Raw genomic sequence first — 56,947 nt, 5'->3', positions numbered from 1 at the left:
CGGTGTGTGGTCCGACACCAGCGCGTCGATGGTGCCGTCGGCCAGCCCCGCGCGCAGCGCGTCGCGGTCGCGCTGCTGGCGCAGCGGCGGCGTCAGGCGCATGGCGGCATTGAAGAAGCCGATGTCCACGTCCGTCAGGTGCAGCGAGTTGATGCTCACGTCCGCCGTCACCGGCAGCCCCTGCGCCTTGGCCTGGCGCAGCAGCGCCACGCCTTCGGCGCTGGAGAGGCGGCACAGGTGCACGCGCGCGCCGGTGACCTTGACCAGCTCGAAGAGGGTGTGCAGCGCCACCGTCTCGGCCGCCACGGGCACGCCGGAGAGGCCCAGCCGCGTCGCCACCGCGCCGCTGGCGGCCACGCCCGAGCCCAGCCACGGGTCCTGCGGGCGCAGCCACACGGCATAGCCGTAGGTGCTGGCGTACTGCAGCGCGCGCACCAGCACCGCCGTGTCGCGCACGGGAGCCTCGGCCTGCGCGAAGCCGATGCAGCCGCTCTCGGTGAGCTCGGCCATCTCGGTCAGCGCCTTGCCTTCCAGGCCGCGCGTGAGCGCGCCCAGCGGGAACAGGCGGCAGCGGCTGAGCTTGCGGGCGCGGAACTTGAGCATGTCCACCAGCCCCGGCTCGTCCAGCGGCGGGTCGGTGTCCGGGGGGCAGACCAGGCTGGTGACGCCGCCGGCGGCGGCCGCGGCCAGCTCGCTCTCCAGCATGCCCTCGTGCTCGTGGCCGGGCTCGCGCAGCCGCGCGGCCAGGTCCACCAGGCCCGGCGCGACCACCAGGCCGTCGGCGTCGATGACGCGCTCGGCCTCGAAATCCGGGCTCACCGCGCCGATGGTCAGGATGCGCCCGGCGGCAATCGCCACGTCGGCCACCTCGTCGCGGCCCGAGGCCGGGTCCACGACGCGGCCGTTCTTGATCAGGATCTTCATAAACGGCTTCAGGCCTCGTTGCCGGCCAGGATGCTCATCACCGCCATGCGCACGGCGATGCCGAAGGTGACCTGCGGCAGGATCACGCTGTGGCGCCCGTCGGCCACGGCCGAGTCGATCTCCACGCCGCGGTTGATCGGGCCCGGGTGCATGACGATGGCGTCGGGGCGCGCCAGCGCCAGCTTCTCCTCGGTCAGGCCGTAGTGCTTGAAGAACTCGCCCGCGCTGGGCAGCAGCGCGCCGCCCATGCGCTCGTTCTGCAGCCGCAGCATGATGATCACGTCGGCGTCGCGGATGCCCTCGGCCATGTCGCGGCACACGCGCACGCCCATCTCGCGCAGGTTGTCCGGCACCAGCGTCTTCGGTCCCACCACGCGGATCTCGGGCACGCCCAGCGTGGTCAGCGCGTGGATGTCCGAGCGCGCCACGCGCGAGTGCACGATGTCGCCCACGATCGCCACCGTGAGGTTGGTGAAGTCCTTCTTGAAGTGCCGGATCGTGTACATGTCCAGCAGCCCCTGCGTCGGGTGCGCGTGGCGCCCGTCGCCGGCATTGACCACGTGCACGTGCGGCGCGCAGTGCTGGGCGATCAGGTAGGGCGCGCCCGATTCGCTGTGCCGCACCACGAACATGTCGGCCTGCATGGCCGAGAGGTTGGCGATGGTGTCGAGCAGGCTTTCGCCCTTGGCGGTGGAGGAGCGCGCGATGTCGAGGTTGATCACGTCGGCCGAGAGCCGCTTGGCCGCGATCTCGAACGTGGTGCGCGTGCGCGTGCTGTTCTCGAAGAACAGGTTGAACACGCTCTTGCCGCGCAGCAGCGGCACCTTCTTGATGTCGCGCTCGCCCACGGCGAGGAAGGTGGAGGCGGTGTCGAGGATCTGCGTGAGCACCGCGCGCGGCAGGCCCTCGGTGGACAGCAGGTGGATCAGCTCGCCGTGGCTGTTGAGCTGCGGATTGCGGCGCGAGAGCATCAGGCGGCGTCCTCCAGGGCGAAAGTGAAGCGGCCCGCGCCGTCGCGCGCCAGCGACAGGCGCTGCGCCGCCGGCAGCGTGAGCTTGGCTGCGGCAAAGGCCGGCTCGATGGGCAGCTCGCGGGCGCCGCGGTCCACCAGCACCGCCAGCGTCACGCTGGCCGGGCGGCCGAAGTCGAACAGCTCGTTGATCACCGCGCGCGTGGTGCGCCCGGTGTAGACCACGTCGTCGATCAGCAGGATGTGGCGCCCGTCCACGCTGAAGGGCAGCTTGGTGGCGTCGCTCGTGGCCATGCCGCGCGAGCCGAAATCGTCGCGGTGCAGCGCGCTGGAGATGACGCCGGGGGCGCCGGCCAGGCGCAGGTCGGCGTGCAGCCGCTCGGCCAGCCAGGCGCCGCCGCTCCACACGCCCACCAGCGCGGCTTGTTCGGCATCGGCCGGGCGCAGCAGCCGCGCCACGCCGCGCAGCAGCTCGCCGTACAGCGCCTCGGCGTCCAGGGAAAGGTTGCTCATGCTTGTCGGAGAAATTGCTCCAGGATCAACGCGGCCGCGGCCGCGTCCAGGTCGCGCGCACCGGCGGCCTCGGCCTCGGTGCTGGTGTAGCGCTCGTCCACCTCGTGCACCGGCAGCCGGAAGCGGCCGTGCAACTGGCGCGCGAAGCGCTGCGCGCGGCGCGTATTGTCGTGCGCAGCGCCGTCGGGGTGATAAGGCACGCCCACCACCAGCGCATCGGGACGCCATTCGCGGATGAGTTTTTCAACCGCCGCGAAGCGCTCGTCGGTCTTCTCGGTGGCGATGGTGGTCAGCGGCGTGGCGCTGCGCGTGACGGTGTTGCCGCTGGCCACGCCGGTGCGCTTGGCACCGAAGTCGAAGGCGAGGAAGCTGAGTTCGCGGCCGCCCGGAGGCGTTCCACTCATGCGTGCCCCGCCTCGCCGCTGAGCATGCGCGGGTCGATCCCGAGCAGCGCCAGCGCGCGCTCGTAGCGGCGCTCGGGCGGGGTGTCAAAAATGATGCTCGGATCGGCCGCCACGTTGAGCCAGCCGTTGCGTCCGATCTCCTGCTCCAGCTGCCCCGCGCCCCAGCCGGCGTAGCCCAGCGTCACCAGCACCTTGTGCGGGCCCGCGCCGCGCGAGAGCGCTTCGAGCACGTCCTTGCTGGTGGTCATGCCCAGGCCGCCGGGCACCGCCAGGGTGGAGCTGAAGGGGCCGCTGCCCTGCACCTCGTGCAGCACGAAGCCGCGCTCGGTCTGCACCGGGCCGCCGAAGTACACCGGCGCGTCGGCCAGGTCCGGGCGCTCCAGGCTCAGGTCGACCTTCTCGAACAGGTTCTTCAGGGAGATGTCGGTGGGCTTGTTGATCATCAAGCCCAGGGCGCCCTTGGCACTGTGCTCGCACAGGTACACCACCGCGCCCGCGAAGTTGTCGTCCGTCATGCCGGGCATGGCAATCAGGAACTGGTTGGTCAGATCGATGCCGCGCTCAGCCATGCGCCGATTCTATTCCCGGGTCACACTGACACCCGTGAACAAGGACCTTGACACCGCCCTCGTCTGGTTCCGGCGCGACCTGCGCGCCGACGACCAGGCCGCCCTCTACCACGCCCTGCGCCACGCCCGGCGCGTGTGGTGTGCCTTCGTCTTCGACACCGAGCTGCTGGCCGGGCTGCCGCGCCAGGACCGGCGCGTGGAGTTCATCCGCGACAGCCTGGTCGGCCTGGACGCGCAGCTGCGCGCGCTGGGCGCGGCGCACGGCACCGAGCACGCCGGGCTGATCGTGCGCCACGGCCGCGGCGCCGACGAGATCGTGCGATTGGCCCAACAGCTGCACGTGCAGGCCGTCTACCTCAACCACGACGACGACCCCGCGGCGCTGGAGCGCGACGCGCGCGTGCGCGGCGCGCTGGCCGAGCACGGCATCGCGCTGCACGGCAGCAAGGACCACGTCGTGTTCGAGCGCAACGAGGTGCTCAGCGGCGCGGGCACGCCCTACGCCGTGTTCACGCCCTACTTCAACGCCTGGCTCAAGAAGCTCGACGACTTCTACCTGGGCGTCTACCCCGTCGCCCGCCACGCCGCGGCGCTCGCCGCCGTGCCGGCCGAGCTGCGCCAGCCGATTCCCAGCCTGGAATCGCTGGGCTTCGAGACCACCAACCTGCATCAATTGAAGCTGCCCACCGGCCCGGCCGGCGGCCAGGCGCTGCTGGAGGAGTTCCTGGCCGAGCGCATCGACCGCTACGACGCCACGCGCGACTTCCCCGCCGTCAAGGGCCCCAGCTACCTGGGCACGCACCTGCGCTTCGGCACCGTCTCCGTGCGCCAGCTCGCGCGCGAGGCCTGGCGCCGCGCCCAGGCCGGCTCCAGCGGCGCGCGGGTGTGGCTGTCGGAGCTGGCCTGGCGCGACTTCTTCCAGCAGATCGTCTTCCACCACCCGCGCGTCGTCGAGCACGCCTACCGCGCCGAGTTCGACCGCATCAAGTGGGAAAAGGGCAAGCACGCCGACGCGCTGTTTGCCGCCTGGTGCGAGGGCCGCACCGGCTACCCGCTGGTGGACGCCGCGATGCTGCAGCTCGCCCAGAGCGGCTACCAGCACAACCGGCTGCGCATGGTCACGGCCAGCTTCCTGGTCAAGGACCTGGGCCTGGACTACCGGCGCGGCGAGCGCTGGTTCGCGCTGAAGCTCAACGACTACGAGCTGGCCTCCAACAACGGCAACTGGCAGTGGGCCGCGGGCACGGGCTGCGACCCGCAGCCCTGGTTCCGCATCTTCCACCCCGTCAACCAGAGCAGGAAGTTCGACCCGCAGGGCCGCTTCATCCGCCGCTACCTGCCGCAGCTGGCCAGGCTGCCCGACGACCTGATCCACGCCCCATGGCTCGCCAAGCCGGTGGACCTGGAAGCCGCCGGCATCGAGTTGGGCGTGGACTACCCGCTGCCCATCGTGGACCACGAGGAGGCGCGCCAGAAGACACTGGCGCGCTACGCCGTGGTCAAGGAGGCCAAGGCCGCCCAGGCCGCGGCCCGGGCGGCGAAGAAGGCGCAGGCGGCGGGCGTGGATTGACGTCACTTCGCGTTAACACTGTGACGGAATTTCTTACATTTGTGGCCTGACGGCCCGCGCCGGGCTCAGAAAACCTACCTGAATCAAGGACTTGACAGACAAGGTCCGGAACCTGCTTGGCTGCCCGGTGCGCACTGGCGCCTCGGGCCTTGTCTCACCGGATTCCGATGCGTCCGACCTCTCCGCGTTGCGCCGCGAACAAGAAACGCAAAGGGATTGGAATGAAGAATCTCAGGCTCCTGGCCGCAACGGCGCTGGCCGCCGCGCTGGCCTGCGGTGGCGCGGCGCAGGCCGCGGTGGTCACCAGCCAGTTGGGCGACATCGATGCTGCCGACGGCACACAGATGACCGGCGCCGCCCTCATAGCCGCCAATGCCAACGACCCGGCACCGTTCAACATCCAGAATGGCGGCGACACCGCATTCAACTTCAGCGCGAGCTGGACGCACACCTTCGCAGCGGTGTCCGGTATCAATGCCGGCTCGATCACGATTGGCCTGTTCGACGGCGACGCCGTGGCTTCCGGAGACCAGGTGGCGAACTTCAGCCTGGACGGCGTGGACCTCACCGCGGCGCTCAATGCGGCGTTCGAAGCCAGCGCCGGCCTGAGCGGCTACGTGTACCACTACACCGTCGCGCTCACGGCCGCCGCGCTGGCCATGCTGGCCGATGGCAGCGCCACCATTGAGCTGGCACTGACCGGCCCGGGCATGGGCACGACGGGCGTCCCCACTCTCTACAACGGCGGGATTCTCGACTTCTCGCTCCTGAGCTTCTCCTACGACACAGGCGGTGGCGGCGGTGCCGTCCCCGAGCCCGGCACCGCCTCACTGCTGCTGCTGGCCGGCCTGGGCGCCTTCGTCACCCGCCGCCGCAGCGCCCGGCGGCACGGCTGAGCGCCGCATCGCCAGGTAGAAACCGTCGCCGCCCGCCGCCTGGAAGCCCAGCCGTCCGTAGAGGCGGCACGCCGGGCTGGCGGGCTCCACGTGCAGGCTCACGGCCGCGCCTGCCGTATCCGCCTCGGCCAGCACCCGGCGCAGCAGCGCGCTGCCGATGCCGCGCCCGCGGCACTCGGGCAGCAGCGCGATGTCCACCACGCGCCACTCCCGGGCGCCGCGCCACAGGCACAGCCGCCCCACCGGGCGGCCGTCCTCCTCGATCACGTCGAAGGCCGCTGCGGCGAAGTGCGCGCGGTAGTGCCGCTCGCGCAGCCGGTGCTGCTGCTGCAGGAAGTCGGCCTTCTGCGCCGCGCTCCACGGCAGCGCGGCCAGCTCCGCGGCCCGGGTGGCGCCGTAGAGCGCCGCCAGCAGGGCGTCGTCGGCCGCGGTCTCGGGCCGCAGCGCAACCACGCCGGGCGCCACGCCCATCAGTCGCGCGAGGGGAAGAGGCCTTCGAGCGCGATGATCCAGTTCACCACCTGATAGGGCTGCATGTTGTCGTGCGGCTGCGAGCCGCCGCTGCTGCCGATGGCGTCGGCCGCCAGCGCCGTGCCGGCCGCGGCGCCGAACAGGAACTGGCCCTTGGAGTCGCGTGCCCAGACCTGGCCTGCCGGGCTCTTCTGGCTGCCCGGCGCGTCCGCGGCCACGCCCGCGTGGCCGTGGGCCGGCATCTCCTGCGCCGTCAGCGTGTGCGTGGCCTCGCCGCCGGACTGTCCCGGCGGGTGCGCGCCGCTGAAGCCCAGGGGCACGCGCCCGCGCAGGTCCGGCAGCGCGAAGCTCGTGACGCCGTCGCCGCCGTAGGTCGTGCCGATCAGCGCGAACAGCGCCTGGTACTGGTTGATCGGCAGCAGCCGGCCGTCGCACGGGGCCCAGCCCTGCGGCGCCCAGCCGAAGCCCACCATCCTGGTCTCGCCGATGAATGCCTCGCTCATGGACGTGCTCCCGGTTCAGCTGCGCGAAGGGAAGATGCCCTGCAGCGCGATGCAGAAGCTCATCGCCAGGTAGGGCTGCAGGTTGTTGTGCGGCGCGCCGCCGCCGGCCAGCGCCGCGGCGTCGGCGGCCATGGCGGTGTTGCCCGCGGGGGCGTACTCGCTGGCGCCGCCGGCATCCTGGGCCCAGTAGTGGCCGGCCGGCGCGTACTGGTTGCCGGGGCCGCCGTTGCAAAGCGCCGGGTGGGTGTGCGCGGGCATCGCCGCCGCGGTCAGCGTCACGGCTTCCGTGCCGCCCTGCTGGCCCAGCGGGCGCGGCGTTAGCCCCGGGCCGCTGCCCTGGTGCAGCGGCACGCGCCCGCGCAGGTCGGGCAGCGCGAAGTTGGTGCGGCCGTCGCCGCCATAGGTCGTGCCCAGGATGGCGAACAGCGCCTGGTTCTGGTTGATGGGCAGCAGCTGCCCCGCGCACAGCGCCCAGCCGCGCGGCGGGAAGGCGAAGCCGAAGCAGCGGATCTCGCCGATGAAGGGTTCCATGAGAGACCTCCCGGTTCAGGGCCGCATGGGATAGATGCCTTCGAGCGCGATGATGAAGTTCATCGCCAGGAAGGGCTGCATGTTGTCGTGCGGCTGGTTGCCGCCGCTGGGCGCCAGTGCCGCCGGCGCCAGCGTCTGCCCGCTGTGGGTGTTGCTGTACGGCGCCGCCTCGGCATTGGGCTCGGCCGCCCAGTAGCGGCCGGCCGGGCTGACGCTGTCGCCCAGGGCCGCCGCGCGCGCGGCGTGGGCGTGCACGGGCAGCTGCGCGCTGCTCAGCGTCACCGTCTCGCTGCCCGCCGCCTGCCCCATCGGCAGCGTGCCGGAAGCGTGCACCGGCACGCGCCCGCGCAGGTCGGGCAACCCGAAGGTGACGCGGCCATCGCCGCCGTAGGCCGTGCCCAGCAGCGAGAACAGCGCCGTGTTCTGCGCGATGGACAGCAGCTGCCCGTCGCAAGTGGCCCACCCGCGCGGTGGGAAGTTGCCGCTGAAGATGCGGATCTCTCCGATGAACGGTTCCACGTCGGTGCCTCCACGTCGAGTGAGGGGAGCAGCCCGGTGCCGTGGAACAGCTCGGAGCGGCCGCCGGGAGCCGAAGCAATGTAGCGCCCGACCCCCCATCGAGGGGATGGGTTTATCCCGGTTGCCTGCACACCCAACGGCCTCCTGGCACGACCCGGGCGGGGGCGCTGGCCGGTCGCCGCCCGCCCGCGCCGGCGGGCACGGCGCCTGCCGGACTGCCGCTCGCGCCCACGACCGCGGCGCCAGGAGTGCCGATGCCCTTGACGTCCGACACCCCCTCCCCGGCCGAGCCGCGCGCGCTGCTGCGGCTGCGCGATGCCGTGGCCCTGACCGTCGGGCTGGTCATCGGCGCGGGCATCTTCAAGGCGCCGGCGCTGGTGGCGTCGCTGGCCGGCGGCACGGGCTGGATGTTCGCCGCCTGGGTGCTGGGCGGGCTGCTGTCGCTCGTGGGCGCGCTGTGCTACGCCGAGCTTGCCACCGCCTACCCCAACGCCGGCGGCGACTACCACTTCCTGCGCCGTGCCTGGGGCCGCAACGTGGCCTTCCTGTTCGCCTGGGCGCGCATGGCCGTCATCACCACCGGCTCCATCGCGCTGCTGGGCTTCGTCTTCGGCGACTACATGCAGCAATTGCTGCCGCTGGGCCGCCACGGCGCGGCCTGGTGGGCGGCGGCGGCGGTGCTGGCGCTGACGCTCGTCAATGCGCGCGGTCTGCGCACCGGCGTGGCGGCGCAGGGCTGGCTCACCGCCATCGAGGTGGGCGCGCTGCTGCTGGTGGTCGGCGCCGGGCTGTTCCTGCTCGTCGGCGACGGCGGCGCGCCAGCCGCGGCGCCGGCCCCCGCCGACGGCGGCGCCGGCGCGCCGGCGCCCTGGAGCCTCTCCGGCTTCGGCCTGGCCATGGTGTTCGTGCTGCTGACCTACGGCGGCTGGAACGAGGCGGCCTACGTCAGCGCCGAGGTGCGCGACCGGCGCCGCGACATGGCGCGCGCGCTGGTGCTGTCCATCACGCTCATCACCGCGCTGTACCTGCTGGTGGTGTGGGCCTACTGGCACGGCCTGGGGCTGGCGGGCATGGCGGGCTCGCAGGGCATCGCCGCCGACCTGCTGCGCGTGGCCTTCGGCGACGCCGGCGGCACGCTCGTGGCCATCGCCGTCGCCGTGGCGGCGCTGACCTCCATGAACGCCACGCTGATCGTGGGCGCGCGCAGCACCTGGGCCGCCGGGCGCGACTGGCCGCTGCTGGCGCGGCTGGGCCGCTGGGACGCCGCACGCGGCACGCCGCCGGTGGCGCTGGCGCTGCAGGGCGGCGCCGCGCTGGCCCTGGTGGCCGTGGGCAGCGCCGCGGGCAGCGGCTTCAAGGCCATGGTCGAGTTCACCGCGCCGGTGTTCTGGCTGTTCTTCCTGCTCACCGGGCTGGCGCTGTTCGTGCTGCGCCGGCGCGAGCCCGGCGTCGAGCGGCCGTTCCGCGTGCCGCTGTACCCGCTGCTGCCGCTGCTGTTCTGCACCACCTGCGCCTACATGCTGTGGTCGAGCCTGTCCTACGTGTACAGCCAGCAGTTCGGCGGCTTCAACGCCGCCTGGATCGGCGTGGCCGTGCTGCTGGCCGGCGCGCTGCTGCTGCCGCTGCTGCGCGCGCCCGCGGCCGCGCCGCCCGCCTCCCCTGCCTCCCCTTCCGACCCCGCCCCTGCCAGGAGATGCCCATGACCGCTCCCGCTCCCGACCGCGCCGCCTTCGTCCTGACCCGGCGCCGCGCCGCCGCGCTGGCGCTGCTGCTGCCCTGCGGCCTCGCGCGCGCCCAGAACTCGGCCGACGACCAGCAGCCGGCCAAGCCGCTGGACGTGCCCTACGTGCCCACGCCCATGGCCGTCGTGAACAAGATGCTCGACCTGGGCCGCGTGCGCGGGGGCGACCTGCTCTACGACCTGGGCTGCGGCGACGGCCGCATCGTCGTCACCGCCGCCAAGGAACGCGGCGCGCGCGGCGTGGGCATCGACATCGACCCGCGCCGCATCGCCGAGGCGCAGGTCCGTGCCCGCGACGCCGGGGTGGAGGACCGGGTGGACTTCCGCGTCGGCGACCTGTTCGAGACCGACTTCTCCCAGGCCACCGTCGTCACGCTCTACCTGCTGCCGCGCATCAACCAGCAGCTGCGCCCGCAGCTGTGGCGCCAGCTGCGGCTGGGCACGCGCGTGGTCTCGCACGCCTTCGACATGGGCGACGACTGGCCGCCCGAGCAGGTCGAGAACCTGCGCGGCTCCACCGTCTATGCCTGGACCATCCGCCAGGCGCAGAAGAACGCGGCGCGGTCCTGAGGCCAGGCCGCCGCCGCAGGTGACGCCGGGTTCTTCGCCGGCCGGAAAACACGAAGGCCCCGGCACTGCCGGGGCCTTCGCGGTGTCAGGGGGTCTTCAGGCCGCCCCGGCCTTTTGCGGTGGATGCGCCGCCGGCGGCTGGTGCCGCAGCCGCCGCAGGCCCCGCATCGTGAACTCCACCGCGTCGTCCACGAAGGTGAACACCACCGGAATGACCAGCAGGCTCAGGAAGGTGCTGGTGATCAGCCCGCCGATCACGGCCACCGCCATCGGCGAGCGGAAGCTCGGGTCCGTGCCCCAGCCCAGCGCGATGGGCAGCATGCCCGCGCCCATGGCCAGCGTCGTCATCACGATCGGGCGCGCGCGCTTGTGGCAGGCGTCGAGCAGCGCGTCCCAGCGGTTCATGCCCTCGCGCCGCGCCAGGATGGCGTAGTCCACCAGCAGGATCGAGTTCTTGGTGGCGATGCCCATGAGCATGATCAGCCCGATCAGCGAGGGCATCGAGAACGCGCTCTTCGTCAGCAGCAGCGCCACGAAGGCCCCGCCCAGCGACAGCGGCAGCGCCGCCAGGATCGTCACCGGCTGCATGAAGTTCTTGAACAGCAGCACCAGCACCACGTAGATGCACATCACGCCGGTGAGCATGGCCAGCCCGAAGCTGCTGAAGAGCTCGTTCATGGTCTCCACGTCGCCCAGCGCGGTCTGCGTCACGCCGGGGGGCAGCCGCTGCAGCGTGGGCAGCCGCTGCACCGCCGCCGACACCTCGCCCAGCGGCTGGCCGCCGAGCTCGATCTCGAAGTTGATGTTGCGGCGCCGGTCGTAGCGGCTGATCAGCGCCGGGCCGCTTTCCAGGCTCAGCGTGGCGACGTTGGCCAGCTGCACCGGCCGCCCCGAGCGCCCGGGCACCGACAGCTGCGACAGCAGCGCCAGGTCCTGGCGCGCGGCCTCGGGCAGCCGCACCACGATCGGCACCTGGCGCTGCGACAGGTTGAGCTTGGGCAGCGCCGCGTCGTAGTCGCCGGTGGTGGCGATGCGCAGCGTGTCGGCGATCACGGCCGAGCTCACGCCGGCCTCGGCCGCGCGCGCGAAGTCCGGGCGCACCACCAGCTCCGGGCGCACCAGGCTGGCCGTGGAGCGCACGTTGCCCACGCCGGGCAGCGTGCGCAGCTCGCGCTCCAGCGACTGCGCCGCCTCCGACAGCGCCTGGCCGTCCTCGCCCGAGAGCGCGAGCATGTACTTCTCGCCCGAGTTGCCCAGGCCCACGGCCACGCGCACGCCGGGCAGCGCCTGCATCGCCTCGCGCAGCTGCGCCTCGATGGCCTGCTTGCGCAGCCCCGGGCGCTCCTCGCGCGGCGTGAGGTTGAGCGTGAGCGAGGCCTTGTTGACCTCGGCCATGCCCGCGGGCAGGAACGGGTCGGAGCCCGTGGCGCCGCCGCCAATGGCGGTGTAGATGCGCTTGACGTGCGGGTTGGGCTCCAGGATGGCGCGCGCCTGCTCGGCCGCGGCGCGCGTCTCCTCGAAGGTGCTGCCCGGGGGCAGCTCGATGCGCACCTGCGACTGCCCGAAGTCGTCGGCCGGGATGAAGCCCGTGGGCAGCAGCGGGATCAGCGCCAGCGAGCCGGCGAAGAACAGCGCCGCGCCGCCGGCGGTCAGCCAGCGGTGCTTCAGGCACCACGCGGCCATGCGCATGTAGCCGCGCATCAGCCGCCCGTCGGGCTGGGCATGCACCACCGGGCGCAGCAGGTACGCCGCCATCATCGGCGTGAGCATGCGCGCCACCACCAGCGAGGCGAACACCGCCAGCGACGCCGTCCAGCCGAACTGCTTGAAGAACTTGCCCGCGATGCCGCTCATGAACGCCGTGGGCAGGAACACGGCGATGAGCGTGAAGGTCGTCGCCACCACGGCCAGCCCGATCTCGTCGGCCGCCTCCATCGCCGCCTGGTACGGCGACTTGCCCATGCGCAGGTGGCGCACGATGTTCTCGATCTCGACGATGGCGTCGTCCACCAGGATGCCCACCACCAGCGACAGCGACAGCAGCGTCACCACGTTGATGGAGAAGCCCAGCCACCACATGCCCAGGAAGGCGGGAATGACCGACAGCGGCAGCGCCGTGGCCGCCACGAACGTGGCGCGCCAGTCGCGCAGGAAGAACCACACCACCACCACCGCCAGGAAGGCACCCTCGTAGAGCAGGTGCATCGAGCCTTCGTAGTTGTCCACCACCGGGTCCACGAAGTTGAAGGCCTGGTCGATCTTGAGGTCCGGGTGGTCGGCGCGCAGCTGCGCCAGCGCCTGGCTCACGCCACGGTCGACCTCGACCTCGCTGGCGCCGCGCGCGCGCGTGATCTCGAAGCCCACCACCGGGCGCCCGTCGAGCAGCGCCTGGGTGCGCACCTCGGCCACGGTGTCGATGACGCTGGCGACCTGGTCAAGCCGGATGCGCCGCCCGTCGGCCAGCGTGAGCTGCAGCGCGCCGAGTTCCTGGGCCGAGCGCACCGTGGCCAGCGTGCGCACGGCCTGCTCGCCGCCGCCCAGGTCCACGCGGCCGCCCGAGGACTCCTGCTGCACGCGCCGCAGCTCGCGCGACACCTCCGCGGCCGTGGCCGACAGCGACAGCAGCCGCTGCGGGTCGAGCTCCACGCGCAGCTCGCGCGTGACGCCGCCCACGCGCGTCACCGAGCCCACGCCGGGCACGCCCAGCAGCCGCTTGGCCACCGTGTTGTCCACGAACCAGGACAGCCCCTCGTCGTCCATGCGCTCGCTGGCGATGGTGTAGGTCAGGATGGGCACGCCCGCGAGGTTCATCTTGGCGATGCTCGGATCGCGCAAGTCCGCCGGCAGCTGCGAGCGCACGCGGTTGACGGCGTCGCGCACGTCGTCCACCGCCTCCTGCGTGGGCTTTTCCAGGCGGAACTCCACCATCACCGTGGCGGTGCCGTCCTGCAGCGTGGTGTAGGTGTGCTTGACGCCCTGCACCGTGGAGACCGAGTCCTCGATCTTGCGCGCCACCTCGGTTTCCATCTGCCCCGGCGAGGCGCCCGGCAGCGAGGCGGTGACGATGACCATGGGCAGGTCGACGTCGGGGAAGTTCTGGATCTTCATGGCGCGAAAGCCCATCACCCCTGCCACCGTGAGCAGGAAGAAGAGCATCAGCGCCGGGATCGGGTTGCGGATCGACCAGGCCGAGACGTTCATCGCGCCGCCTTCGCGTCAACGCCCTGCGCCTCGCGCCCGGCCGCGGCCTGGCGCGACGCCGCCGCGGCAGCCGCCGGCGGCGCGTCCACCACCTGCACCGTGTCGCCGTCGGCCAGGAAGGCCGCGCCGCGGTCCACCACGCGCGCGTCGGGCTTGAGGCCGCGCACCTCGACGCGCTCGCCCTGGCGCTGCCCGGCCTCCACCTTGAGCTGCGTCACCTTCGAGTCCGGGCCCACCACCATGACGGTGCTGAAGCCCTCGCGCAGCAGCACCGCCGCGGCCGGCAGCGTCAGCACCGCGCGGCGCGAGAGCGCGAGCTCGCCGCTCGCGAACATGCCCGCGCGCACGTCCGAGCCCGGCGCCGGCCGCAGGTCCACGTAGACCAGCGCGTTGCGCGTCTGCGCGTCGATGGTGGGCGCGACCTGGCGCACCTGGCCCGGCACGCGCGTGCCCGCCGGCGTCACCAGCGTCACGGCCTGCCCGGGGCGCACCTTGGGCAGCTCGGTGGCCGGCACCTCGGCGCGCCACTCCAGCCGGCCCTGGCGGATGAGGCGGAACAGCTCCAGCCCCGGCTGCGCCACGCTGCCCACGGCCGCGCTGCGCGCGCTCACCACGCCGTCGTCGGGCGCGAGCACCTGCGTCTTGCGCAGGCGCAGCTGCTGCGCGTCGAGCTGCGCGCGCGCGGCCTGCACCCGCGCCGCGGCGGTCTGCTCGCCCGTGAGGTACTGCGAGATCTGCTGTGCGCTCAGCGCGCCGCTTTGCTGCAGCGCGCGCGCGCGCTCGGCGTTGGCGCGCGCCTCGGCCAGCGCCGCCTGCGCCTCGGCCAGCGCGGCCTGCGCCTGCGCCACGTCGGCGCGCACGGTGTCGTCCACCAGCCGCGCCAGCGGCTGGCCGCGCTTGACCGTGTCGCCCACGTTGACCAGCACCTGCGACAGCGCCACGCCGCCGAGTTCGGCGCCGACGATGGTCTCCTGCCACGCGGCGACGTTGCCGTTGGCCGCCAGCGTCTGCGTCCACTGCGCGGGTTGCGGCTGCACCGTGGTGACGGTCAGCGCCGCGCGTGCCGGCGCCGGGGCCTTGTTCGCAGGCTGGCTGCGCACGCTCAGCGCCGTGATGCCCAGGCCGGCGGCCGCCAGCGCGACGGCCAGCACGGAAAGGTTTCGGGAAGTCGGCTTCATCGCGTGGAAAGGTTGGATTCGTTGGCGGCGGCGCCGCCCGTGGCAGCGGTGGCAGCGGCGGCGTCGGCGACGGCCAGCGCGCCGTCCCAGCCGCCGCCGCTGGCCTTGTAGAGCTGGACCCAGGCCGCCACGCGCTCGCGCCGCACGGCCAGCAGCGTGGTCTCGGCCGCGATGCGCTGGCGCCGCGCGTCCTGCAGCTCGATCAGGCTGGCGCCGCCGAGCTCCCAGCGCGTCTGCGTCGCCAGCACGAAGCGTTGCCAGTTCTCGGCCGCGCTGCGGGCGTCATCTTCGCGCCGCGTGGCCGCATCCAGCCGCACCAGGGCTTCTTCGACCTCGCGCACCGCGCCGCGCGCGCGCTGCTGCCAGGCCGCCAGCGCCTCGTCGAGACGCGCGCGCGCGGCATCGACCTCGGCGGCACGCCGCCCCGCGTCGAACAGCGGCAGCGACAACGACGGCCCGATGCTCCAGTTGGCGCCGTGGTCCTGCACCCCGCCCAGGCGCACGACGCCGTAGTTGATGAAGCCCGACAGCAGCAGCCGCGGCCAGCGCTGGGCACGCGCGGCGTCCACGTTGGCGGCGGCCGCGCGCAGCTGGCGCTCGGCCGCGGCCAGGTCCGGCCGCTGCGCCAGCACCTGCGCCGGCAGCGCATCCACCGTGAAGGCCGCGGGCTGCGGCAGCTGCGCCGCGCGCGGTGCCAGCCGCGCGCGCAGCGCCGGCTCCTCCAGCCCGGTGAGCGCCACCAGCGCCTTGACCAGCACCGCGCACTCGGCCTGCTGTGCCTGGGCGCGGGCGCGGTTGTCGGAGAGCGTGGCCTGCGCCAGCGCGCCGTTGGCCGGCGACTCGAAGCCCACCTCCACCTTGCGCCGCGTCAGGTCGGCGATCTGCGCGGCCGACTCCACGTTCTGCGCATCCAGCACCACCTGCGCCTCGCAGGCACGCAGGCTCGCGTAGTTCAGCGCCACCTCGGCGGCCAGGCTCACGCGCGCGTCGTGCCACTGCGCCGCCGCGCCCTCGGCCTGCGCCTGCGCCGCGGCCACGCCGGCGCGGCGCCCGCCGAAGAGGTCGATCTCCCAGTTCGCGTCCACGCGGCCCTGCAGCACCGTGTAGGTCAGCGACGGCGGCGGGAAGTTGTTGCTGGCGCGCGTGAGGCCGGCGCTGCCGTCGAGCGCGGGCTGCAGCGCCGCGCCGGCCACCGCCAGCTGCGCGCGCGCCTGGTCGATGCGGGAGAGCGCCTGCGCCAGCGTCGGGCTGTCCGATTGCGCCTGCGCCACCAGCGCGGGCAGCAGCGGGTCGTCGAAGCGCGACCACCACTGCGCCAGCGCCTGCGGCTCGCCCGCGTGCGGCAGCGGCGCGGCCCAGGCCGGCGGCGCCGGCGGCGCCGGCGGGGGCGGCGACAGGTTGGCGCAGCCGGCCAGCAGCAGCGCCGCGCACGGCGGAAGGATCGATCGCAGCTTCATTGCAACCCGTTGCAGGCCCGGGATTCGGGCGCGGCAGTGTACGCAACGGGGCTGACAGGCCGCTGCAGGGCACACCACACACGGCGCGCCTGGACAAGAGGATGAACCACGACCGCCCCGAGACCGCGGGATGGCGCGGCGCCGCGCTCAGAACAGGTCCACGTCGCCGGGCTGCACCGGCGTCTCGGTGACGCCCGCGGCGGCCAGCGCGGCCGGGCCGGCGACGCGGTTGCGGCCCTGCGCCTTGGCGTGGTAGACGGCGCGGTCGGCCCGGTCGAAGGCGGCGGTGGGCAGGTCGGCCGCGCGCACGTCGCTGAAGCCGATGCTCACCGTGACCCGGCCCACGCGCGGGAACTCAAAGCGCTCCACCGCCGCGCGCAGCCGCTCCAGCACCCCGAGCACGTCCGCCTCCTGCGCCGCGGCCAGCAGCACCACGAACTCCTCGCCGCCGAAGCGGAAGATGCGGTCGTCGAAGCGCAGCACCGTGCGCATCAGCCGCGCCAGCAGCAGCAGCACCTCGTCGCCGATGAGGTGCCCGAAGCGGTCGTTGATGCTCTTGAAATGGTCCACGTCGAGTACCGCCAGCCAGTGCCGGCGCGCGGCGCGCCCGCGCGCGTCGGCCTCCGCCCCGGCGCCGGTGCCGGCGCTGGCCAGCGGCTGCCCTTGCGGGCCCACCAGCGCGCGCATGAAGCAGTCGTCGAAGGTCTTGCGGTTGAGCAGCCCGGTGAGCGCGTCGCGTTGCCCGTAATCCAGCAGTGACAGGAAATTGGCGTAGAGGCTGACGATGGCGCCCACGGTGTTGCGCGCGGGCGCGTCCAGCGGCTGCGCGGCATGCAGCTCCAGCACGCCCGACGCCTGCGCGCCGGCCGACAGCGGGAACAGCAGCCGCGCCGGCGCGCCCGGCCCGCCCGTCTCCAGCACCGGCTGGGCGCCGCGCGCGCAGGCCAGCCATTCAGGGCGGCTGTCCAGCGCCGGCAGCTGCTCGAAGTCCGGGCGCCGCGCGCCCTGCGTGGCCGCGCCCGGCCCCCACTCGCGCGTGAGCCAGCGCACTTCGGGCGGCTCGCCCACGCAGCGGTGCAGCGCCAGGAACTGCGGCTTGAGCAGCGCCGCCAGCGTCTGCATCAGCAGCGCGTCGGCCTGGTCGCGGTCGCGAAAGCGCGTGAGTTCCACCAGGTGATCGACCAGCGACGACATCGGCTGCGCTTTCTCGGGACGCTTCGGACGGCTCAGGGCTCGGTGGAGGCGGGGGACGGCGCCTGCAGCCGGCCACTGTAGCGCGCCACCAGGGCCAGCACCTCGTCCTGCGCGTAGGGCTTGCCGAGGTAGTGCTCGACGCCCAGCGCCGCGGCCAGCTCGCGGTGCCGCGCGGCCAGGCGCGAGGTGATCACGATCACCGGGATGGCGCTCCAGCGCGCGTCGGCGCGCAGCCGGCGCAGCAGGTCGAAGCCGTCCAGGCGCGGCATCTCCAGGTCGGTCAGCACCAGCGCCGGCTGCTCCTGCGCCAGCAGCTCCAGCGCCTGCTGCCCGTCCTTGGCCACCGCCACGCGGTAGCCCTCGCGCTCGAGCAGCCGCTGCGTGACGCGGCGCACGGTCAGCGAGTCGTCCACCACCAGCACCAGCGGCGCCGGCGGCGCGGCCGCGGCGCCCGCCACGCCCGCCGCACCGATCCCTTCAGCCTGGGCCGGGTCCAGGTCCGTTCCCAGGCCCGCCACCTGCGCCGCCTGCAGCGCCGCGGTGTGGCGCAGCGCCAGCGCCGCGGGGTTGTAGATCGGCAGCGGCGTGCCCGACGGCAGCAGGCTCATGCCGGCCAGGCCCGGCAGCGCCGACAACTGCGGCCCCAGCGGCTTGAGCACCGCCTCCTGCCGGCCCAGCACCTGCTGCACCTGCAGCGCCAAGCGCTGCTGCGCGCCGCGCAGCAGCAGCACCTCGGCCTCGGCCGCCGCTTCGCCGGGCTGCGGCGGCAGCGGCTGGCGCAGCAGCGCCTCCAGCCGGAAGAAGGCCGGCGCCTCGATGCCGGCGCCGAAGCGCCCGCGCGCCGCCGCCCGCGCGGCCTCGGCGGCCGGCACGCGCAGCTCCTCCTCCACCAGCGCCACGGGCACGGCCACGGTGGCCGCGCCGCAGCGCAGCAGCAGCACCTGCATCACGGCGGTGGTCAGCGGCAGCTGCAGCGTGAAGCGGCTGCCCTGTCCCGGCGTGGTCTCCAGGGCGATGTGCCCGCCCAGCGCCTCGACCTCGGCGCGCACCACGTCCAGCCCCACGCCGCGCCCGGCCAGCGGGCTCAGCTGCTCGGCGGTGGAGAAGCCCGGCGCGAACACCAGGCGCTGCAGCACCGCGGCATCGGGCTGCGCCTCCAGCGGCAGCAGCCCGCGCTCGATGGCGCGGCGGTGGATGCGCGGCAGGTCCAGCCCGCGGCCGTCGTCGCTGCAGCTCACCGACACCTGCGACCCCTCCTGCGACAGGCTCAGCAGCACGCGCCCCTCGGCCGGCTTGCCGGCCATGAAGCGCTCGGCCGGCGGCTCGATGCCGTGCGCCACGGCGTTGCGCAGCAGGTGCTCGAAGGCCGGCGCCATGCGCTCCAGCACGCCGCGGTCGATCTCCACCGCGCCGCCCTCGATCTCCAGCCGCACCTGGCGCTGCGCCTCCTGCGCCGCCTGGCGCAGCACGCGCTGCAGCCGCTCGGCCAGGCTGTCGAAGGCCACCAGCCGCGCGCGCAGCAGCTCGTCCTGCAGCTCCGCGGCCAGGCGCCCCAGGGCCACGAGCTCGTCGTCGCCGTCGCGCAGGCCCTGGCGCAGGCCGTGCTGCACGGTGGCCACGTCGTCGAGCGACTCGGCCATCATCCGCGTGAGCTCCTGCAGCCGGGTGGTGCGGTCCATCTCCAGCGGGTCGAAGGCCTGCGCCGACTGGCGCGCCGCCTCCAGGCGCGAGTCGAGCTGCGTCTCCGCCTGCAGCTCCACCTCGCGCAGCTGCGCGCGCAGGCGCTGCAGGTTGTCGTCGAGATCGGCCAGCGAGCCGCCGAGCTGCTGCAGCTGCGCCGTCAACCGCGCCCGCGCGATGCCCACCTCGCCGGCCTGCGCCACCAGCCGGTCCAGCGCCGGGGCGCGCACGCGCACCGTGGCCGCGGGCGAGGCGGCGGCCGCCGCCGCCGGCAGCGGCGGCGCCTCGCTGGCGAAGCGCGACCAGTCGATGGCCGGCATCTCCGCCTCGGCCACCGCCAGCGGCTGCGGCAGCGCCGGCGGCGCGGTCGGCGCCGGCTCGGCGGCGGCGTCCACCGGGAGCGTGTCCGCCTCGCCCGCCGCGGCGCTCTGCACTGCCGGCGCGGCGGTGTCAGGGGGGGTGTCAGGAGCGGCCGCGGCCGGGCGCAGCTGCTCGAAGGCGGCGCTGAGCCGGTCGGCGCGCTCCAGCAGCATGTCGATGTCGGGCCGCCGCGGCAGCCCGGAGCGCATCAGCAGGTCCTCGATGTCGCTCTCCAGCCGGTGCGCCGCCTCGCCCAGCCGCATCGCGCCGGACAGCCGCGCGCCGCCCTTGAGCGTGTGCAGCGCGCGCATGGCCGCGCCCGCGTGCTCGTCGCCGCTGGGCTCCTCGGACCAGCCGCGCAGCGCCTGTGCCAGCCGCGGCAGCAGCTCCTGCGCCTCGTCCTCGAACACCGGGAACAGCGCTGCGTCCAGCGTGCGCGGATCGTCCGCCTCGTCCGCCTCGTCCGCCGGGTACTCGCCGGCCGCCGGCACGGCGGTTTCGGGTACCGGCAGCGCCGGGGTTTCGCCTGCATCGGCCAGGTCAACGGCATCAGCCGGCGCGGAGACCGGCGCGTCGCCCGCCTCGTCCAGCGGCGTCGGCGCGGGCTCGGCGCCGTCGTCCTCCGGCCAGGTCCAGGCCAGCGCGGCGGCCTCGTCCGCTTCCGGGCTCACCGCCTCCGCGGCCGGCGGAGCGGCCGGCTCGGCGGCCTCGTCTTCCGGCCAGGTCCAGGCCGTGGCCTCGGCGGCCTCCCGGTCCGGGTCCGGCTCCATGCCGGCAGGCGCCACCGACGGGGCCGGACCGGCCTCGTCCGCCAGCGGCGAGCCGAAGTCGAGGCTTTCGTCCCCGGGCGCCCCGAGGTTCCCGGAGCCATCGGCCGGCGCCGCTTCCGTTTCCAGCGCCACCGGCGGCCCGAACGGGTTGTGCGCCGGCGCGGCGTGCGGCGAGCGCAGGCGCTGCAGGAACTCCGGCTCCACCGGCGCCGGCAGCGTGCCCGCGGCAAACTGCGCCAGCATCGCGCGCAGGCGCAGCACGCCCTCGCCCAGTACCGCGGCGACGGCCGGCGTGCCGTAGCCAGCACGGCGGCACGGCGCCATCGCGTCTTCCAGCACCCGCGCCAGCTGCGCCAGCGCCGCGTCGCCCACGGTGTCGGCCATGCCCTGCAGGGCATGCGTCACCACGACCAGCTCGCGCTCCAGCGGCTGCGGCGGCTGCCACTGCGCCAGCTTGTCGTGCAGCCGCGCCGACAGCGCCTCGGCCTCTTCGAGGTAGATGTCGAACATCGACTCCGGCACCCGCAGCGGGCCCACCACCCGGTCCTCGCCGTCCAGCGGCGCCAGCAGTCCGGGCATCGCGATCGGCGGGAGCGCCGCGGCCGGCTCGGCTGCCGGGACGGGCTCCGGGACAGGCTCCGACAAGGCGGCAGCCTTCCATGGCCCTTCGGGCGTCGCCGCCTCGGCCGGCGCGGTGCCGAAGCCCGGCAGCGCCGGCGCCTCCTCCAGCGCGGGTACGCCGTGGGCGGTGTCGAAGTCCAGGCCCATGTCCAGATCGAAATCCAGGCCGTCCTCAACCGGCGCCGGCGCCTCGGCCACGGGCCCGGAGGCTGCGGCGGGCGCGGCGGCCGGCGCCTCGGCTTCGGCCTCGGCCGCGGGCAAGTCAAAGCTCAGGTCGAAAGCTTCATCGGCGAAATCCCCGTCCGGCGCCGGCGGCAGGTCGAAGGACAGCTCGATGGCCTGCGCCGCGTCGGGCTCCGGCTCCGGCGCCGCGGGCGCTTCGGCTTCCGGGAGGCCCATGGCCGTTTCCCCCCCGGACACCAGCCCGCCGTCCGGCGCGGCGTCGGCGCCATCCGCCTCGAACCGCCCGGATTCGCCCGTGAAACCGCCGTCCGGCGGCGCGAAGGCCGCCGCAGGCTCCGACTCCGGCGCCAGCTCGTCCACCTCGATCGCGCCGTCGGGTGCCGCCGGCGCCACGCCGGCGGGCCAGGGTTCCAAGGGATCTGCAGCGGCCTCGGCCTCGGCCGCCGGCTCCTCGGCCCAGCCGTCCGGCAGCACGGAGGCGTCAGCCGCCCCGGCCGCGGCGTGGCTGTCGGCGGGGATGTCCTCCCCGGAAAGCGGCTCCGGCGTGAAGCCGCCGTGCGCCGCCAGCGCCGTGTCGATCGGGCCGTCATCCACCGGACCGGCCGCCGAGGCGGTGTCGCCGTCGGGTTCCCCGGCCGGCGACACCGCCTCGGCTTCGGGCAGGACGCCATCCGGGACGGGGTCAGCGCCGGTGGCCTTGCCCTCGTCCCGGTCCAGGAATCCGGCCGGGTCGAGGGCTGGGGCCGGGGCCGCCGGCGTGTCGGGCGGCGCGCCCGCCCCGGCGTCCGCCGCGGAGACGGACTCGGACTCAGGCCCGGTCTCGGGCCCGGACTCGGGCAGGGGCGCGGCAGCAGCCGCCACGGGCAAGGCGTCAGCGCCCCGTTGCGCCTCGGCGCCCGCCGGCGGCTCCAGCCGGTGCAGCGCGCCGCCCGATCCGCCCAGCCGCGCCGCGGCCACGACGCGCGACGGCACCGCCGCGGCACCGGCCAGGCCGGGAAAGCTGAAACCGGGGCTCGGCGCCATGGGCGCGCCCTGCGCATCCAGGTGCTTGAGCAGCGAGGCCAGCTCGACGCGCCCGTCCTCCACGGCCGGCTGGTGCAGCGTCACCGGCTGCGCGACGTCCACCAGCTCCGGCAGGTCGGGCATTCCGGAAGGCGCAGCCCAGGCCGGCGCCGTGCCGGGCGGCAGGGCCGGCTCGGTCAGGTGCGGCAGCTCGGGCTGCTCCTGCAGCAACAGCGGCTCGGCCGGCGCTGCCGTTTCAGTCGCGGACGTGTCCGCGGCGGCGGCCGGTGCGGGAGCCGGTGCGGGAGCCGGCGTGGTGAAAGCTGCGTCGTCCGGTGTGCCGGGCACGGCCTCGGGTGCCGGCGGCGTCGCCTCCTCGGCCAGGCCCAGCGCCAAGCGGTCGCAGGCCACGTCCAGCGTGGCCAGGTGCTGCGCCAGCGCGGCGACCTGCGCCGCGTCCATTTCGTCGGCCCGGGCCGGCAGCCCCGCGCGCAGGCTGCCCACCGACGCCGCCAGGGCCGGCCGCGACAGCACCGACAGCACGCCCTGCAACCGCTGCAGCCGCTGGCCCAGCGCGTGCAGCGTGGCGTCGTCGGGCGCCTGCGCCAGCGCGTCGAGCTGCAGCCCGGCCTCGTTGATGGTGCTGCGCAGCGCCTGGCCCAGCGCCTGCATCGCCTGCCGCTCGGCGCCGCGCTGCGCCAGCGCCGACAGCCAGGGCTCCACCGGCGCGGCCTCGTCCGGCGCGCGCTGGCCGTCCAGCGCCTGCCCGATGCGCCGCGCCAGCCGCTGCAGCTGCGCGCCCGGCGCCTCGATCTCGTGCTCCTGCAGCAGCAGCTGCAGCGCCAGCAGCGCCTGCGCCACCTCCAGCGCCGGCTCGGCCGCGGGCGCGGACAGCGCGGCGGCGCGCTGCAGCGCCTGCGCCAGGGCCTCGACCGCCGGCGCCTCCTGCGGCAGCAGCAGGCGCAGCGTCTGCGCCAGCTGCGTGACAAGTTCCTCCAGCCCCGGGCGCGGCGTGCCGGACGCGGTCGCCTCCCAGAGCGCCTGCGCCGTGGCGAGCTGGCGCTGCGCCTGCGCCAGCAGCGCCGGGTTGGGCACCGGCGGCAGCGCGTGCTCGATGTCCACCGCCGGATGCCGCTGCAGGCCCCAGGCGCCGCGCGCGGCCGCCAGCCGCGGCGTGGCGCCGGACTGCGCCGCCTCGCCGGCCTGGGCGCAATAGAACAGCAGGTCGTGCGCCAGGCGCTGCGCCGCGGCGTCGGCCGTGCCCTGCGGGCCGCGGCGCACCTGCGCCAGCAGCCGCGGCGCGATGCGCTTCAGGTGCACGTCGGCCACCAGCAGGGCGCGCGACTGGCCCTCGACCACGGCCGCGGCCAGCGCCCACAGCGTGGCCATGCGGCCGTCGGCGGCACCGCGCGCCAGCGCGGCGAACAGGTTGCCCAGCTTGTGGGCGGCGGGGCTGCGCGCGTCGCGCATCAGCGCCAGCGTGAGCTGCTCGGCCGCGCCGCGCACGGCGGCGTCGGGCTGCAGCGGCGGCAGCCGCTCGTCGCCCGGCAGCGCCAGCCAGCGCCAGGGCACGGGCCACAGGTCGGCCGGGTGGATGCGCTCGGCGCCGCTGAGCGTGCGCAGCGTGTTCCAGGCCGGGAACAGCACCAGCGGCGACAGCGGCTGCCCGGCGCGCCAGCGCCGCAGGTAGCCCAGCAGCGCCGCGCTGGCCTGCTCCGCGCCCTCGGCCACCGCCGCCCCGGGCAGGCCCGGCTGCGCCGCGGCCAGCTGCAGCAGCTCGGCCAGGGCCTGCGGCAGCATGGCCGACTGCGTGAAGCCGGCCATGCGCAGCGCGCCCGCGCACTGCTGCAGCTGCCGCACCGACAGCTGCAGCACGCCGGCGCAGTCGCCCTCGGCCGGCGTGCCGGCGCGGCGCAGCCGGTGCAGCGCCCGCGGCACGGCTTCCAGCACGCGCGCCACTTCCTCGTGCACCCGCGCCAGCGCGTCGGCATCGCCGGGCTCGAGCTCGACCGGCAACGGCGCCGGCGGCGCGGCGCCGGCCTCGTCGGGAGCCGCCGCGTGGACATCCGAAGCGGCCGGGGCGGCGGGCACGGTGGCGGGCCCGGAGGGCGGAATCAGGGTGGAGGCTTGAGGGTCCATCGGCTCATTGGAGCTTGAAGCGCGCCACCGACTGGCGCAGCGCCTCGGCGCTGATGGCGAGTTCCTGCACGCGCTGCGCGGTGGAGCGCGTGCCGGCCTCGGCCTGTTCGGTGACGGCGAAGATGTGCTGGATGTTGCCGGCCACCACCGCGGCCGACTGCGCCTGTGACAGGGCCTGCGCGGAGATGCGCGCGATGTGCGCCGACAGCTCGCGCGAGACGCGGTCGATGTCGGCCAGCGCGGCGCCGGCCGCGTCGGTGAGCTGGGTGCCGCGCACCACGCCCTGCGTGGTGCGCTCCATCGCCGCCATCGCGTCCTGGGTGTCGGCCTGGATGGCACGCACCAGCGCGGCGATCTGGCGCGTGGCGTCGGCCGAGCGCTCGGCCAGGCGCTGCACCTCCTGCGCCACCACCGAGAAGCCGCGGCCCGCCTCGCCGGCGCTGGCGGCCTGGATCGCGGCATTGAGCGCGAGCACGTTGGTCTGCTCGGTGATGCCGGAGATCAGCTCCGTGATCTCGCCGATCTCCTGCGAGCTCTCGCCCAGGCGCTTCAGGCGCTTGGCGCTGTCCTGGATCTGGTGGCGGATGGCGTCCATGCCGCGGATGCTGTCGTGCACCGCCGCCTGGCCGCGGTCGGCCGCCTGCAGCGAGGCCTGCGCCACCTCGGCGGTGTGCTGCGCCTGCGCCGACACGCCCTCGATGGCGCCGGCCAGGCCCAGCACCGACTCGCCCGTGTCGCGGATCTCGCGCAGCTGCGCCGTGGAGGCCTGCAGCAGCGCCGCGGAGGTCTGCTCGACCTCGGCCGTGGTGGCGGTCACGCGCGCGGCCGTGTCCTGCACCTGCACCACCAGCCGGCGCAGCTCCTCGACGGTGTAGTTGATGCTGTCGGCAATCGAGCCGGTGACGTCGTCCTCGCTGACGGTGGCCTGGCGCGTGAGGTCGCCCCCGGCCACGGCCTGCAGCTCGTTCATCAGGCGCAGGATCGCGTCCTGCGTGGCTTCGTTGCGGCGCTCTTCCTGGCGCCGGCGCGCCTCGGCCTCGCGGCGGCGCGTCTCGGCGCGCTGCGCGCGCTGCGCCTGGTCGTGCACGTAGGCGCGCACCAGCCCCGCGCCGCCGCCCAGCAGCGCCAGCGTGCCCGCGAGCATCAGCGCCTGCGCCACGCCGCCGAAGCCCGCGTGGCGCTCCAGCCGCTGCTGCAGGTCCTGCAGCCCGCGGCGCAGCGGCTCGCTGTCGAGCAGGATCTCCTGGCGCGCCGCGCGGGCCGCGGCCAGCGGCTGCAGCTGCTCCAGCACCACGCCGGTCTCGCGCCGCAGCCGCGCGTACAGGTCCAGCAGCTCGGCCAGCCGGGCGCGCGTGGCGGCGTCGCGCGCGGGCGCCAGGCGCAGCTGCGCATCGCCGTCGAGCAGGCCCTGCGCCAGCATGCGGAAGTCCTCCTGGTCCCGGCCGAGCTGCTGCAGCGCCTCGTGGCGCGTGTCCTCGGCGCTGAAGAACTCGATGGCGCTGCGCGGTATGCGCTGCGTGAGCATCACCAGCCGCCCGGCCGCCGCCACCCGCGCCGGCACGGCCTCGCGCTGCAGCTCCAGCGCGGCCACGGCCTCGGCCGTGTCCATCAGCCGCGCCGACAGGCCGCCGAGCACCTGCAGCGCCTGCGCCGCCTGCGTCAGCCGCGCCTGCTGCGCCAGCACGGCGCGGGCGTTCTTCTCGGCCAGCTCGGCCAGCAGCAGCAGCTGCGCCACCCGGGACTGCAGCTCTTCGGGCGCGGGCGCCAGGCCCGTGCCCCCGCGCAGGCCGCGCAGGTTGCGCGCTAGCACGGCGGCGCTGTCCTCGACCTCATCAAAGGCCGCCGGCCGCCCGGCCAGCGCCTGCGTCACCGACTTGGCCAGCCGCTGCGACTGCATCAGCGCCTGGCCGGTGGCCGCCATCTGCGCCGCGCCGCGCTCGGCGCGCTGCAGCGCCAGCATCGCGCCGGCCACCAGCGCCGCCGCGCCCGCGCCCAGCAGCAGCGCCATCAGCCGCTGGCGCCGCGCCATGGCGGACGCCCCGGCGTGCGGGCGGCGTCGCCGCGCCCGGCCGTGCGGGGCGGTGTCCGGGGCCATGTGGGCAGGGGCCGTGGGCGGCGCCGGCGGATGCACCGGCACCGTCGGCGCGAAAGGCGCCTGGGCAGGCCCGCCCGCCGCGGCGGCCCCGGCCGGGGTCTGGGTGGCCAGGACGCCGGCATCGCCCGGCACGGCCCAGGCCGCGCGCGTCCCGGCCAGGGACCGGAGCAGCGCGCGCCAGGTCACTGCCGCCCCCTCGCGCTGCGCGCGGTCCCCCCGCGGGGGACGGAGCGCGACCCTCGGAGCGGCCGTGCAGGCGCGCTCATGCAGCCCCCGGCAAGGGCTGCACGACGTTGAGGAAATGCATGTCGCGGGCCAGCGCCGCCAGGCGCAGCGCCTGCCAGTGGCGGCCCTGGTCGTCCAGGTAGAGATCGCCGGCAAAGGGCGGGCGCGCGGTGCCGGCGTCGGATGCCGTGGCAGCGCTTTCGTCAGGGGACAGCGGCAGCAGCTGCGCCGCGTTGCGCAGCCCGGCCAGCCGGTCCACGCGCAGCGCGCAGTGCAAGCCCAGCGCCGGGTTCAGCGCCACCAGGCGCGAGGCCGGCGCGTGCGGCGCGCCGGCGCCGCGCAGGCCCAGGAACACCGCCAGATCCACCACGCCGTGCAGGTGGCCGCGCAGGTTGAGCACGCCTTCGAACCAGGGCCGCGCGTGCGGCAGCGGCAGCAGCGGCTGGGCGTGCTCGACGATCTCGCCGGCCTCCTGCAGCGGCAGCAGCAGCCGCACGCCGGCAACCTCGGCCGCCAGCCAGGCCGGCGCCTGGCCCGCGGGCGCCTCGTGCAGCCGCTGCGCCAGGCGGGCCTGCAGCTCGCGCAGCAGCGTGTCCTTGCCGGCCATGGGGCGGGGCGGCGCGGGCACGCGAGGCTCAGCCCAGCGCCTGGATCTTGCGCAACAGCTCGGCGCCGTCCACGGGCTTGACCACGTAGTCGCGCGCGCCCTGGCGCATGCCCCAGACCTTGTCGGTCATCTGCCCCTTGCTGCTGCAGATGATCACGGGCAGGTCCGCGAAACGCTCGTCACGCGTGATGGTGCGCGTGAGCTGGAAGCCGTTGGCGCCGGGCAGCACCACGTCCATCAGGATCAGGTCGGGCTTTTCCTCGGCCAGGCTGGAGAGCGCCTGCTGCCCGTTCTCGGCCGTGCGCACGCTGTAGCCGGCCTGGCGCAGCAGCTCGCTGATGTGCTGCAGCTCGGTGCGGGAATCGTCCACCAGCAGGATCTTGTGAATCGGCATCGGGAGTCCTTGGGCCGCGCGGAAAAGGTGATGAAGAAGGACGCGCGGCAACACCGTACGGTAACGCCTTCAGCCGCCGCCCGGTCCGTGGCGCGCCACGGCCTGCAACAGCTGGTCCTTCGTGAAAGGCTTGGTCAGGTGGTCCTGCGCCCCGGCCAGGCGGGCCCGGGCGCGGTCGAAGAGCCCGTCCTTGGAGGTGAGCATGACCACCGGGACCTGCGCGAAGCGGGGGTTGCGCCGCAGCAGCGCGCAGGTCTGGTAGCCGTCCAGGCGCGGCATGAGGATGTCGCAGAAGATGATCGCCGGCTCGAACTCGTCGATGAGCGCCAGCGCGTCGAAGCCGTCCTCGGCCAGCAGCACCTCGTGGCCGCCCTGGTGCAGGAAGATCTCGGCACTGCGGCGGATGGTGTGGCTGTCGTCGATGACCAGCACCTTCAGCGGCGCGGCCGCGGCGGTGTCGGTGGCCGCCGGGAGATCCAGCGTGGAGGCCGGGACGGTGTCTGCGTCGATCATGGATGCCTTGGCCACGGTGGACGGGCCGCGTCCCGGGACGCCATCGGCCCGGGCGCGGAATCAGGCGCAGATCAGAGCTGCACCATCTCGAAGTCTTCCTTGCGCGCGCCGCACTCGGGGCAGGTCCAGTTCATGGGCACGTCTTCCCAGCGCGTGCCAGGGGCGATGTCGTGCTCGGGGTCGCCGGCGGCTTCGTCGTAGATCCAGCCGCAGATGAGGCACATCCAGGTTCGGGGTTCGCTCACTTGGTATTGTCAATCACTACAATCGACGGGCATTGTAGCCACGCCCTCCCGGCCTTCCACGCAGCGCCGCGCCTGGGCGAACATGCCTCTTTTCACAGTCCTGCGCCACGCGCGGCGCGCTCGCGCCGGCGCAGTGCCGCAGGACCTTCAGGACCACCCATGACCTCCGATCCCAATCCCGCCGCCGTCGCCGACGAAGCGGCGCAGGAAGCGCCTGCGCCGGCCTGCGTGATGAGCTTCAACGCCGCCGACGCCAGCGGCGCGGGCGGCGTGGCCGGCGACGTGGCCACCATCGCCGCCATGGGCGCGCACGCGCTGCCCGTGACCACCGCCATCCTCATGCGCGACACCGCCGAGGTCTTCGACCACCACGAGCTCGACGCCGAGGTCGTCGTCGAGCAGGCGCGCTCCATCCTGGAGGACGTGACCATCTCGGCCTGGAAGGTCGGCTTCCTGGGCTCGGCCGAGGTCGTCGCGGCGGTGGCGGAGATCCTCTCCGACTACCCCGACGTGCCGCTGGTGGCCTACATGCCCAGCCTCTCCTGGATCGAGCAGGAGGACCAGCGCGAGCCCTACCTCGACGCCTTCCGCGAGCTGATCCTGCCCGCCACGGAGGTGCTCGTGGGCGGCCACCAGACGCTCACCGACTTCCTGCTGCCCGACTGGGACAGCGAGCGCCCGCCTTCGGCGCGCGAGCTGGCCGTGGCCGCGGCCGAGCACGGCACGCGCTTCGTGCTGGTCACGGGCGTGCACCTGCAGTCGCGCGGCGGCGAGCAGTTCCTCGACAACGTGCTGGCCTCGCCGCAGGCCGCGCTCACGGGCGAGAAGTTCGAGCGCTTCGACACCGCCTTCGTCGGCGCGGGCGACACCCTCTCCGCGGCGCTGGCCTCGCTGCTGGCCGCCGACACCGAGCTGCAGGCCGCCGTGGGCGAGGCCCTGGCCTTCCTCGACCAGAGCCTGGACGCGGGCTTCCGCCCCGGCATGGGCAACGTCGTCCCGGACCGCTTCTTCTGGGCGCTGCCGCCCGAAGAGGAAGGCGCCGAGGGCGAGCCCGCCGCGCCCGAGGCCGCCGCACCTGCCGCCGACAACAACAAGGGATCCCGTCGTGTCCACTGAGAGCACCGCAACCACCACCAACGCCCAGCTCTTCGAGCGCGCCCAGGCCGTCATCCCCGGCGGCGTGAACTCGCCCGTGCGCGCCTTCCGCGCCGTGGGCGGCACGCCGCGCTTCATCCGCAGCGCGCAAGGCGCCTACATGGTCGATGCGGAAGGCCAGCGCTACATCGACTACATCGGCTCCTGGGGCCCGATGATCCTGGGCCACGGCCACCCGGCCGTGCTCGAAGCCGTGCAGCGCGCCGCGAACGAGGGCTTCAGCTACGGCGCCCCGACCGAGCGCGAGGTCGAGCTGGTCGAGGCCATCATCGAGCAGGTGCCCAGCGTCGAGCAGCTGCGCCTGGTGAGCTCCGGCACCGAGGCGGCGATGAGCGCCATCCGCCTGGCGCGCGGCGCCACGGGCCGCTCGCTGCTGGTCAAGTTTGAAGGCTGCTACCACGGCCATGCCGATGCGCTGCTGGTCAAGGCCGGCTCGGGCCTGGCCACCTTTGGCCACCCCACCAGCGCCGGCGTGCCCGCCGAGGTGGTGCAGCACACCATGGTGCTCGAATACAACAACGTCGAGCAGCTCGAAGAGGCCTTCGCGCTGCAGGGCGCGGACATCGCCTGCGTGATGGTCGAGCCCATCGCCGGCAACATGAACTTCGTGCGCGCCAGCGTGCCGTTCATGACGCGGCTGCGCGAGCTGTGCACGCAGCACGGCGCGCTGCTGGTGCTCGACGAGGTGATGAGCGGCTTCCGCGTCGCGCTGGGCAGCGCGCAGTCGATCTACGCGAAATTGATTCCCGGCTTCAGGCCGGACGTGAGCGTGTTCGGCAAGGTCATCGGCGGCGGCATGCCGCTGGCGGCCTTCGGCGCCAGCCGCGCCGTGATGCAGCACCTCGCGCCGCTGGGCCCGGTCTACCAGGCCGGCACCCTCAGCGGCAACCCGGTGGCCACCGCCTGCGGCCTGGCCACGCTGCGCGAGATCTCGAAGCCCGGCTTCTTCGAGGCGCTGGGCGCCAAGACGCGGCGCCTGGTGGACGGCCTGGAGGCCGCGGGCCGCGAGGCCGGCGTGCCGCTGGTGGGCGACTGCGAGGGCGGCATGTTCGGCTTCTTCTTCGCCGGCGAACTGCCGCAGAACTACAAGACCGTGATGGCCGGCGGCAGCGAGCGCTTCAACCGCTTCTTCCACGCCATGCTGGACCGCGGCGTGTACCTGGCGCCGGCGATGTACGAGGCCGGCTTCGTCAGCGCCGCGCACAGCGACGCCGACATCGACGCCACGCTGGAAGCGGCGCACGCGGCCCTGCGCACGCTGTGAGTTCCGAAGCCGGGCCGCCTTCGGCCCGGCACCTAAAATCGGCCGGATGCACATTCACATCCTGGGCATCTGCGGCACCTTCATGGGCGGCCTGGCGGCGCTGGCGCGCGAGGCCGGGCACCGCGTCACCGGCTGCGACGCCAACGTCTACCCGCCCATGAGCGACCAGCTGCGCGCCCTGGGCATCGAGCTGATCGAGGGCTTCAGTCCGGACCAGCTCGCGCTCCAGCCCGACGTCTTCGTCATCGGCAACGTGGTCAGCCGCGGCAACGCGCTGATGGAGGCGATCCTCGACGCCGGGCTGCCCTACACCAGCGGCCCGCAGTGGCTGGCGCAGGAGGTGCTGCAGGGGCGCCACGTGCTGGCCGTGGCCGGCACGCACGGCAAGACCACCACCACCTCGATGCTGGCCTGGATCCTGGAGCACGCTGGGCTGCAGCCGGGTTTCCTGGTCGGCGGCGTGCCGATGAACTTCGGCGTCTCGGCGCGGCTCGGTGCCGGCAAGAGCTTCGTGATCGAGGCCGACGAGTACGACACCGCCTTCTTCGACAAGCGCAGCAAGTTCGTGCACTACCGCCCGCGCACGGCCGTGCTCAACAACCTCGAGTTCGACCACGCCGACATCTTCCCGGACCTGGCCGCCATCGAGACCCAGTTCCACCACCTCGTGCGCACCGTGCCGGCTTCGGGGCGGCTGGTGGTCAACGCGCGCGAGGAGGCGCTGCAGCGGGTGCTGACGCGCGGCTGCTGGAGCGAGGTGCAGCGCTTCGGCACGCGCAAGGAGGAGCCCGGCGCGCTGCGCGCCCGTGGCGAGCCGCATGCCTTCGACGTGCTGCGCGGCAGCCTGAAGATCGCGCGCGTGGAGTGGGGGCTGCTCGGCGAACACAACCAGCTCAACGCGCTGGCGGCGCTGGCCGCGGCCGAGCACGTGGGCGTGGCACCGGAGGTGGCGGCCGCGGCGCTGGGCAGCTTCGAGAACGTGCGCCGGCGCCTGGAGCTGCGCGGCGAGGCCGGCGGCGTGAAGGTCTACGACGACTTCGCGCACCACCCCACCGCGCTGCGCACCACCGTCAACGGGCTGCGCCGGCGCGTCGGGCTGCAGCGCATCCTGGCCGTGTTCGAGCCGCGCTCCAACACCATGAAGCTCGGCACCATGAAGGCGCAGCTGCCCTGGGCACTCGAAGAGGCCGACCTGAGCTTCTGCCACAGCGGCGGCCTGGGCTGGAACGCGGCCGAGGCGCTGGCGCCGATGGGCGAGCAGGCCGTGGTCAGCGACGACATCGACGCGCTGGTGCGGGCCGTGGTCAAGGCCGCGCAACCCGGCGACCACGTGCTGTGCATGAGCAACGGCAGCTTCGGCGGCATCCACGACAAGCTGCTGCAGGCGCTGGCGAAGAAGGCCTGACGGGCATGGACGCGCCCGCGCCCGCTGCCCCGGCGGCCGCTCCCGAATCCCCCCTGACCCACCTGCTCTACCTGCACGGCTTCCGCTCCTCGCCGCGCTCCTTCAAGGCGCAGCGCATGGCGGCGTGGATGCAGGCGCACCGGCCGGAGGTGCACTGGTGGTGCCCCCAGCTGCCGCCCTCGCCGCGCGAGGCCGTGCAGGGGCTGCTGCAAGGCACGGCCGACTGGCCGCGCGAGACCATGGCCGTGGTCGGCAGCTCGCTGGGCGGCTTCTACGCCACGGTGCTGGCCGAGCGCCTGGGCTGCCGCGCCGTGCTCATCAACCCGGCGGTGGAGCCGGCGCGCGACCTCGCCAGGTACATCGGCGAGCAGACGGCGTTTCACGATCCGGACGAGCATTTCTTCTTCCGGGCCGAGTTCGTGGACGAGCTGCGCGCGCTGCACCCGGCCGTGCTGACGCGGCCCGGACGCTACCTGGCCTTCATCGCCACCGGCGACGAGGTGCTGGACTGGCGTGAGATGGCCGCGCGCCATGCGCAATGCCGGCTGGAGATCATCGAGGGCAGCGACCACGCGCTGTCGGACTTCGACGCGCACCTGCCGCGCCTGCTGGCTTTCCTGGGCCTGGACAAGGCCCGCTCCTGAGGGGCGCGCCACGGCGCGGCGCGCACCCGGGCAGCCGGGGCGTTTTCAGGGGAACATTGATTGCCCGCAAGGCCGCTGCAGTTCCGGCCCGCCAGGGCTTTCCACCCGACCCGGCCCGTCCCTGGAGGACGCCAGCCGTGTGGCACCATGGATGCGCGCGCATCGGTCTTGCGCACGCGGCATGGGGGCCGCGCGGCGGCCGGCGCCGTCTCTCTTCCTGGAGCTCGACTCATGCGTTTGAAAGACAAGATCTGCATCGTCACCGGCGCCGCGCAGGGCATCGGACTGGCCACGGCGCAGAAGTTCTGCGCCGAGGGCGCCGTGGTGGTGGTGTGCGACATCAAGGCCGAGGCGGTGGAGCTGGCCGTGGCGCAATGCCGCAACGCCGGCGGGCGCGCCGAGGGGCACGTCGTCAACGTCACCGACCGGGCGCAGATCGACGCCATGGTCGCGGCCGTGAAGCACAAGCACGGGCGCATCGACGTGCTGGTCAACAACGCCGGCATCACCAAGGACGCGCGGCTGCAGAAGATGACGCTGGAGCAGTTCGACGCCGTCATCGATGTCAACCTGCGCGGCGTGTTCCATTGCTCGCAGGCGGTGGCCGACACGATGGTGGCGCAGGGCAGCGGCGTGATCCTCAACGCCTCCAGCGTGGTGGGGCTGTACGGCAATTTCGGCCAGACCAACTACGCCGCGAGCAAGTTCGGCGTCATCGGCTTCACCAAGACCTGGTCGCGCGAGCTGGGTCCCAAGGGCGTGCGCGTCAACGCGGTGGCGCCGGGCTTCATCCAGACGCCGATCCTGGAGACCATTCCCGACAAGGTCATCGACCAGCTCGTGGCGCAGGTGCCGCTGGGCCGCCTGGGCAAGCCCGAGGAGATCGCCAACACCTATGCCTTCCTGGCCAGCGACGAGGCCAGCTACATCAACGGCGTGGTGATCGAGGTCGGCGGCGGCCTCACGGTCTGAAGCGCGCCATGACCTGAAGGGCGACATCCCGGCGCGGCGGCCCCGCCGGCCGCTGCGGCGACAATAGCGCGGATGTACGCCCTGTTCGATGAAGCCGGCAAGTTCCTCGCCGGCCGTGTGATGTCCGAAGCCGAGAGCTCGCTGCAGGTGGAGCTCGACTCCGGCAAGCGCGTCAAGGTCAAGGCCGCCAACGTGCTGCTGAAGTTCGACAAGCCCGCCCCGGCCGAGCTGATGGCGCGCGCCCAGGCCATCGCCCCCGAGATCGATCTCGACCTGGCCTGGGAATTCGCCCCGGAAGGCGAGTTCGGCTTCGCGGCGCTGGCGCGCGACTATTTCAGCGTCGACGCCTCGCTGGAGCAGCAGGTGGCGGCGCTGTTGCGCCTGTACGAGGCGCCGCACTATTTCCGCCGCGCCGGCAAGGGCCTTTTCAAGAAGGCGCCCGAAGAGATCGTCAAGGCCGCGCTGCTGGGCATTGAGCGCAAGAAGCAGCTCGCCGCGCAGATCGAAGGCTGGGCCGCCGAGCTCGTGGCCGGCAGCTGCCCGGCGCCGATCCGCGAGCAGCTCTACAAGATCCTGTTCCGCCCGGACAAGAACGCGCCCGAATACAAGGCCGTGGTCGATGCCGCCAAGCAGGCGCAGCGCGCGCCGCTGGACCTGCTCAAGGCCGCGGGCGCCATCAGCAGCCCCTACCAGTTCCACTGGCGGCGCTTCCTGTTCGAGCAGTTCCCCAAGGGCACCGGCTTCCCGGCGCTGCAGGCACCGGCCATCAGGGAAGAGCTGCCGCTGTCTCCGGTGGCGGCGTTTTCCATCGACGACTCGGCCACGACCGAGATCGACGATGCGCTGTCGGTGCAGGGCCTGGGGACCGGCACGGTCGTCTTCGGCGTGCACATCGCGGCGCCGGGTCTGGCGATCCAACCCGAGTCGCCGGTGGACAAGGTGGCGCGGGACCGGCTCTCCACGGTCTACATGCCGGGCTGGAAGGTCACGATGCTGCCCGACGACGTGGTGCAGGCCTACACGCTCACCGAAGGGCGCGACTGCCCGGCGGTGAGCCTGTACGTCACGCTCGACGAGGCCACGCTGGAAGTGCGCGGGCGCGAGACGAAGCTGGAGCGCGTGCCGATCGCGCGCAACCTGCGCCACGACCAGCTCGACGACGTCATCACCGAGGCCAGCCTCAGCGGCGAGGCGCCGGCCGACTACGCCTTCGCGCCGGAGCTGGCCTTCGCCTTCCGGCTGGCGAAGCACCTGAAGGCGCAGCGCGAGGTGGCGCGCGGCAAGCCCGAGAACTTCAACCGCCCGGACTACAACTTCCGGCTGCTCGACAACGAGGGCGAGCCCGTCGGCGAGGAGACGGTGCAGATCACCACGCGCCGCCGCGGCGCGCCGCTGGACCTGATCGTGTCGGAGGCCATGATCCTGGCCAACAGCAGCTGGGGCGGCTGGCTCGCCGAGTGCGGCGTGCCGGGCATCTACCGCAGCCAGGCCAGCCTGGCGCCGGGCATCAAGGTGCGCATGGGCGTCAAGCCCGCGCCGCACGCGGGCATGGGCGTGGCGCAGTACACCTGGGCCACGTCACCGCTGCGGCGCTACGTGGACCTGGTCAACCAGTGGCAGATCATTGCCTGCGCGCGCCACGGCCGCACCGCGCCGCTGTCCGCGCCCTTCAAGCCCAAGGACGCCAGCCTCTTCTCCATCATCTCGGGCTTCGACGCCGCCTACGGCGCCTACAACGACTTCCAGCACGGCATCGAGCGCTTCTGGACGCTGCGCTGGCTGCAGCAGAACGGCGTGACGGAGCTGGATGCGGCCGTGCTCAAGGACGGGCTGGTGCGCGCTGACACGCTGCCGCTGGTGTTCCGCGCCCTGGGCTGCGAGGGCCTGCCGCGCGGCGCGCACGTGCGCGTGCGCGTCACCGGTTGCGACCTGCTGACGCTGGACCTGCATGCCAGCCTGGCCGCGCGCCTGGACGACGCTGCGCCAGCCGAGGCGCTGGCCGAGCCCGAAGGCGAGTCCGGGGAGGAGGAGGAAGAAGCCAGCGGCCCGCTGGCGCTGGCCATCGACGTGGCCGACGCCGACGACACCCCCGCGGCGGCGGCTGCCGAGCCGCCCGCGCCCGCCGCCTGACGCCAGGGGCACGGGGGGGCCATGCGTGCGCTGCGAATGCCGGCGCTGAGCCCGCTGCAGTGGGCGCTGGCGCTGTCGGTGGCGCTGCATGCGGCGCTGCTGGGGCTGCGCTGGGCCGATCCGCAGTCCTTCGACCGGCTGTTCCGCGACGCGCCGCTGGAGGTGGTGCTGGTCAATGCCCAGGCGCAGCAGCCGCCGAAGAAGGCGCAGGCGCTGGCGCAGCACACCCTGGCCGGCGGCGGCGATGCGGAAGCCGGGCGCGCCACGTCGCCGCTGCCGGCCGCGGCGCTGGAGGCGCCGGGCGAGTCCAGCGAGGACGCGCAGCGCCAGATCGAGCAGTTGCAGCAGCAACAGCAGCAGATGCTGGCTCAGCTGCGCCAGGCGCTGGCGCAGCTGCCCCCGCCCGACCCCGGCCGCGACGCCGGCCAGCCCCGCGCCCAGGAGCAGGAGGAGCGCCGGCGCCAGCTGCTGCGCCAGCTCGCCGAGATCGAGCGCCGCGTCAACGAGGAAAACGCCCGCCCGCGCAAGCGCTACGTGAGCCCGGCCACGCGCGAGGTGCCCTACGCGCGCTACTACGACGCGCTGCGCCGGCGCATCGAGGCGCGCGGCACGGCCGACTTCCCCACGCTGCAGGGCCGCAAGCTCTACGGCGAGCTGACCATGGGCATCACCGTGGACGCGCGCGGCCGCGTGCTCGACACGCAGGTGCTCAAGGCCTCCGGCCAGCCGGTGCTCGACCGCCGCGCCCAGGCCATCGTGCAGGCCGCCGCGCCCTACGGCGCCTTCGGGCCGGAACTGCGCGCGCAGGCCGACCTGCTCGTCATCACCGCGCGCTTCCGCTTCACGCGCGAGGACGGCGTGGAGGCCATCCCGCTGGCCACGCCCTGAACCCCTTCACTTCCACCGCCCCGCCATGACCGACCTCGACCGCTACGCCGTCTTCGGCCACCCCGTGCAGCACAGCCTGTCGCCGCAGATCCACCAGGCCTTTGCCGAGCAGACCGGGCAGCGCCTGGCCTACGCGCGGCTGTGGGCGCCGCTGGACGGCTTCGAGGCCGTGCTGCGCGCCTTCGTGGCCGGCGGCGGGCGCGGCGCCAACGTGACGGTGCCCTTCAAGTTCGAGGCGCTGCGCCTGGCCACGCGGCGCAGCGCGCGCGCGGAGCTGGCGCAGGCGGCCAACGTGCTGAGCTTCGACGGCGAGGAGATCCACGCCGACAACAGCGACGGTGTCGGGCTGGTGCGCGACATCGAGGCCAATGCCGGCTGCGCGCTGGCCGGGCGGCGCGTGCTGCTCATTGGCGCGGGCGGCGCGGGCGCGGGCGTGCTGGGGCCGCTGCTGGAAGCGGCACCGGCGGAGCTGACGCTGGTCAACCGCACCGACGAGCGCGCGCAGGACCTGGTGCTGCGCCACGACGAGCTGGCGCGCGGCTGCGGCGTGCGGCTGCGCACGGCCAGCCTGCACGCGCCGGGGACGGCCTTCGACGTGGTCATCAACGCCAGCGCCAGCAGCCTCGAGGGCGCCACGGCCTCGCCGGTGGCCGAGACGGTGCTGCGCCCGGGCACGCTGGCGGTGGACCTGATGTACGGCCCCAAGGCACAGCCTTTCCTGGACTGGGCACAGCGCCACGGCGCGCAGCCGCGCGACGGCCTGGGCATGCTGGTGGAGCAGGCCGCGGAAGCCTTCGCCGCCTGGCGCGGCGTGCGGCCGCAGACAGCACCGGTGCTGGCGGCGCTGCGCGCGCTCAAGGGCTGAGACACGGGAGGCGCGCATGGGCGTGGTGTCTCCCCCTTCCCTGCAGGCAACGCGCGCGGGCCCCAGGAGCGGCGCGCTGCGCCAGCTGGCGCGGCTGCTGGCGCTGACGCTGCTGTGCGTGCTGGCGCTGCAGCTCTACTTCGTGGGCCGCGTGGCGCTGATGCGCTTCGTCGATCCGGCCTCCACCGCCTTCGAGCGCAGCGAGGCCTGGCGGCTGCTGCGCGACAAGGGCCGCATCGACTGGGCCCAGCAGTGGGTGGACGACGCGCGCATCTCGCCCCACCTCAAGCGCGCCGTGATCGCCAGCGAGGACGCCGGCTTCGTCCAGCACGGCGGCGTGGAATGGGACGCGATCGAGAAGGCCTGGGACAAGAACCAGCGCGCGCTGGCGCGCGTGGAGCGGCTCAACGAGCAGGCCAGCCGCCGCGCCGTCGCGCGCGGGCGCGAGCCGCCGGCCGGTGCCGTGCCCAAGGTGATCGGGGGCTCGACCATCACGCAGCAGCTGGCCAAGAACCTGTTCCTCGACGGCGAGCGCACGCTGCTGCGCAAGGGCCAGGAACTCGTCATCACGCTGGCGCTGGAGGGGCTGCTGGACAAGCGCCGCATCCTGGAGATCTATCTGAACCACGTCGAATGGGGCGAGGGCGTGTTCGGCGCGCAGGCCGCGGCGCGGCACTACTTCCGCGTCGATGCCGCCCAGCTGAACCTGGGGCAGTCGGCGCGGCTGGCGGTGATGCTGCCGGCCCCGAAGCGCTTCGAGCAGCGGCCCGGCTCGCCCTACGTGGTGTCGCGCGCCGCCACCATCGCCGCGCGCGCCGGCGCGGTGCAATTGCCCTGAACCTGGAGCGCGGCATCCGGGTTGCACCGGCACGGGCTCACCGTTACCCCCCTGGAATGGATCGCATGGCTACTTCCCTGAGCGCCGAACTCGCTGCCGCCGCCGCCCGGCTGGTGGTGGAGGAAGGCATGGAATACGGCGCGGCCAAGAAGCGCGCCGTGCGCGACCTGGGCCGCGGCCGCGGCACCGAGCTGCCCAGCAACGAGATGGTGGAGGAGCAGGTGCGCGAGTACCTGCAGGTCTTCCACGCCGACACCCAGCCGCAGGAGCTGGCGGCGTTGCGCCGGCTGGCGCTGCGCTGGATGCGGCGGCTGGCGGAGTTCCGCCCGCACCTCTCGGGCGCGGCCTGGCGCGGCACGGCCACGCGGCTGTCGAACCTGCACCTGGACCTGTACTGCGACGACCCGAAGTCGGCCGAGATCGGGATGCTCAACCAGGGCATCGACTACGAGCTCGCCGGCCAGCAGCCGCGCGGCCCGGGCCAGGAGCCCTACGACGTGCTCAGCGTCGCCAGCCGCAGCGAGGAACTCGGCGAGGTGGTGACGCTGTTCCTGCACGTGCGCGACCTCGACGAGCTGCGCGGCGCGCTCAAGCCGGACGCCACCGGCCGCACCTGGCGCGGCGACGCCGCCGCGCTGCAGCGGCTGCTGGACGCCGAAGAAGGCGAAGACCGGGGCGGCGGCGCATGAGGCGCCGGCTGGTGTTGACGACCGCCGTGGCGGCTGCCGCGGCCGGTGCGGGCGTGGCCTGGTGGCGGCTGCGGCCGCACGGCGCGGTGGTGCCCGACGCGCTGTGGCAACTGGCGCTGGAACGTCCACAGGGCGGTGAGCTGGCCCTGGCCGCGCTGCGCGGTCAACCGTTGCTGCTGAACTTCTGGGCCACCTGGTGCCCGCCCTGTGTCAAGGAAATGCCGGTGCTGGACCGCTTCAGCCGCGACTTCGCGGCGCGCGGCGGCCGGGTGCTGGGCCTGGCCATCGACCAGCCGGCGCCGGTGCGCGACTTCCTGCGCCAGCGGCCAGTGGGCTACGACATCGCGCTGGCGGGGCTGGCGGGCAGCGACCTGATGCGCCAGCTCGGCAACCAGGCCGGCGTGCTGCCCTTCACGGTGCTGATCGACGCCGCGGGCGCCATCCGCCAGCAGCACGCCGGCGAGATCACGGCGCAGCAGCTTGTGCGCTGGGCAGCCGGCCTGAGCTGACACCGGCCGCCCGGCCGGTTGCGGCCGTAACGGCAGCCTTCCGCGCCCTGGCCTTTCCTTGAGCCGTCTCAACGGAGCTGCGTGCCGATTTTTTGGGAACCTGCCGGCAACCGCAGGCAAAACGCGTAAAGTTCGGCCCTTTGCTTTCCCGGCCCGGCGCCCAGCCGCGCCGTGAAAGGCGTCCGACAGGATCGCGGCAGTTACATCCTGTAAGCTCAGGAGCGTGACGAAGCCGCCGGATGGCGGACGTTGACGACGAACCCATGCACGAAGAAGGTGCGACGGCATGCGACATCCGCGTAGCCGCCACCGAGCGCCCTGGAGAAGCTGATGGACCTGCGCAAGCTCAAGACCTTGATCGACCTCGTGTCGGAATCGAACATCTCCGAGCTGGAGATCACGGAAGCCGACGGCAAGGTCCGCATCGTCAAGGCCGATCCGCTTGCCGCCGCAGGCGCCGTGGCGGCGCCGGCGGCGCCGGTGCTGCAACAGGCCGCGCCGGTGCAACTGGCCGCCGCGCCTGCGGCGGTGGCGCCGCAAGCGGCGCCGGCCGCGGCCGAAGCCACCGGCCACGTCGTGAAGTCGCCCATGGTGGGCACGCTCTACCGCTCGTCGAGCCCGGGCGCCAAGCCGTTCGCCGACGTGGGCCAGGCCGTCAAGGAAGGCGACACGATCTGCATCATCGAGGCCATGAAGATCATGAACGAGATCGAGGCCGACAAGACCGGCACCATCACGCAGGTGCTGTGCGAGAACGGCCAGGCCGTCGAGTACGGCCAGCCGCTGTTCATCATCGAGTGATCCGGCTCCCACGGCCCGGGCGGCACGGCCGCCGTTCGGGCTGAGCCCGTGTCCGGAACCCGCAGCGCGCGGGAAAAGGATTCACCGGACCGGCTCTTGGAGCCCAAGCGAAAACGGGGCAAGCCCCTCCCGCCGCAATACAGCCCTGCCCCGGGCGCGCGGCGGCTGCGGAGAAAGCAGCATGTTCAAAAAAATACTGATCGCCAACCGCGGCGAGATCGCCCTGCGCATCCAGCGCGCCTGCCGCGAACTGGGCGTGAAGTCGGTGGTGGTGTATTCCGAAGCCGACCGTGACGCCAAGTACGTGCGCCTGGCCGACGAGGCCGTGTGCATCGGCCCGGCGCCGTCGTCGCAGAGCTACCTCAACATGCCGGCCATCATCTCCACCGCGGAGGTGACGGATGCCGAGGCCATCCACCCCGGCTACGGCTTCCTGTCGGAGAACGCCAACTTCGCCGAGCGCGTGGAGAAGAGCGGCTTCACCTTCATCGGCCCGACGCCGGAGTCGATCCGGATCATGGGCGACAAGGTCGCGGCCAAGCAGGCCATGATCAAGTCGGGCGTGCCGTGCGTGCCGGGCTCCGAAGGCGCGCTGCCCGACGATCCGAAGGAGATCATCCGCATCGCGCGTGCCATCGGCTACCCCGTCATCATCAAGGCTGCCGGCGGCGGCGGCGGGCGCGGCATGCGCGTGGTGCACACCGAGGCGGCGCTGGTGCACGCGGTGCAGACCACGCGCCAGGAAGCGGGCGCGGCCTTCGGCAACCCGGCCGTGTACATGGAGAAGTTCCTGGAGAACCCGCGCCACGTGGAGATCCAGGTGATGGCCGACGAGCACCGCAATGCCGTGTGGCTGGGCGAGCGCGACTGCTCGATGCAGCGGCGCCACCAGAAGATCATCGAGGAGGCGCCGGCGCCGGGCATCCCGCGCCGGCTCATCGACCGCGTGGGCGACCGCTGCGCCGCCGCGTGCAAGAAGATCGGCTACCGCGGCGCGGGCACCTTCGAGTTCCTGTACGAGAACGGCGAGTTCTACTTCATCGAGATGAACACGCGCGTGCAGGTGGAGCATCCGGTGACGGAGCTGGTCAGCGGCATCGACATCGTGCAGATGCAGATCCGCGTGGCCGCCGGCGAGAAGCTGCCCTTCACGCAGCGCCAGGTGCAGATGCGAGGCCATGCCATCGAGTGCCGCATCAATGCCGAGGACGCCTACAAGTTCACGCCCTCTCCCGGGCGCATCACGATGTGGCACCCGCCGGGCGGCCCGGGCGTGCGCGTGGACTCGCATGCCTACACGAACTACTTCGTGCCCTCGCACTACGACTCGATGATCGGCAAGATCATCGTCTACGGCGACACGCGCGAGCAGGCGCTGGCGCGCATGCGCACGGCGCTCGACGAGACCGTGGTCGAAGGCATCCAGACCAACATCCCGCTGCACCGCGAGCTGATGCTCGACGCCAACTTCATCGAAGGCGGCACCAGCATCCACTACCTGGAAGGCTGGCTGGCGCAGCGCAAGCGCTGACCAAGGAAAGGGTTGTCAATCATGTTCGAGCTGGTGCTGCGCGCGCCGGAGGCACTGGTGGAGCCGGTGTCCGAGGCGCTGATGGAAGAGCTCGACGCCCTGTCGGTGTCGGTGGAGGACGCCGACGTCGATACCGAGGCCGAGCAGGCGCTCTTCGGCGAGCCGGGCATGCCCGCGCCCAAGCCGGGCTGGCAGCGCTCCACGCTCAAGGCGCTGTTCGAGCAGGAGGCGCAGGCCACCGAGGCCGCCGCGCTGCTGCTGGCGCAGCCGCAATGGGCAGGCGCGCTGCAGGTGCAGGCGCTGCAGGCCGTGGCCGACCAGGACTGGGTGCGGCTGACGCAGTCGCAGTTCGCGCCGGTGGAGATCACGCCCGAGTTCTGGATCGTGCCGAGCTGGCACGAGGCGCCGGCGCAGGCGCAGGCCGTGATCCGGCTCGACCCGGGGCTGGCCTTCGGCACCGGCACGCACCCCACCACGCGCATGTGCCTGCGCTGGACCGCGCGGCAACCGGCCGAGCGCCGCGCGCGCTGGCAGCGCGTGCTCGACTACGGCTGCGGGTCGGGCATCCTGGCCATCGGCGCGGCGCTGCACGGCGCGCGGGACATCGATGCCGTGGACATCGACCCGGCCGCGGTGCAGGCCACGCTGGACAACGCGCAGGCCAACGGCGTGCAGCTTCGCGCCGGGCTGCCCGACCTGGTGCAGGGCCAGTATCCGCTGGTGCTGGCCAACATCCTGGCCACGCCGCTGAAGCTGCTGGCGCCACTGCTGGCCGGCCACGTGGCGCCCGGCGGCGACCTGGTGCTTGCGGGCATCCTGGAGCGCCAGGCCGACGAGCTCAAGGCCGCCTATGCGCCCTGGTGTGCGCTGGAAGTCAGCGACCAGGAAGACGGCTGGATCCTGATGACGGCGCGCCTGCCCGGCGAGGATGCCTGAGCCGTCCATGAACCAGGCCGCGCGCTGCCCCAACTGCCGCACGGTCTTCAAGGTCCAGCCGCAGCAGTTGCAGGCTTCGGGCGGCTGGGCCCGCTGCGGCCAGTGCGGCGAGGTGTTCAACGCGCTGCAGGCGCTGGTGGCCGTGCCGCCGGTGCCGCCGCCCGTGCCGGCCGCCGCGGCGCGCCCCGCGGCCAGCCCCCGGCCCGGCGCGCCGCTGGACGGCCATCCGCCGCCGGTGTCCGCGCTGTACCGGCGCGCCGAGCCGGGCTCCGCGCCGGTGCGGCCCGAAGCCGTGGCGCAGCCTGTCCCGGCGCCGGCTCCTGTCCCGACTCCTGCGCCTGCGCCTGTTGCGACCCCGGCGCCGGTCGCGGCACCACGCCAGGTGCCCGTGCCCGCGCCCGCGCCCGCGCCGCTGCCGCCGGCAGCGCCGGTGGATGCGCCGGCATCGGTTTTCCCGGCGCCTTTCCCGCCGCCGCCGGCCGCGGTCGAAGCGCCGGCCGTGGCGCCGGCTGCCGAGCCCATGCCGGCCGTCGCCGCCGCGGCGCCGGCGGCCCCGGCCACGGCGCCCGCGCTGGGACAAGTTTCCTTCCTGCAAACCCCGCCGCCGCCGCGCGGGACCACCGATGCGCAGCGCACCTGGTGGGCCGCGGCCGCGACGCTGCTGGTGCTCACCGCGCTGCTGCAGGCGCTGCTGATCGCCCGCCCTTACCTGAGCGCGCGCTTTCCGGCGGCGCGTCCGCTGCTGCAGCCGCTGTGCGCGCTGGTGCGCTGCAATGCCGAGGCCGCGCCGCGGCACCTGGCGGCATTGGCCGTGGAAAGCAGCGCGCTGGCGCGGCTGTCGGGCGAGGGCCAGCGCTACCGGCTGTCGCTGGTGCTGCGCAACCGCGACACGCAGGCGCTGCGCTGGCCGGCCATCGACCTGAAGCTCACCGACGCGCAGGGCGTGCTGCTGGTGCGCAAGGTGCTGCGCGTGCGCGATCTGGGCGCCACCACCGCGGCGCTGCCCGCCGGCCAGGAGCAGCCGCTGCAGGCGGTGCTGGACGTGGGCGAGCAGCCCGTGGCCGGCTACTCGGTCGAACTCTTCTATCCCTGAAACCTCACGGAGCCCCCATGCCTGTTCTCGTCTGCGGCTCGTTGGCCTTCGACACCATCACCACCTTTCCCGGGCGCTTCGCGCAGCAGATCCTCCCTGAGCAGGTGCACATCCTGAACGTGTCGTTCCTGGTGCCGACGCTGCGGCGCGAGTTCGGCGGCTGCGCGGGCAACATCGCCTACACGCTCAAGGCGCTGGGCGGCGAGCCGGTGGTGGCCGCGGCGCTGGGCAGCGATGGCGGCCCGTACCTGCAGCGGCTGCGTGAGCTGGCCATCGACACCTCCTGCGTGCGCGTGGAAGCCGAGAGCTACACGGCGCAGGCGATGATCATCACCGACACCGACAACAACCAGATCACGGCCTTCCATCCCGGCGCGATGCAGCAGGCGCACCTGATCGACGTGCCCGCGCGCAGCGACCTGGCGCTGGGCATCGTGGCCCCGGACGGCCGCGAGGCCATGCTGCGCCACGCCGCGCAGCTGCACGAGCGCGGCATTCCCTTCGTGTTCGATCCGGGCCAGGGCCTGCCCATGTTCGACGGCGAGGCGCTGCGCGGCTTCATCGCGCAGGCCAGCTGGGTCGCGGTCAACGACTACGAGGGCCGCATGCTGTGCGAGCGCACCGGCGAGAGCCTGGAGCAGATCTCGCAGCGGCCGCACCTGCGCGGCGTGATCGTCACGCTGGGCGCGCAGGGCTGCGAGGTCTGGGTGCAGGGCCAGCGCACGCTGGTGCCGGGCGTGCCGGCCGAGCGCGTGGTCGATCCCACGGGCTGCGGCGACGCCTTCCGCGGCGGGCTGCTCTACGGACTGGAGCGCGGCTGGGCGCTGGAGCGCTGCGTCGAGCTGGGCAACCGCATGGGCGCGCTCAAGATCGCGCAGGCCGGTCCGCAGAACCACCGCGTGGAGCGCATCGCGGATTGACGCGCGCGCGACGCCATCGGGCGTCGGCTGCATCGGACTTCAAGCCACGGCGCCCTGCCCTCGCAAGGAGGCCGGGCGCCTTCGCATCTGCCGCGCATGTTTAAGCGCGGGAAAGCCGCGTCACAAGCGACACGGCCCGCAGGGCCGTGAGGCTTGCGGGCCGTTGTGCAATGCGCCGCGGGTGCGGCGCGATGGCTCAGGGCTTCTCGCCCGTGGGGAACGGCCAGGCGGCCGCGGGGCTGAGCGCCGTCTTTGCAGCGGCACCCGCGCCGGTGGCGCCCGAAGCCGCGGCGGAAGCCGCCTTCTTGGCCGGGGCCTTCTTGGCGGCGGCCTTCTTGGCCGGTGCAGCCTTCTTGGCAGCGGCCTTCTTGGCCGGCGCCGCGGCTGCCTTCTTCGCAGCAGCCTTCTTCGCCGGCGCCGCAGCCGCCTTCTTGGCAGCAGCCTTCTTGGCCGGTGCCGCGGCTGCCTTCTTGGCAGCAGCCTTCTTGGCCGGTGCCGCGGCCGCCTTCTTGGCAGCAGCCTTCTTGGCCGGTGCCGCGGCCGCCTTCTTGGCGGCGGCCTTCTTCGCCGGTGCCGCGGCCGCCTTCTTGGCGGCGGCCTTCTTCGCCGGTGCCGCGGCCGCCTTCTTGGCGGCAGCCTTCTTCGCCGGTGCCTCGGCGGCGGCCTTCTTCGCCGCGGCCTTCTTGGCCGGAGCCTTCTTCGCAGTTGCCATCACGTTCTCCTTGATCAAGTGACAAAGCGCCGAGCCGCGTTGCCGCTGCCCGGCTGCCCACCGTCCGTTGTTTTGCCCTTCGCGGGTCTCACGGTCCGGTGAACGGGGTAAGCGCCAGGCCCGGCAGTGCTTCTGCTGTCACTGCTTGGGCCGGCGCGAATCTTGATCGCCTGCTTCTTCTGGTGAGCCGCCGTGATCGGGCCGCGGCCGCGGCACGCGCGCCTTGCGCTTGCTTCAGTCCCAGCTCAGCGCGCCGCCGCTCTGGTACTCGATCACGCGGGTCTCGAAAAAGTTGCGCTCCTTCTTCAGGTCAATCATTTCGCTCATCCACGGGAACGGGTTGTCCTCGTTGGGGAAGAGCGCCTCCAGGCCGATCTGCGTGGCGCGCCGGTTGGCGATGTAGCGCAGGTAGCCCTTGAACATCGATGCGTTGAGGCCCAGCACGCCGCGCGGCATGGTGTCCTCGGCGTAGCGGTACTCCAGGTCCACCGCCTTGTGGAACAGCGCCGTGACCTCGGCCTTGAACTCGGCCGTCCAGAGCTGCGGATTTTCCAGCTTGATCTGGTTGATGAGGTCGATGCCGAAATTGCAGTGCATCGACTCGTCGCGCAGGATGTACTGGTACTGCTCGGCCGCGCCGGTCATCTTGTTCTGCCGGCCCAGCGCCAGGATCTGCGTGAAGCCGACGTAGAAGAACAGGCCTTCCATCAGGCAGGCGAAGACGATCAGGCTCTTGAGCAGCGTCTGGTCGGCGGCCAGGGTGCCGGTCTTGAAGGCCGGGTCCATGATCGCGTCGATGAACGGGATCAGGAACTCGTCCTTGTCGCGGATCGAGGAGACCTCGTGGTAGGCGTTGAAGATCTCGCCTTCGTCCAGGCCCAGCGACTCGACGATGTACTGGTAGGCGTGGGTGTGGATCGCCTCTTCAAAGGCCTGGCGCAGCAGGAACTGGCGGCATTCGGGCGCCGTGATGTGGCGGTAGGTGCCCAGCACGATGTTGTTGGCCGCCAGCGAGTCGGCGGTGACGAAGAAGCCCAGGTTGCGCTTGATGATGCGGCGCTCGTCCTCGGTGAGGCCGTTGGGGTCCTTCCAGGTCGCGATGTCGCGCGACATGTTGATCTCCTGCGGCATCCAGTGGTTGGCGCAGGTGGCGAGGTACTTCTCCCAGGCCCACTTGTACTTGAACGGGACGAGCTGGTTGACGTCGGTCTGGCCGTTGATGATGCGCTTGTCGGCCACGTTGACGCGGCGCTGGCTCAGGGCTTCGGCCGATGCGGAAGGCAGCGCCGCGAAGGCGGCGACATCGGCGGCAAGGGAGGCGCTGCGCGCGGCGGGCGCAATGCCCTGCGGGGTGTTGCTCGGGGTCGTCTGCGGCGTGCGGGCTTCGCGTTGGACGTCGTCTTCCCAGACCAGCATGTGTGTACTTCCTAATGTGTGGAAATTATGAGAGGGATGCGACCAAACACCAAGCACTTGTTGCCCCGTCGCGCAAGGCTTCGGGGCCTTGCCCGACCGTTGCAGCGGACTTCAGGCAAGAAGTCCGGTTTGCAACGATAGGCATGTCAGCAAGCGGCTTGCCGGTCGCACCCGGCCGGCGCCCTTGCGGGCGCTGAAAGGCAACTCGATGGGCAGCTCGATCGGCCGCTCATTGGCAGGCTTCGCAGCCCGGGTCGTCGATGGCGCAGAACTTCACGTCGGTGGCCGGCACGGCCAGCTCCGCCGCCGCTGCCACCACCGTCGCCTCGACCGTTGCGGGAGCCATCACCGCCGCGGGCGCGGCCATCGACGACACCGCGTTGAGCGAGCCGGCCTTCACGGTGGACTTCTCCACGTGCGTGGCGGCCATGGTGCGCAGGTAGTACGTGGTCTTGAGGCCGCGCAGCCAGGCCAGCTTGTAGGTCTCGTCGAGCTTCTTGCCCGAGGCGCCGGCCATGTAGAGGTTGAGGCTTTGCGCCTGGTCGATCCACTTCTGGCGCCGCGCCGCGGCCTCCACCAGCCAGGCCGTCTCGACCTCGAACGCGGTGGCGTAGAGCCGCTTGAGCGCTTCGGGCACGCGGTCGATGCGCTTGAGCGAGCCGTCGAAGTGCTTCAGGTCCATGAGCATCACGTCGTCCCACAGGCCCAGCGCCTTGAGGTCGCGCACCAGGTACTCGTTGATGACGGTGAACTCGCCGGAGAGGTTGGACTTCACCGAGAGGTTGCCGAAGCAGGGCTCGATGGAGGCGTCCACGCCGATGATGTTGGAGATGGTGGCCGTGGGCGCGATGGCCACGCAGTTGCTGTTGCGCATGCCGTGCGCGGCGATGCGCGCGCGCAGCTCCTCCCACGCCAGCGTGGCGGAGGTGTCGGCCTCGATGTAGCCACCGCGCTCCTGCGCCAGCAGCTTCAGGGTGTCCAGCGGCAGGATGCCGCGGCTCCACAGCGAGCCCTCGTAGCTGGAGTAGCGCCCGCGCTCCTCGGCCAGCTCCGACGACGCCCAGTAGGCGTAATAGCACAGCGCCTCCATGGAGCGGTCGGCGAACTCCACCGCCTCCTGGCTGGCGTAGGGCAGGCGCAGCTGGTAGAGCGCGTCCTGGAAGCCCATCACGCCCAGGCCCACCGGGCGATGCCGCTCGTTGGCGCGGCGCGCCTTGTCGACGGCGTAGTAATTGATGTCGATGACGTTGTCGAGCATGCGCATGGCCGTGCGCACGGTCTTCTTCAGCTTGTCGTGGTCGATGCCGCCGTCCTTGACGTGCTGCGCCAGGTTCACCGAGCCCAGGTTGCACACGGCGATCTCGTCGGGACCGGTGTTGAGCGTGATCTCGGTGCACAGGTTCGACGAGTGCACCACGCCCACGTGCTGCTGCGGGCTGCGCACGTTGCAGGCGTCCTTGAACGTGATCCAGGGGTGCCCGGTCTCGAACAGCATCGTCAGCATCTTGCGCCACAGGTCGCGAGCGGCCATGCGCTTGTAGAGCTTGATCTCGCCGCGGTCGGCCATGGACTCGTAGGCCACGTAGGCCTGCTCGAAGGCCTTGCCGAACTTGTCGTGCAGGTCCGGGCAGCTCGACGGCGAGAACAGCGTCCAGGGGCCGCCTTCCATCACGCGCTTCATGAACAGGTCCGGCACCCAGTTGGCCGTGTTCATGTCGTGGGTGCGGCGGCGGTCGTCGCCGGTGTTCTTGCGCAGCTCCAGGAATTCCTCGATGTCCAGGTGCCAGGTCTCCAGGTACGCGCACACCGCGCCCTTGCGCTTGCCGCCCTGGTTCACGGCCACGGCCGTGTCGTTGACGACCTTGAGGAAGGGCACGACGCCCTGGCTCTTGCCGTTGGTGCCCTTGATGTAGGAGCCCAGCGCGCGCACGTTGGTCCAGTCGTTGCCCAGGCCGCCGGCGAACTTGGACAGCAGCGCGTTCTCCTTGAGCGCCTCGTAGATGCCCTCGAGGTCGTCGGAGACGGTGGTGAGGTAGCAGCTGGAGAGCTGCGAGCGCCGCGTGCCCGAATTGAAGAGGGTGGGCGTGCTGCTCATGAAGTCGAAGCTGGAGAGCACGTCGTAGAACTCGATGGCGCGCGCCTCGCGGTCGCTCTTCTCGCCCAGCGCCAGGCCCATGGCCACGCGCATGAAGAAGGCCTGCGGCAGCTCGATGCGGGCTTCGTCGATGTGCAGGAAGTAGCGGTCCACCAGGGTCTGCAGGCCCAGGTAGTCGAACTGCAGGTCGCGCTCAGGTTTCAGCGCCGCGCCAAGCCGCGCCAGGTCGAAGCCCAGCAGCGCCTCGTCGAGCAGTTCGGCCTGCACGCCGCGGGCGATGAAGCCGGGGAAGTACTCGGCATAGCGCGAGGACATCTGCGCCTGCGTCACCTCCTGGCCGAGCACCTGCTTGCGCACCGTGTGCAGCAGCAGCCGCGCGGTGGCGCGGGTGTAGCCGGGCTCCTTCTCGATGAGCGTGCGCGCGGCCAGGATGGCGGCCTTGTGCACCTCGTCCATGGGCACGCCGTCGTAGAGGTTGCGGCGGGTCTCGGCCAGGATCGGCTCGGGGCGCACGTCCTCGCCCAGCGCCGCGCAGGCGGACTCGACCAGCGCCTGCAGCCTGGCCTCGTCCAGCGGCACGCGCACGCCGTCCTCGATCACGTGCAGCACCGGCTTGGCCGCGGCGGCCTGGGCCGCGGCAGCCGCAGCAGCGCGCTGGGCGCGCTCCTGCGCATGGCGCTCGCGGTAGAGCACGTAGGCGCGGGCCACGTCGTGGTGGCCGCTGCGCATGAGCTGCAGCTCGACCTGGTCCTGCACGTCCTCGATGTGGAAGGTGCCGCCGGCCGGGCGCGAGCGCAGCAGCGCGCGCACCACCGCCTCGGTCAGCGCATCCACCGTCTCGCGCACGCTGGCCGAGGCCGCGCCCTGGCTGCCGCGCACGGCCAGGAAGGCCTTCATCAGCGCCACGGCGATCTTGCTGGGCGTGAACGAAACCACCGCGCCGTTGCGCCGGATGATCTGGTAGCCCTCGTAGCTGCTGCGCGCCGGTGCCGCGGCGCTCTCGCCGATGAAGACGCCGCCGGCGTCGGAGGGTGCATGCAGTTCAGGTGCGCTCATGTCTTTCCTTCGGGTCAACGCGGGCCGGTTGCCGCTGCCGCCACGGCCCCCTGCAGGGCCTGCGGCCAGGCACGGCAGTGCCCGCCAGCCACCCCGGCGCAACCCGGCTTCTTCGGGCCGCCGCGAACCGGGGCATGTGCAAAAACTTGTGGATAACCGGTGGGCTGTCAGTGGACAGCGGACACTACCTGTGGTGTGCCGGGGCGTATTAGAACACTACATCTAGTGCCCCGGAAGGCCTGGACGCAGTTTCGCCACAGTTGCGGGACATGCTGCACAAGCCGGCATCCCGTTTGCATGGAAGCTGATCCGGCCGCGTTCGGGCCGCCTGGAAAGTTGCGCCCGAAACGGGCTTCGGTCCTGGCGGCTCAAGTGCCGCAGCGCAGCACGCGGCCCTCGGCGCGCCAGCCGCACAGCCGTGCCAGCAGCGGCCAGCTGAAGCCGGCACCGGGGTCGTGCTTGCGGCCCGGGGCCACGTCCTCGTGGCCGGTGACCTCGGCCAGCGGGTAGCGCCGCGCCAGCGCGCGCAGCAGCCGCGCCAGGCGCCGGTACTGCACCGGCGCGAAGCGCTCGCCCTCCAGGCCTTCGAGCTCGATGCCGATGGAGAAGTCGTTGCAGTTGTCGCGCCCGCGCCAGTGGGAGCGGCCCGCGTGCCAGGCGCGCGCGTCGCAGGACACGAACTGCAGCAGCGCGCCGTCGCGGCGCAGCAGGAAGTGCGCGGACACCTCCAGGCCGCGGATCTGCTGGAAGTAGGGATGTGCGTCCCAGTCGAGCCGGTTCGTGAACAGCCGCTCGATGGCATCGCCGCCGAATTCGCCCGGCGGCAGGCTGATGGAGTGGACCACCGCCAGGTCGATGCGTGCCTCGGCGGGGCGCGCTCCGAAGTTGGGCGAGGGGCAGCGCCGCGCCGGCGCCCACCAGCCCTGGCTCCAGCCCTCCTCTTCAGCCCTTGAAGAGGGGTCGTGGCTCACGCGCGCCACGGCCCAGCGTCGCGATGCGCGGGGCTGCAATAGAGCTCGCCGTCCAGCCCGGCCAGCGCTTCGCCGCGCGGCAGGTGCAGCCCGCAATGGCTGCAGCGCACCATGGCTTCGAGCTGCGTCGGCGGTTCGGCCGGTGGCGGCGGCGCCTTGGGCTTTGGCGGTGGCGGCGGCAGCGAGGCGCGGCGCACCGCCCACAGCACCAGCACCACCACGGCCAGCACGAGCAGGTACTTCAGCATGCCGGCCTCCGGGGCGGGACGGGCTCGATGCGAGCGGCGCTCAAGGGTTCCATGACAGGCAGGGCACGCGGCTCACGCCGCGCGGTGCAGCACCACTTCCATCACGAAGCGCGAGCCGATGTAGGCCAGCAGCAGCAGCGCGGCGCCGGCGTAGAGCCAGCGCGTGGCGCGGCGGCCGCGCCAGCCCCAGGCCAGCCGTCCGGCGATGAGCAGCGCGAAGGTGGCCCAGCCCAGCAGCGAGAACACCGTCTTGTGGTCCCAGCGCCATTGCGGGCTCAGCCACACGCCCAGCAGCAGCGCCAGGCTCAGCACCACGAAGCCGGCCTCGACGAAGCGGAAGGTCAGCCGCTCCAGGCGCAGCAGCGGCAGTCCGAAGGGCCCGCCGCTGCCCTGCGGCGGGATCAGTTTCAGGCGCATCTGGCGCTCGGCGCGGTCCAGCAGCATCGCGTGCAGCACCGCGGCGCCGAAAAGGCCATAGGAGGCGATGCCCATGAGCCAGTGCAGCGGCAGCCAGGCCGAGCCGCCCTCGTCGAGCCGGATGTCGCCGGGAAACAGCGCGGCCAGCAGCACCACCGGCGCGCCCACCGTGGCGAGCTGGCGCCGGATGCCGGGCAGGGAAAAGAGGCGGCTCTCCACCGCATGCACCGCCAGCACGAACCACACGGTGAGCGAGAGCGCCGGCCCGAAGCCGAAGCGCACGCCCGGCGGCTCGCGGCCGATGGCGCCGATCTCCAGCACCAGCGCCAGGCCGTGCAGCAGCCAGCCCAGCTGCAGCGCGGCCGTGTGCAGCCGGCGCCCGTCGGGCGCGGGCAGCATGGCGACGATGTAGGCCAGCACGGCGCCCAGCGCGGCAAGCCAAGGCCATGCGAGGGCGGCCGCCTCGGGGCCGGACGATAAAATCATCCCTTCAGTGTACTTTCGCGGCCAGCGCCTCCCGGGCGCACCAATGCCGCCCTCCCCGCCATGGCCTCCGCCCTTACCGACCGCCTGTCACGCCTGGTCAAGACCATGCGCGGCCAGGCCCGCATCACCGAGAGCAACGTGCAGGACATGCTGCGCGAGGTGCGCATGGCGCTGCTCGAAGCCGACGTGGCGCTGCCCGTGGTGCGCGACTTCATCGCCCGCGTCAAGGACAAGGCGCTGGGGCAAGAGGTGGTGGGCTCGCTCAACCCGGGCCAGGCGCTGGTGGGCATCGTCAACAAGGAACTCGCCGCCACCATGGGCGAGGGCGTGGCCGACATCAACCTCGCCGCGCAGCCGCCGGCGGTGATCCTGATGGCGGGCCTGCAGGGCGCGGGCAAGACCACCACCACCGCCAAGCTGGCCAAGCACCTCATCGAGCGGCGCAAGAAGAAGGTGCTCACGGTCTCGGCCGACGTGTACCGCCCCGCCGCCATCGAGCAGCTCAAGACCGTCACGAAGCAGGCCGGCGCCGAGTGGTTCCCCTCCACCGCGAACCAGTCGCCGCGCGAGATCGCGCTGGCGGCGCTGGACCACGCGCGGCGCTACCACTTCGAGGTGCTGCTGGTGGACACGGCCGGCCGGCTGGCGATCGACGAGGCGCTGATGGCCGAGATCCGCGACCTGCACGCCACGCTCAAGCCCGTGGAGACGCTGTTCGTGGTGGACGCGATGCAGGGCCAGGACGCGATCAACACCGCGCGCGCCTTCAAGGAGGCGCTGCCGCTCACGGGCATCGTGCTGACCAAGCTCGACGGCGACTCGCGCGGGGGTGCTGCGCTGTCGGTGCGCCAGGTCACCGGCGCGCCCATCAAGTTCGCGGGCGTGTCGGAGAAGATCGACGGGCTGGAGGTCTTCGACGCCGACCGCCACGCCGGGCGCGTGCTGGGCATGGGCGACATCGTCGCGCTGGTCGAGGAGGTGCAGAAGGGCGTGGACCTGGACGCGGCGCAGAAGCTCGCGGCCAAGGTCAAGAGCGGCGACGGTTTTGACCTCAACGACTTCCTGGCCCAGATCAGCCAGATGAAGAAGATGGGCGGCCTCTCCGGGCTGATGGACAAGCTCCCCGCCCAGCTCACCGCCAAGGCCGGCCAGGCCGACATGGACCGCGCCGAGCGCGACGTGCGGCGCATGGAAGGCATCATCAATTCCATGACCCCGCTGGAGCGGCGCAAGCCTGACCTGATCAAGGCCAGCCGCAAGCGCCGCATCGCCGCCGGCGCCGGCGTGCAGGTGCACGAGGTCAACAAGCTGCTCAATCAGTTCGAGCAGATGCAGGGGATGATGAAGAAGATGAAGGGCGGCGGCCTCATGAAGATGATGAAGCGCATGGGCGGCATGAAGGGCCTCAAGGGCATGCTGCCGCCGGGCATGGGCTGAGGCCCGCGGCTCCAGTCCCGCCTGCGCGGGCCTGGACAGGCCGAAGGACCCAAGCGCTGCGAGGGGCTGGGGTAACGGCCATATCCAGATGAACGAAGGGCGGACACCTCGCGGTGTCCGCCCTCTTTATATTGATGGCCCTGGCTCAGCCGAGCAGCGCCTGCGCGAACTCGCGCGCGTTGAAGGTCTCCAGGTCCTCCAGCTTCTCGCCCACGCCGATGAAGTACACCGGCACCGGGCGCTCGCGCGCGATGGCGGCCAGCACGCCGCCCTTGGCCGTGCCGTCGAGCTTGGTGACGATCAGCCCGGTGAGCTGCAGCGCCTCGTCGAAGGCTTTCACCTGCGCCAGCGCGTTCTGGCCGGTGTTGCCGTCCACCACCAGCAGCACCTCGTGCGGCGCGTCGGCCTGGGCCTTGGTGATGACGCGGCGGATCTTCTTGAGCTCCTCCATCAGGTGCAGCTGCGTGGGCAGCCGGCCCGCGGTGTCGGCGATGACGACGTCGCAGCCGCGCGCCCTGCCCGCCACCACGGCGTCGTAGGTCACGGCCGCGGGATCGCCGCCCTCCTGGCTCACGACCTCGACGCGGTTGCGCCCGGCCCACACCGCCAGCTGCTCGCGCGCGGCGGCACGGAAGGTGTCGGCCGCGGCCAGCAGCACGCGCTGCTCGGCGTCGGCCAGGTGCCGCGTGAGCTTGCCGATGCTGGTGGTCTTGCCCGCGCCGTTGACGCCCACGACCATGACCACGGTGGGCGAGGCCTCGCCAATGACCAGCGGCTTCTCCAGCGGCGCCAGCAGCTCGGCAATGGCATCGACCAGCAGCGCCTTCACCGCCGCAGGGTCGGTGGCGCGCGCGTCCTTGACGCGGCGCTTGAGGTCGCGCAGCAGGTGCTCGGTGGCCTTCACCCCGGCGTCGGCCATCAGCAGCGCCTCTTCGAGCTGCTCGTACAGGTCCTCGTCGATCTTCGTGCCGGTGAAGACCTGCGCGATGCCGCTGCCGGTCTTGCGCAGGCCCTGCTTGAGCCGGTCCATCCAGCCCGCGCGCGGGGCGGCGGGCTTTTCGGTGGTTTCGACCAGCGCCGGGGCCTCGATGGCGGAGCCGATGACCTCTTCGGCCGGCGCCTGCGCTTCGGGCACGGCCTCGGGCGCCGGCGCGGACTTGCCGAACAGCCCGCCGAACCAGCCGCCGCGCGCCGCGGGCGCCTCGGCAGGCGGCGGGACTCCAGGCGCGTCAGCGGCGGCCGGCACGGCGGCAGGAGAGTCCTGCGGCGGGGCCGGCGGCGGGGGCGCCTTCTTCTTGAAAAAGCTGAACATGAAGAAATTGTCTGCTGAATTCGTCAGAGGGCTTGCAACGATGTCAAAAATATCGATAGAATGGCGGTCTCGCAGGCGCTTTAGCTCAGTCGGTTAGAGCGACGGAATCATAATCCGCAGGTCCGGGGTTCGAGTCCCTGAAGCGCCACCAAACACGAAGCCCCGCAGATCATCAGGTCTGCGGGGTTTTTCGCTTTTGCCCTCCAGTTCACGCCCATTGCGCGCTTAGGAAAGAGCGTGTCGCGGCCGGCATGTCAGGTTCCCGCGGCAACGGGCATGCTCACGTCATGAAGTCCTTCGCCCTGCTCGACGACTGCACCGCCACGGCCGAGGCGCCGCGCAGCCGCCTCTATGGCGGCTTCGTGCGCGAGCACCGCTGCACCGACCCCGCCACGCTCGATGCCGTCTGCGCCGCGGCCCAGGCCGACCAGCGCGCCGGGCTGCATGCGCTGCTGCTGGCCGACTATGAATGGGGCGCCAAACTGCTGCGCGCCGGTCACGAGCGGCTGGCGTCCGGCGACGCCTCCTGCCTGCGCCTGCTCATGTACCGCGAGTTGCGCCACCTGTCCCGGGAAGAGACCGACGACTGGCTCGCGGCCCAGGACGCGGCCCTGCCAGATGAGCTCGCCGCGGGGCTGCTGCCGCTGCGGCCGAGCCTGGACCGGGCTGAATTCGAGGCGGCCATCGCGCGCATCCACGCCGCCATCCGCGCCGGGGAAAGTTACCAGGTCAACTTCACCTACCGACTCGACGGCGCGGCCTACGGTGCGCCGCTGCGCCTGTACCGGCGGCTGCGCGGGCGCCAGTCCGTGCCCTTTGGTGCCTTCATCCAGTTGCCTGAAGGCGGCTGCGTGCTGTCGTGCTCGCCGGAGCTGTTCCTGCGCCACGAAGCCGGGCTGCTGACGGCGCGCCCGATGAAGGGAACGGCCGCGCGCCGCGCTGACGCGCACGAGGACGCCGCCGCGGCGCGGGCACTGGCGCAGGACGTCAAGAACCGCGCCGAGAACCTGATGATCGTGGACCTGCTGCGCAACGACCTGGGCCGCATCGCCCAGACCGGCTCGGTGCGCGTGCCGGCGCTCTTCACGCTGGAGCCGCATGGCGTGGTGTGGCAGATGACTTCCACCATTGAGGCGCAGGCGCGCCCGGGGCTGGACCTGCCCGCACTGCTGCACGCCGCCTTTCCCTGCGGCTCCATCACCGGCGCGCCCAAGCTGCGCACGATGGAATTGATTGCCGCGCTGGAGAGCACACCGCGCGGCCTGTACTGCGGCGCCATCGGCTGGCTCGATGCGCCGCGCGGCGACGCGGCTTGCGGCGACTTCTGCGCCTCGGTGGCGATCCGCACGCTGGTGCTCGGCGCTGAAAACGGCGACGGCCTGCGCCCGGCGCGGCTGGGCGTGGGTGCGGGCATCGTGCTCGACAGCCAGGCCCGGGCCGAGTTCGAGGAATGCCAATTGAAAGCCCGCTTCGCCACCGGGCTGGGCCACGAGTTCGAGCTGTTCGAGACGCTGCGGGCCTGCCAGCCCGAAGGTTTCAATCATCTGGATCGGCACCTGGCGCGGCTGCGGCGCAGCGCGCAGGCCTTGGGCTTCGAGCTGGATGAGGCACTGGCGCGCTCGCGGCTCGACGCCGTGCTCAATGCGCTGCCGCCGGGCGTGCCGCACCGCGTGCGCCTGGCGCTGGCCCACGATGGCCGCATCAGCGTCACGCACGCGCCGCTGGCGCCCTTGAACGCCGGGCCGGTCGGGCTGCTGCTGGCCGAAGCTCCCCTGACACCCTCGCCGCTGTCGCGCCACAAGACCACGCTGCGTAGCCGCTATGACGCGGGCGTGCGCGCGGCCGAGGCCGCGGGCGCCTTCGACACGCTGTTCTTCACGCCCGACGGGCGGCTGATCGAGGGCGGACGCAGCAACGTCTTCGTGCGGCTTGAAGGCCGCTGGTGGACGCCGCCGCTGGCCGACGGCGCGCTGCCGGGCGTGATGCGCGAGGTGCTGATGGCCGAGCTGGACGCCGCCGAGCGCACTTTGCGACGCGAGGACGTGCAAAACGCGCAAGACCTGACGGTCTGCAATGCCCTGCGCGGCGCGCTGCCGGCCCGGCTGCTGAGCG

General features: G+C 72.9%; 48 protein-coding genes and 1 tRNA gene (2 of these 49 running past the window's edge). 23 read left to right on the top strand and 26 right to left on the bottom strand.

All coding sequences use genetic code 11. From position 1 onward, the window contains the following. The 5 genes in view from FJ694_RS01055 to FJ694_RS01035 are tightly spaced (at most 8 nt apart) and all read right to left on the bottom strand, a layout consistent with a single transcriptional unit that may run on beyond the window. Positions 1–924: the 5' portion of a dihydroorotase gene (locus FJ694_RS01055; RefSeq protein ID WP_157263559.1), read on the bottom strand. It extends 384 nt beyond the left edge of the window; 924 of the gene's 1,308 nt are visible here — the first part of the coding sequence; its start codon is at positions 922–924; its stop codon lies off the left edge, out of view. A gap of 8 nt (positions 925–932) precedes the next feature. Continuing rightward, positions 933–1,895 carry an aspartate carbamoyltransferase catalytic subunit gene (locus tag FJ694_RS01050; protein ID WP_157263558.1) on the bottom strand — a complete coding sequence of 321 codons (963 nt, stop codon included), beginning with the start codon at positions 1,893–1,895 and terminating at the stop codon, positions 933–935. Continuing rightward, the gene (gene pyrR / locus FJ694_RS01045; protein ID WP_157263557.1) at positions 1,895–2,407 is read right to left on the bottom strand and encodes a bifunctional pyr operon transcriptional regulator/uracil phosphoribosyltransferase PyrR; all 513 of its coding nucleotides are present in this window, start codon (positions 2,405–2,407) and stop codon (positions 1,895–1,897) included. The genes FJ694_RS01050 and pyrR overlap by 1 nt, the downstream gene beginning before the upstream one ends. Further along, on the bottom strand, positions 2,404–2,811 hold the full coding sequence (ruvX, locus tag FJ694_RS01040) for a Holliday junction resolvase RuvX (RefSeq protein ID WP_157263556.1): 408 nt from the start codon (positions 2,809–2,811) through the stop codon (positions 2,404–2,406). The genes pyrR and ruvX overlap by 4 nt, the downstream gene beginning before the upstream one ends. After that, on the bottom strand, positions 2,808–3,380 hold the full coding sequence (locus FJ694_RS01035; protein WP_157263555.1) for a YqgE/AlgH family protein: 573 nt from the start codon (positions 3,378–3,380) through the stop codon (positions 2,808–2,810). The genes ruvX and FJ694_RS01035 overlap by 4 nt, the downstream gene beginning before the upstream one ends. Between FJ694_RS01035 and FJ694_RS01030 the strand changes: the two genes are divergently transcribed. Both FJ694_RS01030 and FJ694_RS01025 read left to right on the top strand, forming a co-directional pair. After that, on the top strand, positions 3,379–4,950 hold the full coding sequence (locus FJ694_RS01030) for a cryptochrome/photolyase family protein (RefSeq protein WP_157263554.1): 1,572 nt from the start codon (positions 3,379–3,381) through the stop codon (positions 4,948–4,950). The genes FJ694_RS01035 and FJ694_RS01030 overlap by 2 nt on opposite strands. Positions 4,951–5,117: 167 nt before the next feature. Further along, positions 5,118–5,846 carry a variant GlyGly-CTERM sorting domain-containing protein gene (locus FJ694_RS01025; RefSeq protein ID WP_157263553.1) on the top strand — a complete coding sequence of 243 codons (729 nt, stop codon included), beginning with the start codon at positions 5,118–5,120 and terminating at the stop codon, positions 5,844–5,846. Here FJ694_RS01025 and FJ694_RS01020 read toward each other — a convergent pair. From FJ694_RS01020 to FJ694_RS01005, 4 genes are read right to left on the bottom strand one after another with little or no spacing between them, the layout of a single operon-like run. Continuing rightward, positions 5,778–6,317 (bottom strand): GNAT family N-acetyltransferase, encoded by a 540-nt coding sequence (locus tag FJ694_RS01020; protein WP_157263552.1) that lies wholly within the window; start codon positions 6,315–6,317, stop codon positions 5,778–5,780. The genes FJ694_RS01025 and FJ694_RS01020 overlap by 69 nt on opposite strands. Then, positions 6,317–6,820: a phage tail protein gene (locus FJ694_RS01015; protein ID WP_157263551.1), complete on the bottom strand. Its 504-nt coding sequence runs from the start codon at positions 6,818–6,820 to the stop codon at positions 6,317–6,319. Before FJ694_RS01015 ends, FJ694_RS01020 begins: the two co-directional genes overlap by 1 nt. A 15-nt stretch (positions 6,821–6,835) precedes the next feature. Continuing rightward, positions 6,836–7,351, bottom strand: coding sequence for a phage tail protein (locus FJ694_RS01010; RefSeq protein WP_157263550.1), 516 nt, complete (start codon positions 7,349–7,351; stop codon positions 6,836–6,838). Between the two features lie 15 nt (positions 7,352–7,366). Beyond that, entirely contained in the window at positions 7,367–7,870 is a 504-nt protein-coding gene (locus FJ694_RS01005; RefSeq protein ID WP_232539834.1) for a phage tail protein, read from the bottom strand. Between the two features lie 260 nt (positions 7,871–8,130). Here FJ694_RS01005 and FJ694_RS01000 point away from each other — a divergent pair, with 260 nt between their 5' ends. Further along, a complete protein-coding gene (locus tag FJ694_RS01000) occupies positions 8,131–9,573 on the top strand; it encodes an APC family permease (RefSeq protein ID WP_232539833.1) in 1,443 nt (480 codons plus the stop codon). After that, the gene (locus tag FJ694_RS00995) at positions 9,570–10,181 is read left to right on the top strand and encodes an SAM-dependent methyltransferase (RefSeq protein WP_198320667.1); all 612 of its coding nucleotides are present in this window, start codon (positions 9,570–9,572) and stop codon (positions 10,179–10,181) included. The genes FJ694_RS01000 and FJ694_RS00995 overlap by 4 nt, the downstream gene beginning before the upstream one ends. Positions 10,182–10,277: 96 nt before the next feature. Here FJ694_RS00995 and FJ694_RS00990 read toward each other — a convergent pair whose 3' ends face one another. The 10 genes from FJ694_RS00990 to FJ694_RS00945 form a co-directional block, all read right to left on the bottom strand. Next, the gene (locus FJ694_RS00990) at positions 10,278–13,382 is read right to left on the bottom strand and encodes an efflux RND transporter permease subunit (protein ID WP_157263546.1); all 3,105 of its coding nucleotides are present in this window, start codon (positions 13,380–13,382) and stop codon (positions 10,278–10,280) included. Continuing rightward, on the bottom strand, positions 13,379–14,560 hold the full coding sequence (locus tag FJ694_RS00985; protein WP_157263545.1) for an efflux RND transporter periplasmic adaptor subunit: 1,182 nt from the start codon (positions 14,558–14,560) through the stop codon (positions 13,379–13,381). The genes FJ694_RS00990 and FJ694_RS00985 overlap by 4 nt, the downstream gene beginning before the upstream one ends. Next, a complete protein-coding gene (locus FJ694_RS00980) occupies positions 14,557–16,017 on the bottom strand; it encodes an efflux transporter outer membrane subunit (RefSeq protein WP_157263544.1) in 1,461 nt (486 codons plus the stop codon). The genes FJ694_RS00985 and FJ694_RS00980 overlap by 4 nt, the downstream gene beginning before the upstream one ends. Positions 16,018–16,164: 147 nt before the next feature. After that, a complete protein-coding gene (locus FJ694_RS00975) occupies positions 16,165–17,211 on the bottom strand; it encodes a GGDEF domain-containing protein (protein WP_157263543.1) in 1,047 nt (348 codons plus the stop codon). 32 nt (positions 17,212–17,243) lie between these two features. Continuing rightward, complete coding sequence (locus FJ694_RS37735) at positions 17,244–23,966, bottom strand: response regulator (RefSeq protein WP_157263542.1); 6,723 nt, start codon at positions 23,964–23,966, stop codon at positions 17,244–17,246. Positions 23,967–23,970: 4 nt separating this feature from the next. Next, positions 23,971–26,061 (bottom strand): methyl-accepting chemotaxis protein, encoded by a 2,091-nt coding sequence (locus tag FJ694_RS00965; protein WP_157263541.1) that lies wholly within the window; start codon positions 26,059–26,061, stop codon positions 23,971–23,973. Between the two features lie 262 nt (positions 26,062–26,323). After that, a complete protein-coding gene (locus FJ694_RS00960; RefSeq protein ID WP_310735023.1) occupies positions 26,324–26,914 on the bottom strand; it encodes a chemotaxis protein CheW in 591 nt (196 codons plus the stop codon). Between the two features lie 7 nt (positions 26,915–26,921). Beyond that, positions 26,922–27,287, bottom strand: a complete 366-nt coding sequence (locus tag FJ694_RS00955) for a response regulator (protein WP_157263540.1) — start codon at positions 27,285–27,287, stop codon at positions 26,922–26,924. Between the two features lie 69 nt (positions 27,288–27,356). Next, positions 27,357–27,800, bottom strand: a complete 444-nt coding sequence (locus FJ694_RS00950; protein WP_157263539.1) for a response regulator — start codon at positions 27,798–27,800, stop codon at positions 27,357–27,359. A 71-nt stretch (positions 27,801–27,871) separates the two neighbouring features. Next, positions 27,872–28,024 (bottom strand): rubredoxin, encoded by a 153-nt coding sequence (locus FJ694_RS00945; protein ID WP_066336931.1) that lies wholly within the window; start codon positions 28,022–28,024, stop codon positions 27,872–27,874. A gap of 180 nt (positions 28,025–28,204) precedes the next feature. On the opposite strand from FJ694_RS00945, the gene thiD reads away from it, so the two are divergent. The 16 genes from thiD to FJ694_RS00865 all read left to right on the top strand — a co-directional run bounded on the left by thiD (position 28,205) and on the right by FJ694_RS00865 (position 44,685). Next, a complete protein-coding gene (gene thiD, locus FJ694_RS00940) occupies positions 28,205–29,161 on the top strand; it encodes a bifunctional hydroxymethylpyrimidine kinase/phosphomethylpyrimidine kinase (RefSeq protein ID WP_157263538.1) in 957 nt (318 codons plus the stop codon). Beyond that, positions 29,151–30,464 (top strand): glutamate-1-semialdehyde 2,1-aminomutase, encoded by a 1,314-nt coding sequence (gene hemL / locus FJ694_RS00935; RefSeq protein ID WP_157263537.1) that lies wholly within the window; start codon positions 29,151–29,153, stop codon positions 30,462–30,464. Before thiD ends, hemL begins: the two co-directional genes overlap by 11 nt. 46 nt (positions 30,465–30,510) lie before the next feature. Further along, a complete protein-coding gene (mpl, locus tag FJ694_RS00930; RefSeq protein ID WP_157263536.1) occupies positions 30,511–31,869 on the top strand; it encodes a UDP-N-acetylmuramate:L-alanyl-gamma-D-glutamyl-meso-diaminopimelate ligase in 1,359 nt (452 codons plus the stop codon). 5 nt (positions 31,870–31,874) lie between these two features. Beyond that, the gene (locus FJ694_RS00925; protein ID WP_157263535.1) at positions 31,875–32,513 is read left to right on the top strand and encodes a YqiA/YcfP family alpha/beta fold hydrolase; all 639 of its coding nucleotides are present in this window, start codon (positions 31,875–31,877) and stop codon (positions 32,511–32,513) included. A 231-nt stretch (positions 32,514–32,744) separates the two neighbouring features. After that, complete coding sequence (gene fabG, locus FJ694_RS00920; RefSeq protein ID WP_157263534.1) at positions 32,745–33,485, top strand: 3-oxoacyl-ACP reductase FabG; 741 nt, start codon at positions 32,745–32,747, stop codon at positions 33,483–33,485. A 72-nt stretch (positions 33,486–33,557) separates the two neighbouring features. Continuing rightward, the gene (locus FJ694_RS00915; protein ID WP_157263533.1) at positions 33,558–35,615 is read left to right on the top strand and encodes a ribonuclease catalytic domain-containing protein; all 2,058 of its coding nucleotides are present in this window, start codon (positions 33,558–33,560) and stop codon (positions 35,613–35,615) included. Positions 35,616–35,645: 30 nt separating this feature from the next. Further along, the gene (locus FJ694_RS00910) at positions 35,646–36,503 is read left to right on the top strand and encodes an energy transducer TonB family protein (protein ID WP_157263833.1); all 858 of its coding nucleotides are present in this window, start codon (positions 35,646–35,648) and stop codon (positions 36,501–36,503) included. A 25-nt stretch (positions 36,504–36,528) separates the two neighbouring features. After that, the gene (gene aroE / locus FJ694_RS00905) at positions 36,529–37,368 is read left to right on the top strand and encodes a shikimate dehydrogenase (protein ID WP_157263532.1); all 840 of its coding nucleotides are present in this window, start codon (positions 36,529–36,531) and stop codon (positions 37,366–37,368) included. Positions 37,369–37,444: 76 nt separating this feature from the next. Further along, on the top strand, positions 37,445–38,206 hold the full coding sequence (locus FJ694_RS00900) for a transglycosylase domain-containing protein (protein ID WP_375140188.1): 762 nt from the start codon (positions 37,445–37,447) through the stop codon (positions 38,204–38,206). Positions 38,207–38,271: 65 nt separating this feature from the next. Next, positions 38,272–38,895: a hypothetical protein gene (locus FJ694_RS00895; RefSeq protein ID WP_157263530.1), complete on the top strand. Its 624-nt coding sequence runs from the start codon at positions 38,272–38,274 to the stop codon at positions 38,893–38,895. An 11-nt stretch (positions 38,896–38,906) separates the two neighbouring features. Further along, positions 38,907–39,404 carry a TlpA disulfide reductase family protein gene (locus FJ694_RS00890; RefSeq protein WP_232539831.1) on the top strand — a complete coding sequence of 166 codons (498 nt, stop codon included), beginning with the start codon at positions 38,907–38,909 and terminating at the stop codon, positions 39,402–39,404. Between the two features lie 330 nt (positions 39,405–39,734). Continuing rightward, entirely contained in the window at positions 39,735–40,205 is a 471-nt protein-coding gene (gene accB / locus FJ694_RS00885) for an acetyl-CoA carboxylase biotin carboxyl carrier protein (protein WP_157263528.1), read from the top strand. A gap of 181 nt (positions 40,206–40,386) precedes the next feature. Continuing rightward, entirely contained in the window at positions 40,387–41,736 is a 1,350-nt protein-coding gene (gene accC / locus FJ694_RS00880; protein WP_157263527.1) for an acetyl-CoA carboxylase biotin carboxylase subunit, read from the top strand. Between the two features lie 21 nt (positions 41,737–41,757). Beyond that, on the top strand, positions 41,758–42,672 hold the full coding sequence (gene prmA, locus FJ694_RS00875) for a 50S ribosomal protein L11 methyltransferase (protein ID WP_157263526.1): 915 nt from the start codon (positions 41,758–41,760) through the stop codon (positions 42,670–42,672). A 7-nt stretch (positions 42,673–42,679) separates the two neighbouring features. Next, complete coding sequence (locus FJ694_RS00870) at positions 42,680–43,765, top strand: zinc-ribbon and DUF3426 domain-containing protein (RefSeq protein ID WP_198320680.1); 1,086 nt, start codon at positions 42,680–42,682, stop codon at positions 43,763–43,765. 17 nt (positions 43,766–43,782) lie between these two features. After that, positions 43,783–44,685: a carbohydrate kinase family protein gene (locus FJ694_RS00865; protein ID WP_157263524.1), complete on the top strand. Its 903-nt coding sequence runs from the start codon at positions 43,783–43,785 to the stop codon at positions 44,683–44,685. A 196-nt stretch (positions 44,686–44,881) separates the two neighbouring features. Here the strand turns inward: FJ694_RS00865 and FJ694_RS00860 are convergent, their stop codons facing one another. The 6 genes from FJ694_RS00860 to FJ694_RS00835 form a co-directional block, all read right to left on the bottom strand. Next, the gene (locus FJ694_RS00860; protein ID WP_157263523.1) at positions 44,882–45,397 is read right to left on the bottom strand and encodes a histone; all 516 of its coding nucleotides are present in this window, start codon (positions 45,395–45,397) and stop codon (positions 44,882–44,884) included. Between the two features lie 234 nt (positions 45,398–45,631). Beyond that, positions 45,632–46,813, bottom strand: a complete 1,182-nt coding sequence (locus FJ694_RS00855) for a ribonucleotide-diphosphate reductase subunit beta (protein WP_157263522.1) — start codon at positions 46,811–46,813, stop codon at positions 45,632–45,634. A 229-nt stretch (positions 46,814–47,042) separates the two neighbouring features. Continuing rightward, entirely contained in the window at positions 47,043–49,964 is a 2,922-nt protein-coding gene (locus FJ694_RS00850; RefSeq protein ID WP_157263521.1) for a ribonucleoside-diphosphate reductase subunit alpha, read from the bottom strand. A gap of 368 nt (positions 49,965–50,332) precedes the next feature. Continuing rightward, complete coding sequence (gene ampD, locus FJ694_RS00845; protein ID WP_157263520.1) at positions 50,333–50,935, bottom strand: 1,6-anhydro-N-acetylmuramyl-L-alanine amidase AmpD; 603 nt, start codon at positions 50,933–50,935, stop codon at positions 50,333–50,335. After that, on the bottom strand, positions 50,932–51,183 hold the full coding sequence (locus FJ694_RS00840) for a PP0621 family protein (protein WP_310735022.1): 252 nt from the start codon (positions 51,181–51,183) through the stop codon (positions 50,932–50,934). Before FJ694_RS00840 ends, ampD begins: the two co-directional genes overlap by 4 nt. A 72-nt stretch (positions 51,184–51,255) precedes the next feature. Continuing rightward, positions 51,256–52,086 carry a cytochrome C assembly family protein gene (locus FJ694_RS00835; protein ID WP_157263519.1) on the bottom strand — a complete coding sequence of 277 codons (831 nt, stop codon included), beginning with the start codon at positions 52,084–52,086 and terminating at the stop codon, positions 51,256–51,258. Between the two features lie 60 nt (positions 52,087–52,146). Here FJ694_RS00835 and ffh point away from each other — a divergent pair, with 60 nt between their 5' ends. After that, positions 52,147–53,523 (top strand): signal recognition particle protein, encoded by a 1,377-nt coding sequence (gene ffh / locus FJ694_RS00830; RefSeq protein WP_157263518.1) that lies wholly within the window; start codon positions 52,147–52,149, stop codon positions 53,521–53,523. A gap of 145 nt (positions 53,524–53,668) precedes the next feature. On the opposite strand, the gene ftsY is transcribed toward ffh, so the two are convergent. Further along, positions 53,669–54,835, bottom strand: coding sequence for a signal recognition particle-docking protein FtsY (gene ftsY, locus FJ694_RS00825; protein ID WP_157263517.1), 1,167 nt, complete (start codon positions 54,833–54,835; stop codon positions 53,669–53,671). Positions 54,836–54,909: 74 nt separating this feature from the next. On the opposite strand from ftsY, the gene FJ694_RS00820 reads away from it, so the two are divergent. Further along, positions 54,910–54,986: transfer RNA gene (locus FJ694_RS00820), tRNA-Met, on the top strand. Between the two features lie 136 nt (positions 54,987–55,122). Then, a protein-coding gene (gene pabB / locus FJ694_RS00815; protein WP_157263516.1) for an aminodeoxychorismate synthase component I crosses the window boundary here: on the top strand, positions 55,123–56,947 show its 5' portion. The gene runs 8 nt beyond the window's last position; only the first 1,825 of its 1,833 coding nucleotides appear in the window; the start codon lies at positions 55,123–55,125; its stop codon lies beyond the right edge, outside the window.

It is taken from the genome of Azohydromonas aeria (assembly GCF_009760915.1).
Taxonomy (GTDB): Bacteria; Pseudomonadota; Gammaproteobacteria; order Burkholderiales; family Burkholderiaceae_C; genus Azohydromonas; species Azohydromonas aeria.
The sequence above is the reverse complement of the archived record's forward strand: the minus strand, read 5'-3'. Positions and strand labels throughout refer to the sequence as shown.

Coding starts and splice junctions, on each gene's coding strand:
- FJ694_RS01050 (WP_157263558.1), bottom strand. CDS start 1,895: ATGCTCTCGCGCCGCAATCCGCAGCTCAACAGCCACGGCGAGCTGATC.
- ruvX (WP_157263556.1), bottom strand. CDS start 2,811: ATGAGTGGAACGCCTCCGGGCGGCCGCGAACTCAGCTTCCTCGCCTTC.
- ffh (WP_157263518.1), top strand. CDS start 52,147: ATGGCCTCCGCCCTTACCGACCGCCTGTCACGCCTGGTCAAGACCATG.
- FJ694_RS00835 (WP_157263519.1), bottom strand. CDS start 52,086: ATGATTTTATCGTCCGGCCCCGAGGCGGCCGCCCTCGCATGGCCTTGG.
- FJ694_RS00865 (WP_157263524.1), top strand. CDS start 43,783: ATGCCTGTTCTCGTCTGCGGCTCGTTGGCCTTCGACACCATCACCACC.
- FJ694_RS00990 (WP_157263546.1), bottom strand. CDS start 13,382: ATGAACGTCTCGGCCTGGTCGATCCGCAACCCGATCCCGGCGCTGATG.
- mpl (WP_157263536.1), top strand. CDS start 30,511: ATGCACATTCACATCCTGGGCATCTGCGGCACCTTCATGGGCGGCCTG.
- thiD (WP_157263538.1), top strand. CDS start 28,205: ATGACCTCCGATCCCAATCCCGCCGCCGTCGCCGACGAAGCGGCGCAG.
- accB (WP_157263528.1), top strand. CDS start 39,735: ATGGACCTGCGCAAGCTCAAGACCTTGATCGACCTCGTGTCGGAATCG.
- FJ694_RS00870 (WP_198320680.1), top strand. CDS start 42,680: ATGAACCAGGCCGCGCGCTGCCCCAACTGCCGCACGGTCTTCAAGGTC.
- FJ694_RS01010 (WP_157263550.1), bottom strand. CDS start 7,351: ATGGAACCCTTCATCGGCGAGATCCGCTGCTTCGGCTTCGCCTTCCCG.
- ftsY (WP_157263517.1), bottom strand. CDS start 54,835: ATGTTCAGCTTTTTCAAGAAGAAGGCGCCCCCGCCGCCGGCCCCGCCG.
- FJ694_RS00945 (WP_066336931.1), bottom strand. CDS start 28,024: ATGTGCCTCATCTGCGGCTGGATCTACGACGAAGCCGCCGGCGACCCC.
- FJ694_RS00950 (WP_157263539.1), bottom strand. CDS start 27,800: ATGATCGACGCAGACACCGTCCCGGCCTCCACGCTGGATCTCCCGGCG.
- FJ694_RS00840 (WP_310735022.1), bottom strand. CDS start 51,183: ATGCTGAAGTACCTGCTCGTGCTGGCCGTGGTGGTGCTGGTGCTGTGG.
- FJ694_RS00895 (WP_157263530.1), top strand. CDS start 38,272: ATGGCTACTTCCCTGAGCGCCGAACTCGCTGCCGCCGCCGCCCGGCTG.
- fabG (WP_157263534.1), top strand. CDS start 32,745: ATGCGTTTGAAAGACAAGATCTGCATCGTCACCGGCGCCGCGCAGGGC.
- prmA (WP_157263526.1), top strand. CDS start 41,758: ATGTTCGAGCTGGTGCTGCGCGCGCCGGAGGCACTGGTGGAGCCGGTG.
- aroE (WP_157263532.1), top strand. CDS start 36,529: ATGACCGACCTCGACCGCTACGCCGTCTTCGGCCACCCCGTGCAGCAC.
- FJ694_RS37735 (WP_157263542.1), bottom strand. CDS start 23,966: ATGGACCCTCAAGCCTCCACCCTGATTCCGCCCTCCGGGCCCGCCACC.
- FJ694_RS00975 (WP_157263543.1), bottom strand. CDS start 17,211: ATGTCGTCGCTGGTCGATCACCTGGTGGAACTCACGCGCTTTCGCGAC.
- FJ694_RS00985 (WP_157263545.1), bottom strand. CDS start 14,560: ATGAAGCCGACTTCCCGAAACCTTTCCGTGCTGGCCGTCGCGCTGGCG.
- FJ694_RS00850 (WP_157263521.1), bottom strand. CDS start 49,964: ATGAGCGCACCTGAACTGCATGCACCCTCCGACGCCGGCGGCGTCTTC.
- FJ694_RS01015 (WP_157263551.1), bottom strand. CDS start 6,820: ATGAGCGAGGCATTCATCGGCGAGACCAGGATGGTGGGCTTCGGCTGG.
- FJ694_RS01030 (WP_157263554.1), top strand. CDS start 3,379: ATGCGCCGATTCTATTCCCGGGTCACACTGACACCCGTGAACAAGGAC.
- FJ694_RS00925 (WP_157263535.1), top strand. CDS start 31,875: ATGGACGCGCCCGCGCCCGCTGCCCCGGCGGCCGCTCCCGAATCCCCC.
- FJ694_RS01025 (WP_157263553.1), top strand. CDS start 5,118: ATGCGTCCGACCTCTCCGCGTTGCGCCGCGAACAAGAAACGCAAAGGG.
- FJ694_RS01035 (WP_157263555.1), bottom strand. CDS start 3,380: ATGGCTGAGCGCGGCATCGATCTGACCAACCAGTTCCTGATTGCCATG.
- FJ694_RS00980 (WP_157263544.1), bottom strand. CDS start 16,017: ATGAAGCTGCGATCGATCCTTCCGCCGTGCGCGGCGCTGCTGCTGGCC.
- FJ694_RS00965 (WP_157263541.1), bottom strand. CDS start 26,061: ATGGCCCCGGACACCGCCCCGCACGGCCGGGCGCGGCGACGCCGCCCG.
- FJ694_RS01020 (WP_157263552.1), bottom strand. CDS start 6,317: ATGGGCGTGGCGCCCGGCGTGGTTGCGCTGCGGCCCGAGACCGCGGCC.
- FJ694_RS00995 (WP_198320667.1), top strand. CDS start 9,570: ATGACCGCTCCCGCTCCCGACCGCGCCGCCTTCGTCCTGACCCGGCGC.
- accC (WP_157263527.1), top strand. CDS start 40,387: ATGTTCAAAAAAATACTGATCGCCAACCGCGGCGAGATCGCCCTGCGC.
- FJ694_RS00915 (WP_157263533.1), top strand. CDS start 33,558: ATGTACGCCCTGTTCGATGAAGCCGGCAAGTTCCTCGCCGGCCGTGTG.
- FJ694_RS00955 (WP_157263540.1), bottom strand. CDS start 27,287: ATGCCGATTCACAAGATCCTGCTGGTGGACGATTCCCGCACCGAGCTG.
- FJ694_RS00855 (WP_157263522.1), bottom strand. CDS start 46,813: ATGCTGGTCTGGGAAGACGACGTCCAACGCGAAGCCCGCACGCCGCAG.
- FJ694_RS00860 (WP_157263523.1), bottom strand. CDS start 45,397: ATGGCAACTGCGAAGAAGGCTCCGGCCAAGAAGGCCGCGGCGAAGAAG.
- pyrR (WP_157263557.1), bottom strand. CDS start 2,407: ATGAGCAACCTTTCCCTGGACGCCGAGGCGCTGTACGGCGAGCTGCTG.